Here is a 51,937-nt window from a genome sequence, read left to right as displayed (position 1 = left end):
AGATTCAAATAAATTTTCTTATTATTGATAAAGATTCTCCTAATAAAAAAGGAGCAGTTTTATTCCGTATTTCGGGATAACAAATATGTGAACAAATTTCTGTAAAAAAAAATATTTTGAAGTCTAATTTTATAAAAAAAAGTTGTAAGTAAACTTTTTAAACTTAATTTTTTTTAATCTGAAAATAATGAAAAATCATCAAACGCAAGTGCGTGTCCGTTACTCTGAAACCGATCAAATGGGCGTTGTTTATCACGGAAATTATGTGCCATATTTTGAGATTGGACGAGTGGAATGGCTTAGAAATAAAGGGATTTCGTATAAAAGCATGGAAGAAAGCGGTATTGGATTGCCAATTGTTTCAATGCAGATAAATTATAAAAAATCGGCACGTTACGATGAGCTTCTTACTATTCATACAGCTTTCAAAAGTCAGTCATCTGTTAAGATTGAATTTGATTGCGCGATCTATAACGAAGCAAGTGAGTTATTAACAACTGCTGTGTTTATTTTAGTATTTATTTCGTTAAAAACAGGTCGTCCGACAGCACCCCCAGATTACATTTTAGAATTGTTTAAAACACTGGTATAATTGTTAAAATGTGTCCCCTTTTAATGTCAAATTATATAATTTTAATATCGATTTCAAACATTAAATCAAAAATGTCGAATATTGTTTCGGCATTTTTTTTTCGTGTTTTGGTTGTTATTTTGCCAATTGGAAGTCCTGAGTCTTCATTAATCTCCATTTCCTGAGCTGTAATTTCGAGTTTTTTTTCTTTTATAACCCGCATTACCCGATTCATATTTTTGTAATCAAAAGAGATTAAAAAGTGAACGTCTATGGTCTTTTCTATAATCTCACATACTTCCAGCGCCATTTGTGCCGTTGTTTTGTAAGCAGTGATTAGGCCGCCAACACCTAGTTTAATTCCTCCGTAAATCCGAACCACTACTACTAAAACGTTGGTTACGCCAAAAGATTGTATCTGTCCGTAAATTGGTGCGCCTGCAGTGTTACTGGGTTCGCCGTCGTCATTGGCGCGGTAGGAAATTTTGGGAGCGGTTCCTAATTGGTAAGCATAACAATAATGTACGGCATGGGGATGCTGTTTTTTTAGGTTCTCAATAATAGGTTTTACCTCGTCCTCACTTTCGATAGGATAGGCATAGCCAAAGAATTTGCTGCTTTTTTCTTTTAAAAGCACTTCTTCAGATTCAAAAGAAATGGTCTGGTACGTATCGTTAATTTCCAAATTGAGTTTGATTTTTTTTAGCCACTGATTAAAAAAGATTAAATGGATTTTATCTTTTTGTGTTTATGATTGATTTCTAAACTAGGGTTGATTTTTTAGTCACAGATTATAATTGTAATGAAATCGGCGCAATCGGCGTAAAAAGAATCATTTTAATCTGTGGCAGAAAACGTTAAAGGATTTGTTTGTCAAATAAATCAATAACATCTTCTTGTCCAACTTGTAAATTCCAGACATGAAATCCCAGTGCTGCGGCTGAATCTGTGTTTTCTTTTTTATCGTCTACAAACAAAGTTCTTTTTGGGGATAGTTCGTGTTTGTTGATGAGATATTGAAAGACTTCTGCATTTGGTTTTCGCATGCCAATTTCAAATGAAAAATAAACTTTTTCAAAGCATTGATAAAAATCACTGTAAAATGAAATGCCGGTTTTGTTTTCGAAAGTTTCAATATGTATAGAGTCGGTATTACTCAATAGAAACAAGCGGTATTTTTGAGACAGCAGTTGTAAAAATTCCAGTCGGTATAACGGGAAGTCTGCTAAAATGGCGTTCCATGCTTCCAGAATTTGTTCGGTAGTGGCATTTGGAAGTTGTTTTTGAAAGCCTGCCAGAAAATCCTCAGTTGAAATGTCTCCGGTTTCAAACAAAAGATTCAATTGATCTAATTCTGCATTCCATTCTTTTAGTCCTAATTTCTGTAATCCCGAAATAGTTGCCTGTTTGTCCAGATTGATGAAAATATCTCCAAAGTCAAAAATTATAGTATCAATCATGATTTCTAATGTTTAATAATTCGTCGTCGAGAATATTGGTTTTTGTCACGTTATCTTTTGGAATAAGTGGTGCTTTAGTTCCGTTTTTGAAAGAGGTTTTTCCGATGAAAATGCGGGCTTCGTCCCAAATATTCTGGTCTATAAAGGATTGTAAAGTCTTAGCGCCTCCTTCTATAATAATAGACTGAATCTGATTTTGATACAAAGCTGTTGTGATCTGCGGTACAATGCTACGTTCAAAATCGATTACTGTAAAGGTAGTGTTTTCTGTTGAAAGGCTGGTTTCAGATTTCGTAAATACGATGGTTTTTGCGCTATCGTCAAAAACAAAACTGTCTTTTGAGATGCGGTTATTTTGATCAAAAATAACCCTCACAGGATTATTCCCTGACCAATCTCTGGTATTTAATTTCGGGTTGTCATCAATAATAGTTTGAGTTCCCGCTAAAATTGCCTGTTCTTCACTTCTCCATTTGTGAACCAATTGTCTGGAATAGGAATTGGTGATCCAAATAGGTTTTCTTTCTGCATCTTTTTGTTTTTCAGGAGATAAAAAACCATCCTGACTTTCGGCCCATTTTAATAGTATATAAGGTCTCTGTTTTTGGTGAAAAGTAAAAAAGCGTTTATTAAGTTCGTAACATTCTTTTTCTAAAACTCCAACAGTAACATTTGCTCCGGCTTCGATTAGTTTTTTGATGCCCTTTCCTGCTACTTTTTCATTGGGATCAACTGTTCCGACAACTACATGTGGAATTTTATGCTCTATAATTAAGTCACAACATGGAGGTGTCTTCCCAAAATGACTGCAAGGTTCTAAACTAACGTATATCGTCGCTTTGCTTAACAGTGATTTGTCTTTTACAGAACGTACAGCATTGACCTCTGCATGTGGTTCTCCCGCTTTTTTATGCCAGCCTTCTCCGATGATTTGATTGTTGTAAACAATTACGCTTCCAACCATGGGGTTCGGATAAGTAGTTCCAAAACCATTTTGAGCCAGTTCGATGCAGCGTTTTATGTATTTTTCATGTATATTCACGATACAAAAGTAGTTAATTTTGAGTTTAGTCCCGATAGTTTTGGGGGAGTTAAGCAACTATCGAAAAAGTATTTTTACTTTTGTAATGATATTAAAGGAGTAATAAAATATGGAAAATTGGACTATTAGGACGATTAAAAAAGAAGATAATCAGGCAGTTGCACATTTAATACGATCCGTTTTTGATGAAATGGAAATACCTAAAGTAGGGACTGCTTATGAAGATCCGTATTTAGATTTAATGTTTGAAGAATACAATAAGCCGAAATCAGTTTATTATGTGGTTGAAAAGGAAGGTGAAATTATAGGCTGCTGTGGAGTTGCGCCTTTAGAAAATGGTTCTCCCGAGATTTGTGAATTACAGAAAATGTATTTCTTGCCGAAAACCAGGGGTTTGGGAATTGGAAGTGTGATGATGGAGAAGTGTTTAGAGCAAGCGAGAATTTTTGGTTTTGAAAAATGTTATATCGAGACAATGCCTTTTATGCATGCCGCGCAAAAATTATATGTAAAATCAGGTTTTGAATATTTAGAAGCTCCTATGGGTAACACAGGTCACAGTTCCTGTCCTGTTTGGATGTTGAAAAAATTATAGGAAATTAGTGTAGCAAATTAGCGTTACAATACTTATCTTGTAATACGGTTGCCCTTGGCTGAAAAATAATGCTCAAATACCCAAAATGAAAATCAAACAATATCGGACTCAGTTCATTAAAGATTTATCACCCTTTTACGATGCGTATGAAGCGGAAAGTTTTTTTTATTTAATTCTTGAAGATAAGCATCAATTACGACAAATTGATTTGGCATTGAATCATGAATTGGCTTTTTCAGAAGATGATTTTCTGATTTGGGATTTTTTAGTACTGCAATTAAAGAAAGAAGTTCCTATTCAGTATTTGTTAGGTAAAACTCATTTTTACGGCTTAGATTTCGAAGTCAATGAAAATGTTCTGATTCCCCGTCCCGAAACAGAAGAACTGGTGGAATGGATTATTAATGATAATTCAGGAGGAACTAAATCAAAAAAAATCAAGATTCTTGATATTGGAACCGGCAGTGGCTGCATTGCTATTTCTTTGGCAAAAAACCTTCCCCATGCAGAAGTGTATGCAATTGACGTTTCTAAAAAAGCAATAGCAACCGCTAAAAGAAATGCAGTCCGGAATAAAGTTGAAGTTACTTTTATGCTTCAGAATATTTTAGAGACAGAAGAATTGAAGCACAACTTTGATATCATTGTTTCGAATCCGCCTTATGTGCGGAATTTAGAAAAAGAAGAGATTAAAAAGAATGTTTTGGACTATGAGCCGCATCTTGCTCTTTTTGTAGACGATAACGATGCTTTGATTTTTTACAGAAAAATTGCCGAACTGGCCAGGGAAAATCTTTTACAAAACGGACAATTGTACTTCGAAATCAATCAGTATCTGGGGAAAGAGATGATTGATTTATTAGAAAAGATGAATTTCAACAATATTGAACTGAAAAAAGATATTTACGATAATGATCGGATGATTAAGGGAACTGTTTGAGTTTGCAGTCGCAGTCTCAATTTTTAGTCTCAGTCTCAGTTTTCAGTCATACAACTAACTGTAAACTGTAACTGGATACCGCGACTGAAAACTAGAAATTATTCATATCGTAATGCTTCAATCGGATCCAGTTGTGATGCTTTTATTGCCGGATATAAACCTGAAACTATAGCAACCATAAAACTGGTAGCAAAAGCAGCAAAGATAGCTACCCACGGAATTACAAAAGCAAAATTCATTGCGGCTGCAAAGGCAAATCCAACAAGAATACCTAATACAATACCAACCAAGCCGCCTATTTGACCAATTAATAAGGTTTCGATAAAAAACTGTACTGAAATCGTTATTTTAGTTGCTCCCAGGGCTTTTCGAACGCCAATTTCACGGGTTCGTTCTGTAACCGAAACAATCATAATGTTCATTAAAGCAATGGATGACCCCAGAATCGTGATGATGCTAATAATCCAGGAGGCCCATCCCAGATATTTGGTGATTCCCAGAATTCGGTTAATTAAATCGTCACTTCTTCCAATACCAAAATTGTTATCACGAACAGGGCTTAATTTACGAACCCTGCGCATCGTACTTGTGGCATTGTCTACAGCTTCGTCCAAAAGTTCTTTTTTTGAAACCATCACGCTAATGGTGTAGTTGATTTTTGGGGTAGTAAACAAAGATCGTGCGACCTGAATTGGAATTAAAACACGTAAATCCTGACTGTTTCCGAAGGTTGAGCCTTTTTCTTTTAAAACACCGATCACTTTGAAGCGGGCACCACGGATAGAGATAATTTTATCAATTGGATTAACGTCTTTTAGTAAGCCTTTTTCAAAATCAGAACCTACAACACACGAGTAAGTATTGTTTTCAATGTCGAATTGGTTGAAAGAACGGCCTAAAGTAGTTTCCAGACCTGAATTAGAGATAAAATGTTCGTCGACACCAACAATCGTAATTTCCGGATCGGTTTTTTGGTCTGAATATTTTACTTCAGCTTTAGAGGTAGCGGTAAAAGAAAGTGAAGTTTCGGTAAAAGGATATTTGTATTTATTTTTGAAGGCTACTGCCTCCGGGTAAGAAATAATCGGATTGATGATTTCGCGTTCGTTTCCTCCTCTGTTTTTTAGATTGTTTTCGTATTGATTGATGTTAAAGGTGTTGGCACCCATGGATGCAAAATTGGTCGAAACCGTATTCTCAAGTGCCGTAACGACCGTCAGGATTCCCACCAAAGCGGTAATTCCGATAGCAATAATTAAAACGGTAAGAATCGTACGCAGCAATTGAGTTTTGATAGAACCAAAAGCAATTCGGATATTTTCTTTAAATAATTTTAGCATCATGATCTATTTGTCACGAAAATACGTTTTTTGTTACAAGTTTGTTTTCGAAGTGGTATTATTTATTTTAAAAAGTAAGATATTTGCAGTCGTTCAGAATCTGAGAAAAAGAAGTTCTGAAAAGACAGTAATTCATAAGGAGATTTTTAAATTTTAAGATTCAAAAAAAATCTAATAATCTAAAGATCCAAAAATCTAATAATCTAAAAAAATGGCTTCAAAACCAAGCATACCACAAGGAACAAGAGATTTTTCACCAGCGGAGGTGTCAAAACGTCAATATATTATTCAGGTTATCAAACATAATTTTGAGAAATTTGGCTTTCAGCCGATTGAAACCCCTTCATTTGAAAATTCAGATACTTTGATGGGGAAGTACGGGGAAGAAGGAGATCGTTTGATTTTTAAAATATTAAATTCAGGAAATTTTTTCTATAATAAAAGTAAAATTGAACTGCCAAAATCTATCGAGCAGCTTCAGGCTGTTTCTGCTGATAAAATTACTATTGCAGAAAGAGTTGAATTAAATTCGTTTACAAAACAAATTTCTGAAAAAGCATTGCGTTATGACTTAACAGTTCCATTTGCGAGATATGTAGTGCAACACCAGAATGAAATCGAATTTCCGTTTAAAAGATATCAGATTCAGCCGGTTTGGAGAGCTGATCGTCCGCAGAAAGGACGTTTTAGAGAGTTTTTTCAGTGTGATGCCGATGTGGTGGGCTCAAAATCGTTGTGGCAGGAAGTAGAGCTGGTGCAGTTATACGATACCGTTTTTACTGCATTAGGTTTAGAAGGGGTAACCATTAAAATCAATAACAGAAAAATTTTATCCGGAATTGCTGAGGTGATTGGTGCTTCTGATAAATTAATTGATTTTACGGTGGCTCTTGATAAACTGGATAAAATCGGTGAAGATGGTGTGAAAAAAGAAATGATCGAGAATGGTATTTCTGAAGAAGCATTGGTAAAAGTGCAGCCTCTTTTTAGTTTTACCGGAACTTTTGCAGATAAAATCAATCAGCTTTCCGATTTATTAGCTGCGTCAGAAGAAGGAATGAAAGGTGTGGAGGAGCTTAAATTTATTTGTGACAATGTGGCAACTTTAGGATTGTCGACAGCTACTTTAGATTTAGATGTGACTCTTGCTCGTGGATTAAACTATTATACCGGAGCCATTTTTGAAGTAGCGGCTCCAAAATCAGTTTCGATGGGTTCTATCGGAGGTGGTGGAAGATACGACGATTTGACGGGTATTTTTGGTTTGAAAAATATGAGTGGTGTTGGAATTTCTTTCGGACTAGATCGTATTTATTTGGTTTTAGAAGAACTTCAGTTGTTCCCGGAAACTGTTTCGGCGACTTCAAAAGCATTGTTTATTAATTACGGAGATGCAGAGGCTTTGTATGCGTCACAGGCCATTCAGAAATTACGTCAGGAAAATATAAAAGTTGAACTTTATCCGGATAACGTAAAAGTAGGGAAACAGTTTCAATATGCTGATAAAAGACTGATTCCTTTCGCAGTAATTGCGGGAGATCAGGAAATCGCTTCAAATTCGTATTCACTTAAAAACCTGGTAACAGGCGAGCAGATTACGGTAGATTTTGAAGGATTGAAAAATGCTTTGCTGGCTTAGATTTTTATGCTGAAATAAAATATTTTTTTTGTGCAGATTCAGTCGAATTTGCGCATTTTTTTTGCTTAAACGAAATCTAAAAAAGGAGTAATTCGAGAATTCGTGGCAGAAAGGAGACAAGTCTGACGTGATTATTTTTCACGCAGATTCGGCAGATTAAGCAGATTTTTTGTTTTTACGTAAGCTTGTTAAGAATTAATTCGGGAATTCGTGGCGGAAGGGAGACAAGTCTGGTGTGATTTTTTTCACGCAGATTCGGCAGATTAAGCAGATTTTTTGTTTTTACGTAAGCTTGTTAAGAGTTAATTTGTGAATTCGTGGCTAAAAAAGATAAGTTTGGGGGTTTTTACTTCAAGCAGATTTATTTTTAAATCCGATGGTAAATGGTCTGTTCAAAGAATGTTTTCTGTAATTCGTTGCAGAAGAAAAAGTTAGGTAAGGAGCTGTAGCGTTGCTGATTTTTTATTGAATTAAAAGCGGTGAAATAGTTGCCGGAAGAGAAAAAAAGCGTTTAATTTGCGACTTCAAAATACGGGCGTAGTTCAAGGGTAGAATAGCGGTCTCCAAAACCGTTGATGGGGGTTCGAATCCCTCCGCCCGTGCAATAATAGTCTTACTTCCTCTGTTGAAGATTATTGCTTTACTGACTTAGTTCTTTATGTCAGTTGGATAAGTTGGAGTGTTTTTTTGTCTCTCATGGATTCTGTAAATTTATTTTGGTTGAAAAGCCACATTAGAAATAATTTGCGAATTCAAGGCGATCAAAAAAATGTTCTAACACAATCACAAAAGAAATCATAAAAAAAAGCTTCGTCTCATAAGGCGAAGCTTTTTTTAATATAAGGTAAACTTGAATTAATAATTATTTACAAAGCCGAGGCTAACCCTTAAATTCAATTTTGATAGGTAATAATTTAGTTTTCAATTGGATTTCAAATATACTATAATCTATATCGTGATAGTCTTAAAATTATACTAAATTTTAAAAGGCTGTTTTTACTTTTTAAATGACTCAGTTTTAATAAAGTGACAATTTGACATTTTGAAAGATTTGGCAGTACTTTTGCAATCCAAAAGAAAGAATAAAAAATGAAGTTTAAGAATATTTTTAAAAATAAAAGTAATATGACTACGGAAAATACAGAATTCGATCAGGAATTAGATGATGTAACGTTAGAGAACAACGCCAACGGTGAGCAGTTAATTGTTGAAGAATTAAGTGTTGAAGAGCAACTGGCTCAAGACTTGGCAAAAGAAAAAGATAAGTTTTTGAGACTATTTGCTGAATTCGAAAATTACAAAAAAAGAACTTCAAAAGAGCGTATCGATTTGTTTAAAACTGCAAATCAAGATGTTTTATTGGCCATGTTGCCAGTTTTAGATGATTTTGACAGAGCTATAGTAGAGATCAATAAATCGGAAGATGAAACTTTGACAAAAGGAGTTGAATTGATTCATGAAAAATTAAAAAATACTTTAGTTTCTAAAGGTTTAGAGCAAGTTGAATTAAAAGCAGGTGATGCTTTTGATGCTGATTTTGCTGAGGCAATTACCCAAATTCCGGCTCCGTCTGAGAAATTAAAAGGGAAAATTGTTGATGTTATCGAAAAAGGTTACAAATTAGGAGACAAAATTATTCGTTTCCCTAAAGTTGTTATCGGGAACTAAAAAAAACAAATGACATATTCTGAAAGTCAATTTTTAAAGTATTGGAATTCGGAATTTTAAATTTGGACACAAGCGCTAGCGAACTGGCGAAGCAATTTAACCTAAATTATGAAAAAAGATTTTTACGAAATACTAGGCATTTCAAAAAATGCTGACGCTGCCGAAATTAAAAAAGCTTATAGAAAAAGTGCATTAAAATATCATCCGGATAAAAATCCGGGCGACAAAGAGGCAGAAGAAAACTTTAAATTAGCGGCAGAAGCTTATGAAGTACTAAGCGATCCGAACAAAAAAGCGAAATACGATCAGTACGGACATCAGGCTTTTGATGGTTCTGGCGGATTTGGCGGTGGTCACGGTGGTATGAATATGGATGACATTTTCAGCCAGTTTGGTGATATTTTTGGTGGTGGATTTGGTGGTTTCGGCGGAGGCGGAGGCGGTGGCCCTCGTCGTGCTAAAGGAAGCAATCTTCGAATTAAAGTTAAACTGACTTTAGAAGAAATTGCAAATGGTGTTGAGAAAAAAGTAAAAGTAAAACGTAAAGTTCAGGCTAAAGGTGTTACCTATAAAACATGTTCGACTTGTAACGGACAGGGACAGGTAATGCGTGTAACCAACACTATTTTAGGAAGAATGCAATCTGCGTCAACTTGTCCTACTTGTGGTGGGTCTGGTCAGATTTTAGATAAAAGACCATCTGAAGCGGATGCTCAGGGAATGGTTTTGGAAGACGAAACTGTTTCAATCAAAATTCCTGCGGGAGTAGTAGATGGCATGCAGTTAAAAGTTTCTAATAAAGGAAATGACGCTCCGGGAAACAGTATTCCTGGTGATTTAATTGTTGCTATTGAAGAATTGGAACATGAGTTTCTGAAACGTGAAGGCGAAAACATTCATTACGATTTATACATCAGTTTCCCGGAAGCCGTTTTAGGAGTTTCTAAAGACATCGAAGCGATTAATGGAAAAGTTCGTATCAAATTAGAAGAAGGAATTCAATCCGGAAAAATCTTAAGATTAAAAGGAAAAGGTATTCCAAGTATCAATGGTTACGGAAGTGGAGACTTGTTAGTTCACGTAAATGTATGGACGCCAAAAACGTTAAATAAAGAGCAAAAGCAATTTTTTGAAAATGCACTTAACGACGATCACTTTATTCCGAGTCCTGAAAAATCAGAAAAATCATTTTTTGAAAAGGTAAAAGATATGTTTTCATAAATCGGACTTTTTCTAAAAGGAATTAACAATAAATTTAAGAAACCCATTCTATAGCAAACCGTAGAATGGGTTTTTTGTGTGAATAGTACAAGATTTCGATACTATTTATTTACTTTTACATCCATAATGCCACAATGGTCAAACTGACGCAGAAAATCTTAATTATAGCATGAGCAACTTACTCGAAGTACATAAAGTCGTAAAACAATACGGTGATTATGTAGCGCTTAACGAAGTTTCATTAAATGTACCAAAAGGTAGTATTTATGGACTACTTGGTCCCAATGGAGCCGGAAAAACTTCCCTGATCCGAATTATAAATCAAATTACTTTACCTGACGGTGGTGAAGTGATTTTGGATGGAGAAAAATTGCAGCCCAAACACATACAACATATTGGTTATCTTCCTGAAGAAAGAGGATTGTATACTTCGATGAAAGTTGGAGAACAATGTTTGTATCTGGCTCAAATGAAAGGGCTTTCTAAAGCTGAGGCAAAGATACAATTAGAATATTGGTTTGATCGTCTTGGAATTCAAGGTTGGTGGAACAAGAAAATTCAGGAGCTTTCTAAAGGAATGGCGCAAAAAATTCAGTTTGTGGTATGTGTGCTGCACAAGCCTAAATTGCTGATTTTTGACGAGCCCTTCTCGGGATTTGATCCTGTGAATGCAAACGTAATTAAAGATGAAATTCTGGCACTTAAAGAACAGGGAGCTACCATTATTTTCTCGACACACCGTATGGAAAGTGTAGAAGAACTATGTGATCATATTGCCTTAATTCATAAATCAAATAAACTGATTGAAGGAAAAGTAAGTGATGTTAAGCGTCAATTCCGAACCAATAGTTTTGAAGTGGGTATTCTAACGGATAATGTAGAAGGCCTGATGTATGACATTACACAAAAATTCACCGTGTCGCCGGCAAGTTTTAAATCCTTAAATGACGATCTGAAACTGGATATTCAAATTGGAGACGCAGCGCCAAATGAGCTATTGCATTTACTAACGCAGCGTGGACAGGTAACCCATTTTGTAGAAAAAATACCAAGCATAAACGATATTTTTATTCAAACAGTAACGGGATAGATCGTTGGATTTTTAGATTTCAGGATTCTTAGAATGAATCAGGAGATCTAAAAAAAAGCTAATAATCTAAGAAGTCTAAAAATCTTATAATCTAAATAAATGAGTATAATTTCATTAATTATAAAAAGAGAATTTATTGCAAAAGTGCGGAATAAGTCTTTTGTTGTCATGACCTTTTTGAGTCCGTTATTGTTTGTGGCAATTGCAGGATTCATTGGGTATCTGAGTTCAATGAAAGCAGAGACGAAAAGAATCGCTATTCATGACGAAACAGGTTTGTTTGCACAGGATTTTCTAAAACAGAATAAGGAAGAAGCCGAGTTTAAATACCTCAATTTGTCTGAAATTGATACAAAAGCTCTAAAAGACAGTATTACTAACGAAAGCTTTGACGGTTTAATTGTTATTCCAAAAACCGGTAATTTATCAGATTTAGAAAGTAAAATTGAGTTTATTTCGAATAACAGTCCCAGTATTTCTTTTATCGAAAAAACACAGAATGTAATTGCATCAAAAATTACCAAAATAAATCTTGAAACGGCAAAACTGGACACTTTGGCCATTCAAAAAGCGCAGTCAGATGTAAATATTCATTTGGTAAAAGCATCCGGAGAAGAGAGTTTAAAAGGATTGAATGAGATAAAAATCGGAATAGGAGGTGCTTTTGGGTATCTGATTATGATGTTTATTATCATTTATGGTAATATGGTCATGCGAAGTGTGATTGAAGAAAAAACCAACCGAATCATCGAAATTATTATTTCGTCGGTAAAACCATTTCAACTAATGATTGGTAAAATTGTGGGAACTTCACTTGCAGGATTGCTTCAATTTATGATTTGGGCAATCATAGGTTTGGGATTAATGTTTGCCGCATCGGCTTTTTTTGGAGTAAATGTTGGTCCAACAGCCAGAATCTCACCGGAATTAATGCAGTCTGCTCAGCATGAAATGTCGGGAACAGCTCAAATGTATATTCGCGAATTATGGAATTTACCCATTGCTAGTATTATCATTGGCTTTGTGATTTATTTCATTGGAGGATATTTTTTATACAGTTCGTTTTACGCAGCTATCGGTGCTGCAGTGGACAATCAAACGGACTCGCAGCAATTTCTTTTGCCGATCATTATGCCGTTGATTTTGAGTGTCTATGTTGGTTTTTTTACGGTTGTAAATGATCCTCACGGAACCATTGCTGTGGTATTCTCGATGATTCCGTTAACCTCGCCAATTGTCATGTTAATGCGACTTCCGTTTGGAGTGCCGTGGTGGCAAATTGCTATTTCGGTATCATTATTGTTTGCTACCTTTTTCCTTGTAGTATGGTTCGCTGCCAAAATTTACCGAATAGGGATTTTAATGTATGGCAAAAAACCAACCTGGAAAGAATTGTATAAATGGCTTAAATATTAATTTTTAAAGTAGCTAAGATGCTAAGATTCTGAGATGCTAAGTTTTTTAGCTTCTTGTAGAAAAACCTTAGAACCTTAGTAACTCAGAACCTTAGAACCTCAAAAGAATGAGTAAAATACTAATTATAGAAGATGAAGCGTCCATCAGAAGAGTTTTGGTAAAAATTTTATCAGAAGAAAATGATACGTATCAGGTAGATGAAGCTGAAGATGGTGCAGCAGGTCTTGAGAAAATAAAAAACAACGATTACGATTTGGTATTGTGTGATATCAAAATGCCAAAATTAGACGGGGTTGAAGTTTTGGAGGAAGTAAAAAAAATCAAACCGGAAATTCCAATGGTTATGATCTCTGGTCATGGCGATATGGAAACCGCGATTCACACGATGCGTTTAGGAGCTTTTGATTATATTTCGAAACCACCAGATTTGAATCGATTGCTGAACACTGTTCGTAATGCTTTAGATAAAAAACAACTCGTAGTAGAGAATAAGATTCTGAAGAAAAAGGTTAGTAAAAACTATGAGATGGTAGGGGAAAGCGAAGCGATCAGTCATATTAAAGTAATGATTGATAAAGTAGCCCAAACTGAAGCCAGAGTTTTGATTACAGGTCCAAATGGAACCGGAAAAGAGCTGGTAGCACATCAGTTACATGAAAAAAGTGAGCGCTCAAATTTTCCTTTGATAGAAGTAAACTGTGCGGCTATTCCAAGTGAATTGATCGAAAGTGAATTGTTTGGACACGTAAAAGGAGCCTTTACATCGGCGGTGAAAGATCGTGCCGGAAAGTTTGAAGCAGCCGATAAGGGAACTATTTTTCTGGATGAAATTGGAGACATGAGTCTTTCGGCACAAGCCAAAGTGTTACGTGCGCTGCAAGAAAGTATGATCACAAGAGTAGGGGCTGAAAAAGACATTAAAGTCGATGTGCGTGTGGTAGCAGCCACCAATAAAGACTTGAAAACTGAAATTGCGGAAGGCCGCTTCCGTGAAGATTTGTATCATCGTCTTGCAGTAATTTTAATTAAAGTACCGCCATTGAACGAGAGACGTGATGATATTCCGGCATTGATTACTCATTTTACCGAGAAAATTGCATCAGAACAAGGCAATTCGGTAAAAGTATTTTCGCCAAAAGCCATAAAACTATTGCAAGAATACGATTGGACAGGAAATATCCGTGAACTTCGAAATGTAGTGGAAAGATTAATCATTTTAGGAGGAAGTGAAATCTCGGAAACCGATGTAAAAATGTTTGCAAGCAAGTAGATGCTTCGCGCAATACGCTTTAAGCTTTAGGCTTTAAGCTTTTATAAAAACGAAATAAATTTTTGCTTACAGCGTATAGCTTAAAGCTTAAAGCATAAAAAAAATGAAACTGAAAAAAATAAACGAGAAGTTACAAGAGGCTTTAATTGAGAATGGTTTAACAGAAGCAAATGCATTGCAGCAGGAAACTTTTTCGACCATTAAAAGTGGGGCTGATTGTATCATTCTTTCTCCGGAAAAGAGCGGAAAATCGACAACAATTGTATTAAATGTCATTCAGCAATTGGCAGGGAAAACGGAAGAATCGCCACGTGCTTTGATTATTGTTGAAGACAAAGTCAAAGTGTTGGAAATGGAAGCGCTTTTTGAAAAATACGGAAAGTATACTAATCTTGAAGTTTATGGTGTACACGACAAAGGCGATATGGATTATGATAAAAATTATGTTTCTACGGGAATTGACGTTTTAATTGGGACACCAAATAAATTGAGTGATATGTTTACAACAGCGGGCTACAATGTAAACCGACTGAAAATGTTTATTCTGGATGATGCCGATCCAATCCTGAAATTGCGTCATGAAACTAAAATTATGCGTATTTCAAATAGTATTACTAAAGTACAGCGAATTATTTTTGCTGAAGAACTGACAGAACGTATCGAAATCCTGGCCGACAAAATGTTAGTAGAACCTTATCTTTTTGATATGGAGGATGAAGGAGAAGAGGAGCTTGATGAAGACGAGGATGATATTGAAGAGGAATAAATTTCTGAAATAATAAGTTTTGTATGGAGGTTTTCAAGACGCTTAAATTTTTAATAATTGTACTTTTAGGATTTTTTGTTGTAATTTATGTTTTGATCATTTCCTATATTTATTTCAATCAGAGTGAATTGGTTTTTAAAAGTGCTTCGCTTCCGAAAGATTATAAGTTTGATTATCAGCAAAAGTTTGAAGAATTAAATATTAAATCTTTTGATGATGTGAACTTAAATGGTTTGCTTTTTAAAACCGAAAATTCTAAAGGTTTAGTTTTTTATCTTCACGGAAATGCAGGAACATTAGAAACTTGGGGGAAAATTGCCAAAGTCTACACTAATTTGGGATATGATATTTTTATTTTGGATTATAGAGGTTTTGGGAAAAGTGAAGGTGAAATAGAAGATGAAGATCAGTTAAATAAGGATGTTGCAGTCGTTTATAAGACATTGTGCAAAAGATATCCTGAGAATAAAATAATTATTGCGGGCTATTCTATTGGTTCGGGATTGGCAACAATTTTGGCTTCTGAGCACAAACCAAAAGCCTTATTGCTTCAATCGCCTTATTTTAGTTTTACTGAATTATCAAGCGGCAAAGTACCCTTTTTTCCAAATATGATGAAGAAATTTCATTTAGAGACTTTCAGATATGTGACAAAAGTTAAAGCGCCGATTTATATTTTTCACGGTATTGATGATGAATTAATTTCATGCGATAATTCTGTTCGGTTAAATAAATTATTAGATTTTGAAGGGCATTTCTGCGGATTAAAAAATCAAGGGCATATCGGGATGAATGAAAATGAAGTCTTTCAGGAAAAGTTAAAAGGAATATTAGAATAAAAAGAAAAAATAATAGTAAAAATAAATGTCATGGGATTAATGAAAGTGTTTTCAGGGAGTGAAGTGTTAGCAATTGCTTTGAAAGAAAGATTAGAAGAAGCCGGAGTAGAAACGGTAAAAAAAGATAACATCCAGTCGGCTCGTATGGGAGGATATGGCGGATCTGATTTAGCAGTAGAAGTATTTATTCAGGAAACTGATTTTGCAAAAGCAAATCCTGTTATTGAAGAATTTAGAATGAATATCCAATAGTCGCATTTTTTTATAAGATGTAAAATGTGAGATGTGAAAAGTTTTAGGGTACAGAGACTGAACACTGAGGCTGCAAACTAAAAAAAATATGCAATATAAAATGTTAGTGCTCGACATGGATGATACCTTGTTGACAGACGATCATAAAATTTCGGACCTTAATAAAAAAGTATTGCTGGAGGCACAGTCAAAAGGCGTTTACGTTGTTTTGGCTTCGGGCAGACCAACATCGGCGATGACTGCTTATGCTAAGGAGTTGGAGCTGGATTTGAATGAGTCGTATATAATTTCGTTTAATGGAGCGATCATCAGTACGGTTAAAGATGATGTTATTTTGTTCGAACAAAAATTAACCGTTGAACAAATCCATGAGCTGTATGACTACAGTGTAAAAAAGAAAACCCATATCATAACGTATCTGGATGGTGAAATTATAAGCGAAACCGATTCGGAATATATTGATGTTGAAAAAGAAATTACCGGATTGCCACATAATAAAGTAGCTGGTTTTAAAGAAGCGGTTACAGAACCTGCGGTAAAATGTATTTTGCTGGCGGAACCTTCTTATCTAAAAGAAGTAGAAGCGGACTTAAAAGCAGCAATGCCTCATTTGAGTGTAGCGATGTCAAAACCTTTCTTCCTGGAAGCAGCACAGAACGGAATAGATAAAGCGGCCAGTTTAAAACTTTTGGCAGAAAAACTAAACATTCATCAAAGCGAAATTATTGCCGTAGGAAATGCCGGAAATGATCTGACCATGATCGAATATGCAGGTTTAGGGGTCTGGGTCGATAACGTAACCCCGGAATTAAGAGATAGAGCAGATTTAATCGTTGCTTCAAATAATGATGATGGAGTTGCTGAGGTGGTGCAGCGCTATATTTTAAATTAATTTGTATGAAAGAACCAATTGAAACAGAACGACTAATTTTAAGAGAATTACTTCTTTCGGATGCCGACGGAATGTTTGAATTGGATTCGAATCCGAATGTGCATCTTTTTGTTGGAAAAAAGCCTGTAACAACTATTGAGGAAAGTGTTGCTCAAATCGAAAATATTCAACAGCAATACAAGGATTTTGGAACAGGCCGCTGGGCAGCTGTGCTAAAAGAAACGAATGAGTTTTTGGGTTGGTCAGGCATAAAGTTTATCACCTATGAAATTAACGACCACAAAGATTTTTATGAAATAGGCTATCGTTTCATCGAAAAACACTGGGGGAAAGGCTATGCTACTGAAGCCGGAAAAGCATTTGTTGATTATGCATTTAACAAAATGAAAGTCAAAGCGCTTTACGCTTATGCCGATGAAGGAAATGAGGTCTCAAGAAAAGCGTTGGAAAAATTAGGTTTTCGTTACGTGAATTCTTTTGAATATGAAGGAGAGCTGGAAGTTTGGTATGAATTGAAGCATCCAGACCTATAAAGAAATAAAATGAAATGTGTTCCAAATCTTTGTAAACTCAAATTGCTTAAGATTTGCAAAGATTTGGAAAACAGTTCTTAGTTTTTTAATACTTTAGAAAGAGGTATTAAATATTATTTTTTAGCTACTGAAACAAAATATTTGTTTCCGTCACCCATTGTCAATTTTACACGTTCGTCGCAAAGATCGATAGCGAAGTTCGCACTTTCGTAGCAAGTACAAGTTGTGTTTTTGTCTTTAGACATTTCAGTTTTACAATTGTTGTTTTTAAAAGTTGACAATTGTGGAGTGTACAAGCTTACTAAATCAGTAGAAGCAGTTACTAACGAAATGATACTTGCTGAATTGTTGTTTGTGATTCTGTAAACGATTCTGTCAGTGTAATTTACTTCATTTACGGTTACTTTACGAATATAAGTGTAAGCTGTTGAGCCTTCACCCGGTTCTTTTACTTCAAATTTAAATCCAACCGCACGAATTGCAATATCAAATTGAGATTGAGAGTTTAAGCTCGCCCAGTTTGTCAATGTGCTGATAGATGGAAATGGATTAGCAGCCGGTGCAGTTTGTGCCTGAGCGCTAAAAAGGGTTAAGAACATCAAGCAGATTGTGGGTAAAAATGCTTTCATATGGAGTTTTAATTTTTAATTTTTGCCTACTCTTTATGGTTTTCGGCCTGCCCATTTTTATTATAACAAAACAACAACATAACGATGGAAAATCAAAATTGTTATGCGCTATTTATGATTTTGATGCTATAGTTTTTGGTTCCTATTTTTTGACGAAGTGAAATTACTTCTAAAAATATTTCCAGCAAAGTTAAATGTAAGAAAATTTTAATTTAATAGCTTAAAAAACGCACTTAATCGATGTTATTTGCGTTTAATCGATCAATTTGTCGTTTTATTCTTATCGAATTGGGTTGCGTTTTTTTCAGTTTAATTTTTTTTTCCTGACGATTTGGTTTGATTTACAGTTTCTTGAAACGAATTAAAATAGTGGGTTCTTGCAAAATATTGATATATAGTATATTATTGATTTTATTTTAAAGAATATTGTATGTAAATTTGCAAACTCTTCAAAAGAGATGTAAATATAATATCTTACTACTTAAAACGTAGTTTATTCCTATGGAAAATAGAAAAAAAGTTGCCTTTTATACGCTTGGTTGCAAACTGAATTTTTCAGAGACTTCAACTATTGCCCGAAATTTTAACGATGAAGGTTTTGATCGTGTTGATTTTGAGGAAATAGCCGATATCTATGTCATCAATACCTGTTCGGTTACAGAGAATGCTGATAAGCAGTTTAAGCAGGTGGTGAAAAAAGCAATGAAACTGAATGAGAAAGCTTTCGTAGCGGCAGTAGGCTGTTATGCCCAGTTGAAACCGGAGGAATTAGCAGCTGTTGATGGAGTTGATTTGGTTTTGGGAGCTACAGAAAAATTTAAAATTACAGATTATATTCATGACCTGAGTAAGAATGACATGGGTGAAGTACACTCTTGTGAAATTGCTGAGGCTGATTTTTATGTGGGAAGTTATTCTATTGGAGACCGTACCCGTGCTTTTTTGAAAGTTCAGGACGGCTGTGATTATAAATGTACCTATTGTACGATTCCGTTAGCAAGAGGAATTTCGAGAAGTGATGCTTTGGAAAATGTATTAAAAAATGCCAAAGAAATCTCTGCTCAGAACATCAAAGAAATTGTTTTAACGGGAGTTAATATTGGAGACTACGGAAAAGGGGAGTTTGGAAATAAAAAACACGAGCATACTTTTCTGGACTTAGTTCAGGCTCTGGATGAGGTTGACGGGATCGAGCGTTTGCGAATATCCTCTATCGAACCTAATTTACTGAAGAATGAAACCATTGAGTTTGTCTCTAAAAGCCGAACTTTTGTACCGCATTTTCATATTCCGTTACAATCCGGAAGCAATGATATTTTGAAATTGATGAAGCGCCGTTATTTGCGTGAAGTGTATACTGAACGTGTTCATAAAATTCGTGAAGTAATGCCACATGCCTGTATTGGTGTAGACGTGATTGTTGGTTTCCCGGGTGAAACAGACGAACATTTTTTAGAAACCTACCATTTCCTTAACGAAATGGATATCTCTTATCTGCATGTGTTCACGTACTCCGAAAGAGACAATACAGAAGCTGCAAATATGCCGGGAATTGTTCCGGCAAATGTAAGGGCGAAACGCAGTAAAATGCTACGTGGTTTATCAGTGAAAAAACGCCGTGCTTTTTATGAAAGTCAGTTAGGATCTAACAGAACTGTTTTGTTCGAAGGAGAAAATAAAGAAGGATATATTCATGGTTTTACAGAGAATTACGTAAAAGTAAAAACACCGTGGAATCCAGAATTGGTAAATACTCTGCAGGAAATAAACCTGACTAAGATTGACGAAGACGGAAGTGTTCGTCTTGAGTTTTTAAATAAACTGGCAGAGGCTTAAGTAAAAAGAAATAAATTATACATTTAGTTTGTCATTTCGACGTGAGGAGAAATCACAGGAGAAACTCGACAAAGATTGGCGAATTTAGGAACGGAATTACTGGTGTGATTTCTCCTCACGTCGAAATGACAATAAACAGAAAAGCCCTTTGTAAAAAAGGGCTTTTCTGTTTTTAAAATAATTACTTCTGATTTTCCGGAACAACCAGTTTCAACGAATTGATATAATCGGTATCAAATTCAATTACCCTTATCTTTTGTGGATTAAAGCTTAATTCACCGCCAAACTGACCTTTTGTGTCAAGAAAATCGATAGTAAGTTCTTCATCCGTTAATTCGATTAGTTTTCCCAAGTAAGCTGATTTTGCTGACTTTTTAGCAATCTGGAAAATACCGTATTTGTTTGTGATAAAATTGATGATCGAATTCAAATCTCGAATCGGAATGATATCTTCGGCATTTGTTCTCAGACCTTTTAGACGGATTACTTTTTCGGTAAACTCAAGATCCTGATCTCTGTGTATGGCTTCAATGTTTTTGTTTTTCAATAGTACAAAACCATCCAGTATAAAATCTACGGGATTGTTTCGCAATAAAATCCAGTCATCCGAATAGTCAATAAGAAATCCGGTATAAAGTTCTTTCTTATCGGTAAATTCTATGGCAATTAATTGTCTTAAATAGTTTTCCATCGTTTAGTTTTTAGAAATTACAACATTTAAATTCCAGCTTGCAGCATTTGGAATTTGGAATTTTTCAAAAGATTGGAATTTATTTTTAAGGATTAGTAGACCAGATACTGCTGTTTTTAATGAAAACGCGACGACTCAGTTTCAGTTGTGCGACAATCAGTTCGGCAATATCTTCGGGCTGCATTACTTTTTCAGGGTTTCCGTCTGTCAGATTTAAATCTTTAGCCATATCAGTAGCTACTGTACTTGGTGTTAAAGCAGTAACACGGATATTGTGTTTTCTCATTTCCTGCATCAAAGAATCTGTTAGACCCAGAACAGCAAATTTTGAAGCACTGTAAGCGCTCGTAACGGCGTTTCCGTTTAAACCTGCTGTCGATGAAATATTAATGATGTCACCCGTTTGTCTTTCGATCATATTCGGAATAACGGCACGGGTGGTATAATAGGTTCCCATAAGGTTGACCTGAATGATTCTTTCCCAGGCGTTTGGTTCTAATTCCAGGAATTTTCCAAAAGCACCAATTCCGGCGTTGTTGATTAAAATATCGATACTTTTAAATTCGGCTAATGCTTTTTCTACAGCACTATTTATAGAATTAATATCAGAAACATCAGCAGCTAAAGCCAAAGATTTTACACCTAAGTTATTGATTCCGATTGCCAGCTGGTCAACATCTGCTTGTGTTCTTGAAATTAAAATTACATTAACTCCCTCGTTTGCAAGTGCAAGTGCGATTGCTTTTCCTATTCCTTTTCCGGCTCCTGTAATTAGGGCATTTTTATTTTTTAAGTCTGTCATGATTGTCATATTAGAAATGCGAAAGCATCATTTGAGTACCACAAAAATAAGGCTTTTGCTTCCTAAAATGATGCTTTAGATGTTTTCTTAATCTAAGTTTAACAACTTTTTCTATTCTTTCAAAACCATGTCGATACACATTACAGCAGCCAGAATTAATTGTCTTTGCGGACTGTCCTGTGCTACAGTTTCTTCAATTTGAAGAACATAATTATCGGCACTGGTGAAGAGTTCTTTCCCCATTCCTGCCCATTTTTTACTTACCTGAGCCAACTGCTTATTTTCGTGGGTAAATTTGAAATCCCATCCTGTCCATTTTCCCTGAAGTGTAGCAACCGGTTTTTCGTTTTTATCTAAAATTTCAAATCTGCCGCCAAAAGAAAAGAACTTTTGTTTAAAGGTACCTATCAGTCTCTCTTTTTCGTCAAAAACTTCAACATTAGATCTGAAAACGGCAATACCTCTTTTTACCGAAATTAGTTTTTCACCTGAAGCTGCTGCGATTTCAACATTAAAAGGTGTCATTCTTTTGTAATCGGTGAAACGCAACATTTTGGTGAAGAATCCCAGATTGTTTTCTCTACAGTTTAAGATGATCTGATTGCTTTCCGGATTATAAATGTCATAGTTGTTTGATGCTTTAAACATGCCAACATGCTCTTTTACAAGAAATAAATTCTGATTTAAGATAGGGTTCATTAATTGATTGTGTGAAAATGATTAAATAATATGATTGATCTCCTTCTGAAAGGGTTTCAAAAGGAGATCAAATGTAAAAATAATTTTGTTAATAAACCGCTGTTAAAAATGAAATCTGTGTTATCAAATTTCAGTTATTTTTCTTTGTTGTGATAATTATAGCACCATTTATTCCTTTATTTCCGTAGACTGAAGTTGCTTCAGTTTCCTTTAAAACTTTCATCTCTTTGATAGTATTCGGGCTCACTTTAGGAAAATCTTTAAAATTGATTATAACTCCATCAAGAATTACCAAAGGTGGATTAATAATAGATTTTTTTGATGGTGCACATATTATGATCTGACTATCGGCATTTACAGGTTTTGTATGAGATACATCTTTCTCCTGTGCATGTGTTACGAGACAGAGAAATATAGAAAAAGCCAATGAAGCAAGTTTTACATTTTTCATCGTAAAATTTAATCAAATTTTGCTGCCTCAATTAAACGGATAAATTCGGACTTGTAACCTTCAGGATCGTTGGAAAGCCCCTGTTTGGCTAATTTCAGAATAGCATCTGAAGATTTGTCTGAAATTAATTTTGAATCTCTTAGTTTCAGACCGAACCAAGCCACTGAACTGCTGAATTTAAAATCATCCGAAGCTTTTTCCAATGCAACCGATTTGTTTTCGATTACCTGTACCAGTTCAATACTTTTATCTCCGTCCGGTTTTTTATAACGGAATTTTATGGTAGCAAGTTCATTGCTGTAATTTGTTCCGGCTTCTTCGACTTTGGTATATTTTAAAGCATCAGGCTGCTGTGCCAAATAATCGCTTTTTACTCCGGCGGGAACAATTTCATAAAGAGCCGTAACGGTATGGTTGCTTCCAAGTTCTCCCGCATCAATAGTATCATTTTTAAAATCTTCCGGACGCAGTTTTCTGTTTTCGTAACCGATTAAACGATAAGCCTGAACTTGTTTCGGATTAAATTCTATCTGAATTTTTACATCTTTAGCAATTGCAAACATGGAACCTTTAAATTCTTTTCCCAGAAAGCGATTGGCCTCCTGAATGTTGTCGATGTAAGCATAATTTCCATTTCCTTTATCGGCTAAAGTTTCCATCTTACTGTCTTTGTAATTTCCCATTCCGTAACCCAGACACGTAAGAAAAACGCCTGTTTTTCTTTTGTCTTCGATTAGTTTTTCCATGTCAGCGTTAGAAGTGTCTCCCACATTAAAATCACCATCAGTAGCCAGAATTACTCTGTTATTTCCATTTTTGATAAAGTTTTCTGCAGCAATTTTATACGCCAGTTCAATTCCTGCTCCTCCGGCAGTACTTCCGCCCGCATTCAATTTTTCAAGAGCGTCAATAATGGTTTTCTTTTCGTCACCTGAAGTTGGAGGTAAAACCAGTCCTGCTGCACCGGCATAAACGACCATGGCAACTTTGTCTTTCGGGCGTAACTCATTTACCAGTATTTTTAATGATTGTTTTAGCAAAGGCAATTTATTCATGTCGCTCATCGATCCTGAAACATCAATTAAGAAAACTAAATTAGAAGCAGGTAAATTTTCGGTTGGAATGTTTTTCCCCTGTAAACCAATTTTAAGCACTTTGTTTTTGGCATTCCATGGTGAATCACTTACTTCTGTGTTAATAGAAAACGGATTTTGATCTTTTGGCTGTGGATAATTGTATTTAAAGAAGTTAACCATTTCTTCTACACGAACGGCATCTTTCGGAACCGCTTGTCCGTTATTGATAAAGCGTCTCACATTGGTATACGAAGCATTGTCAACATCGATAGAAAATGTAGAAAGAGGTGCTGTTTTTGGACTTTCAAAGGCATTTTCGACAAAAGTATTGTAATCTTCCTCATTAGGTTCTACCGGCTGCGGAACAGTTATTTTTTTCAGTTTGGCATTTAATTCTTTCTCCGTAAGATTTTTGTAAATGCCGTTTTTGGTAGCAACAAGAACAACTCCGTTTGAGGCTCTGCTTCCATAAAGTGAAGTTGCTTCTGCTTCTTTTATAACTTTTACTTCCTCCACATCATTCGGATTGATTTTTGAGAATTGATCAGATTTCACCGGAACACCATCGATTATATACAAAGGTTCATCTTTAGGAGAAAGAGATGCAGTTCCTCTTATAATGATGTTTTGATTGGGTGCAGGCTGAACATAATTACCAGTAATTGATAGTCCGGCAACTCTTCCCTGAAGTGTTGAGGTAATAGTCTTCGCAGCCATTTTCTTGTCACGACGGCTGTAATTTGAGCTTTCGTAGTCGCTGTTCGAAACCCCATAACCCACGACTACTACTTCGCTAAGGGATTGCTGTTGCCCAATTAGTTTAACATTAATCACATTTTTATTGCCTACGGTTTGTGTTTGAGAGTTGAATCCGATATAGCTAAAGATTAAAATATCTCCTTTTTGTGCCTTGATGGAATACTTTCCGTCAAAATCGGTTTGAGTTGTGTTTTTGGTATTTTTAATCACGATAGTTACTCCCGGAAGCGGTATGCTGGCTTCGTCTGTAACGTTTCCTGTAATGATTTTCTCCTGTGCTGATGCTACGAAACATATAAGCATAGATAGGGCTAATGAAAGAAGTTTTACGTTTTTCATGATAGTAATTTTTAGATGAATAATCGGGTTGATCGTAGTCTAAGCCTTAGACTTAGGAATGATTTTTTGAAATTAAATTTGAGTTTTTACCGTTAGTTTTTTGCTGCGGGTTTTCCTTTTCGGGTAGTAATGATTACAACACCTTTTTTTCCTTTATCGCCATATTTAGAGGTGGCTTCGAGGTCCTGAAGAACGGTGATGGTCTTGATTTCCTGTTTGTTTAAAGGGGCATACGGACTGGTTGGATTATTGCCAAATAATTCGCTTTCGGAGTAATAAATGCCGTCAATGATGTACAATGGCGCATCCAGTACCACAAGAGAATCTACATTTTCGGGCTGTAAATTTGGTAGCTCTGCCTGCATCATTTTGTCTCTTTTTGCATCGTCATTGTGCGACATGGCATTTCCGTTTAAAACAATTAGCGGAGCACTTTTTTTAGCCATTTGTACAGGTTTTTCGGCATAAGCCATTTTGGCTGATTCTCTTCGTGCTGCTCCGGCATAGCCATAGTTTTGAATGGCTTTATCTTTGGCAGCGTTGTTTTCTGCCTCTTCTTCTTTAAAATATCCAGATGACGCAGCTACCGGAGGAATTATTTGATCTGCAACGGGAGCAGGACTGGCTTGTGTAACAATAGCATTGTCGGCTGTATGCTGTATTTCCTGTATCGCGACTTTTTGCTGTTGTTTGATTTGCTGATCCAGGATTTTTACAGCTTCTGCTTTTGGTATTATTGGTGACTCTGAAGAAACAATTACTTCTTTTTTCTCTAAAATGGGCTGTGTTGCTTTTTCTTCTTCGTTCACTACAACTTTAGGAGCCAGAGCAGGAACTGTTTTGTCAGACTTTAGAAATTGTGCTCCCAAAGAAAGGAGTAATAAAAGAGAAGCTGCGACCGCAATTTTTTTCCATAACGAAATGGTTTTTTTGTCTTCCTTTTTGTCCAGTTTATCTTCAAGGCGTGACCATACTTTTTCCATTCCTGGAAAATCTTTGGATTCCGAGTTCTGTGCGGCCTCTTTAAATTTATCGAATATTTTATCTTGATTGTCCATGACTATTTTGCTTTTTGGTAATACAATTTATTTACTAATTCCTTTAATTTGGTTTTAGCGGCATTCAATTGTGATTTTGATGTACCCTCAGAAATGTTTAGCATAGCGGCTATTTCTTTATGTCCGAAACCTTCGATAACAAAAAGATTAAAAACCGTTTTACAGCCGTCCGGAATATGGTTTAGTAAATTCAGCAAATCTTCTTCTTCCAATGCGTTAACTTCTTCGGTAAAAGGCTGCGAGAGCAATTTGACATCATCAAGGTACATATTGAAATTGGTGTTTTTCTTGATGGTTGCCAAACAATGGTTGACGGTAATTTTTCGTGCCCATGCTTCAAAAGCTAAAAGCTCCTTAAGCTGATCCAGCTTTGTAAATATGGTATAGAAAGCGTCAGCCATAGCTTCTTCAATTTCTTCTTCCTTCTTAAGGTATCGTTTGCAAACGCGATACAGTTTTGGAGCCATATGCTCATAAACCTGACGCTGAGCATCACGGTTCATTTTTTTGCAGTTGGATATGAGAGTTTCGTTTATCACAATTGTTGTCTTTATACTAAAGAGGGCTTAGAAGATAAAAAGGTTGGGAGAGAAATAAAAAAAAGTTCAAAAAAGGCATTTATTTTTTTAATAGATGGTTTTAAAGGTACGATTTTCTTAATAAAGAGTCACTGTAGTACTTTTTTAGGTACTACAGAATAAATGAGTTTCTAACTCAAAATAATAAAAAGTGAACGATCCTTTGTGCGTCTCTGCGAAATTTTTGAGAATCTCTGTGATACAATTAAGGCAAAGAGATTCTCTGTTATTTAACAGGCAAACTCAATTTATAAATCTTTGTTTCTAAAACCTCTGTATCATTATCCTCGCAAAGTAGAAATTCGATTGTATTGTTTTCTTTTTTATAGAAAGTCAAACCTTCGAATTTATGGGTTGCTGTAATTTTTTGGGTGAAATCAATTTTCATAGTTTTAAGGTCTATTCTTCCTATGAAGCTTCCCAAAATTTCACCATCATCATAAGTTGATTTAGTGTTTTCTACTGTAGAAAGGAAATAGATTTTATCTTGTACCAAAACAGCATCGGTAAAACTGGAGCGAATCCCTTTTATTTTTGGAAGCTTATAATTGGTTGCAACCAGAGCAAATTCTTCTCCCAGACTTTTGGCATGAATGGTAAAAATGGTGTTTTTGTTCGAGATTCCGTTACCGCGATTGAACAGGTACCAGTTCTCTCCATCGAAAATAGAACCTTCCAGATTAAAGTCTTCCGGTTTTATTTCGCCAAAACTTTGCATTAGAGCATATAAATCAACCAGATTATTTTTCTGTAGAATGGTTTTCTTTTTAAGATCGAATGCAATCATCTTATTTCGGTTTTCGGTAGATCCGGAACCAAAAACATAAAGCGTGTCGTTATGGTTGGTTAAAGACTCAAAATCAGGTTTAAGATTTTTTGCGATATTTTTCGTCGGATTGTCAATTAAAGGGTGTTCGTTCAATTGCTGATTCTGCATGTTGTATTCGTATAGAAAACCGCTGTTATCTCCAACAAGGTAAAGTGAATTGTCAGTAAAAAATAATCCGGATGCTGATCCGATTCCGATGATTTGAAATAATATTTCTAAGGTGAATTTTTCCATGAATGTTGTTTTGAAAATAAAATCGCTGTCCCTGAAAGTATTACAAGGTATAGCAGGGATATGCTTTGTAAAAATAGTATATTTACTATTACGAAAAAACTCATGAATATGAAATCAATAGATCCGAATGATTTTAAAATCACAGATAAAATAAAATTATCAAAGATTCCTACTTTGCTCGACCTTGATGCAGACAGTGAGGAAAAAGAAGCTAAACTCGATAAAGTTCAGGCTAAATTGAGTAAACAGCAAGATGCCATGTATGCTCATAACAGATATGGCGTTTTGATTTGTCTGCAAGGAATGGATACTTCCGGAAAAGACAGTCTGATTCGGGAAGTTTTTAAAGAGTTTAATCCGCGTGGAGTAGTGGTGCATAGTTTTAAAACGCCTACTTCGGCAGAGTTGGAACACGATTATTTGTGGAGACACTATATGGTTTTGCCTGAGAAAGGGAAATATGCGATTTTTAATCGCACGCATTATGAAAATATTTTGGTTACCCGCGTGCACCCTGAGTATATATTGAATGAAAATTTACCCGGAATTGAAAAGGTAGAAGATATTCCGAAAGATTTTTGGAAAGACAGAATAGAGCAAATCAATAATTTTGAAAAGCATATTACGCAAAATGGAACAATTGTACTGAAGTTTTTCCTGCATTTGAGTAAAGAGGAACAGCGTAAACGTTTGCTAAGACGATTGGAAGAAGAAAAACACAACTGGAAATTCTCGGTCGCGGATTTGAAAGAACGTGCACATTGGGAGGAGTATCAGCAATATTATGAAGAGGCTATAAACAAAACCTCGACAAAAAATGCTCCGTGGTATGTAATTCCTGCCGATGATAAAGAAATGGCCCGTTACATTGTGGCTAAAACCATTTGGGAAGAAATGCAGAAGCATACCGACATTAAAGAGCCTGAGTTACCGGAGAGTATAAAGGCTAATATTAAAATATATAAAGAGCAATTAGAAAACGAGTCTTAAAATAAGGCTCTTTTTTTTGCGCTAATGTTACTGCAAGTTTATGAGTGTTTTGTAGTACTAATTTAATGTTAACGTTTTTTTGTTTTATAACGCTTTTTAGGAAAACTGTTGATTTTTTGATAATATCTAAATCATTTTAAGTTAAAGAGCAGTGGGTTACTTTGTAAAAAAATAGAAACCAATTTTTAACTACATGAAAAGAATTATTTTACCCCTAATTATGTTAGGTTCGTTGCTTACATCTTGTAATAACGATTCTAAAGATGAAGCAGAAACAACAAGTGTTGTACTGAAGGATCAATCTGTAACACCAAGTTTAATAAAAGCTCAGACAGGATTTGAAAGTTTGAAAATTTACTCTCTTTTTAGTTCAGATGATGTTTTTGCAGACAGTCCTAAATTTGTTTTTGGAGGTTCTGCTGATGGTTCAGGTCTATTGAAAAATACGGACGGAACTTTTACTTTCTTAGTAAACAACGAAGACAATTTTGCGGTTTCAAGAATTACTTTAGATAAAACATTCAAACCAACAAAGGGAGAATATTTATTAAACTCTAGCGGAGGAACTTGGAGATTATGCGGAGCGACTATGGCTACGCAGGCCGAACACGGTTTTGGACCGCTTTATTTAACTTGTGGAGAGTCCGGAGAAGAATCCCGTACACATGCATTAGATCCGTACGCTAGTGCTGGAGGAGCTTCGGTTTCTAAAGAATTGGCCGGATTTGGACGTTTAAGTGCTGAAAATGCTTTACCATTGCGTTCTACTGCTTACAAAGGAAAAACAGTTGTAGTAATTGGTGATGATGACTCAGGAACTTACGGAGGTCAGGTTTTTATGTATGTATCAAACACAGTTGGTGATTTAAGCGGAGGATCTTTGTATATGCTAAAAAGAAATGACAGCAATCAAAGAGAAAAAGACATGACTGTGGATCAAACGTATCCTGTTTCTTTCGTGAAAATTGACAACCACACTACTTTAACAGGAGCTCAGATCAATGCATCTGTAAATACTTTGAAAGCAATCAAATTTGGTCGTGTTGAAGATTTGGATTACCGCAAAGGAGGTAACAATGCTGACCGTGAATTGTATTTTAACGTAACCGGACAAGATATCACAGGAACGAATGCCGATGCTTCAAGAACGAAATATGGTAGAGTTTACAGATTAAATCTTGATGCTGCCGATCCGTTAAAAGGAACTTTAGAACTGGTTTTAGATGGTGACAACCGCAGTGGAAAAGCTGGAAAATTCCAAAATCCTGATAATATCTGTGTAACCAGTAACTATGTTTACGTTCAGGAAGATGCAAACGGATACGGTGACGAAACACACGATGCTTATATTTATCAGTACAATATCGCTACAAAAGAATTGAAAGTGGTATTGGAATTAGATCACCGTCGTACTCAGGCTGATGCTGCCAAATATAACGTAGGTAAACTATCAAAATTCGGAGATTGGGAATACGGTGCAATGATCGATGTATCAGATCAGTTGGGTATTCCGGATACTTTCATGTTAAGCATCCAGCCTCATACCTGGACTGGCGAAAAATATAAAGGAGTTGACGGAGGAACAAATCGTCCGAACGAGCAACAAGCAAGTCAAATTGTAGTGATTAAAGGTTTAGCGAGATAAATTTTTAAAGCATTATAAAACAGTCATCCACTATCTCAATTTGAGGTAGTGGTTTCTGTTTTTCTGAATATTTCCCTTTTAATTTTTAATACACATGAAAAAAATATACGGTTTGTTTTTCCTGCTGGCATTGGTAGCCTGTCAGAAAAAAGACAAACATCAGGAAGTAAATGAATTGTTTCAGTCTGATATTACTTTACTGATTGAGAAGGTTGCTAAGCTTAAATATTCCGTGCAGTCAGATTCTACCGAAGTACAAATTCAGAGACAATTTCTCGAAGCACATCAAAGTTACAAAAAGGTCGAAATGATAAGCGAGTATTATTCGCCTGCAGTTTCTAAAGCGATCAATGGTCCCGCAATACCCGAATTTGAAGAAAATGATAAAGTGACTGTTCCGCCTGAAGGATTTCAGGTTATTGAAGAATTGGTTTTTCCTAAATATGACAAAGCGCATAAAAAAGAATTGCTTCAGGAGCTGGGTATCTTGTCGGCTAATTTGGCTCGTTTAGAAAAAGTTTCAAAATCCAATCAATTAACGGATGCGCACGTTTTTGATGCCATGCGATTGGAAGTATATCGAATAGTTACTTTAGGAATAACCGGATTCGATTCGCCTGTGGTATTGAATTCACTTCCTGAAGCTGTGGCAGCTTTAGAAACCATTGAGAAATATTACAAAGTGTATGTCGAAGATAAAACAGTTTCAAATTCGGATCAGGTGCTTGAAATATTGAAGAAAGGGCAGCACTATTTAAAAACAAATACCAATTTCAATGCTTTTGACCGGGCGTATTTTATTAAAGAAATTGCCAATCCATTAAACAAAGGGCTATTCAAAACCCGATCAGAATTGGGTATTCCGCTGATGCAAGAGCAAAGAGGATTAAAAACAACGGCACAAACGTTATTCGACTCAGGAGCATTTGATCCCGAGGCATTTTCAGGTTTCCCGGATTATCAAACAACGCCGGAGAAAATTGCGTTAGGAAAAAAGCTATTCAATGATCCGGTTCTGTCGGGCAACAACACCCGCTCCTGTGCTTCGTGTCATCATGCCGATAAAGCTTTTACCGATGGTTTGGAAAGAGCCGTTACATTAGACGGGAAATCGATGCTGCAGCGCAACACGCCGACATTGAATCATATTGCTTTTCAGCGCGTATTTTTTGATGATTCCAGAGTAAGTTATCTCGAAGATCAGGCCATTGCTGTGATTAAAAATGAAAACGAAATGCACGGTTCTCTCGAGAAATCAGCTTTAGTACTTCAGAAGAATCCGAACTATGTAAGAGATTTCAAAAAAGCATTTCCGAAAGGAGCCATCAATGAATTTGAAATCAAGAATGCTTTGGCTTCTTATATTCGGTCATTGAGTCAGTACGATTCAAAGTTTGATGGGTATATGCAAAACAAAGAGAATTTCACTCCGGATGAAAAAGCAGGTTTTAATTTGTTTGCAGGGAAAGCCAAATGTGCGACCTGCCATTTTATACCATTAACCAACGGAACTGTCCCTCCTAATTTCGACCGATCGGAGAGTGAAATATTAGGCGTTCCCAATAAAAATAAAAAGCTGGACGGAGATTTGGGCAAGTTTGTCATCACGCAGGCGGCTATTCATAAACATTCGTTTAAAACGCCAACGATCCGAAACATTACACTTACCGCTCCCTACATGCACAATGGAGTTTACAACACTCTTGAAGAAGTGATTGACTTTTATAATGAAGGAGGCGGAGTAGGTTTAGGATTTGATGTTCCAAACCAAACCTTACCCGAAGACAAGTTAAACTTATCAGAGTTGGAGAAAAAACAGCTCATTGCCTTCATGAGAACTTTGACTGATAAAAAGTACCTGAAGTAAATAGTGGGGTATATCATCTAAACCCGACAGGTTTTTGAAACCTGTCGGGTTTGTTGCGTAAAACAGCTAAGGAAGTCCGTTAGTCAACACCCAGCTGCCGTTCATCAAACTAATTTTAATAGCGTTTCAGGTTTGTGCTCCTTTGCATCAAATTAATAAACATTATTATCATGAACACGTACAAATTATTATGCTTGACAGTTATTTTTACCTTAATCTCTTTTAAATCAAATGCACAATCTCCGCTTCCTATTCATGTTGGAATAAAAGCAGGATCAAATTATTCTGAACTTCCCGTTTCAAAAGGTTCTGATTCAAAGTATGCAGCGGGCTTTTTTGGCGGTGCTATGGCCCGATTTGATTTCAAACGTTTCTTTATTCAAAATGAAATTCTCTACAGTGAGAAATCTTCTAAAATTGAAAAAACAGCTTCTTTGCCTTCTAAAAATCTAAAATGGAGGAGCCTCGAAATGCCGTTGGTAATTGGTTACAAAATAATTGATCAATCGATGCTCAACGTAAGAGTTTTTGGAGGAGGAGTTTACTCTTATGTGCTGGATGAAAATATTTCCTCGGTGAGTCAATTGAAAACTGCCTATGGAAAATTTAACAAATCCAATATAGGCTATCAGGTTGGAGCAGGAATCGAAATTTCGAAATTTACTTTAGATGTTACGTATCAGGGAGGGTTAAATAACCTAAGTAAGGAGTTTAGTTCGAAGCCAAATTCGTTTAACATTGGGGTTGGTTATTTTATATTTTAAACAGGCTTTTTTGGTTTAGCCTTGTCAGCAGCAAAGGATCTTTTTTGGTTCTTTGCTGTTTGTTTGAAAAATATAGGGTTATTTTTGAACATGAAGTTTCACATCAATTTTTTATTCTTTTAGAATGGTTGTAATAAATAAAAACAGACACCGAATATTTTTAGTTTTTTTCTGGTGCTTACTCGGAATAACGATCTGGTCACAGCTGATAGAGGCTTACGGCGTTCGAGCGGCAGCTTCTCAGGCTTTTTTGGTTTTACTGTGTTCAAGTCTTTTGGCACATTTTCTTAGCGATATTGTATTGCCTGTTGCATTGCGTAAAAGAAGAATGGCACTATTTGCGGTGCAAAGTGTCATGGTAGTTTTTATACTTTCATTTTGCCTGGCCGTTATCGATGCCATCTTTTCAAATTCGCATACCCGCGCACGATTGTATCCCGACGAAGCAAACATGACGATGATTCAGTTTTTATTTGCACGATTCTTTGGCAGTACCCCTGCAGCTATTTTGATTTGCGGTACTGCCTGCGGACTTCGGTTTTATCAGGAACATAATATAATCGAAAGAAATCATGCTCAGCTGCAACAGGTTCATCTTGAGGCACAAATCAAGATTCTTCAGGATCAGATTAATCCGCATCTTATGTTTAATGTGCTCAATCACATTCACATTTTAATGCAGAGTGATGTAAAACTGGCTTCGGATTTACTGATTCGGTTTTCGGATATTTTGAGGTATCAATTGTACGAATGCAACAAAGAATATGTGCCGCTGCATCTCGAAATAAAATACCTGAAAGACTTAATTGGAGTCGAAGAAACGAGATGGGGAAATGAATTAAAAGTAAAATGTAAATGGAGTATTGAAGATGCCCAGCTTCAGATCGCACCATTGCTTTTAGTCCCTTTAATAGAAAATGCATTCAAGCACGTTTCAAGGCTTCCGGGGCAAAAAGGATATGTGCATTTGGGATGTAAACAAACGGCAAAACAGCTGCATTTTAAGATCGAGAATTCCTATACGGAACAATACAAAACCCCATCAAAGAATCAAGGGCTCGGACTTGAAAATGTCAAAAAAAGACTGGCGATTCAATATCCTGAAAAACACCAGTTAAACATCATTAAAACCGATTCTGATTTTACGGTAATCGTGGTTTTGGATTTGAAGTAAAAGATTTTGTCGTTTCCGATAGCACAATGACATGAAATTAAAAGATTTTAGATTGAAGATTAAACGATTGCAGATTTTTGATGAGGTAGTGGTAAGGGTGGAATAGGATCTGTTTTCCTGAATTTCACATCTCAGCAATCAAAAATAAGCAATCATTTTTGCTATTGGGTTATAATGAAGAACCGTAAAAAAATAAAGAAGAAAAAATCTGCTTGATCTGCGGGAAAAAATAAAAAAAAAGTAAAAAAACAAAATATGAAAATGAAATGCCTTGTTATCGACGACGAACCTATTGCAAGAAACGGAATCGTAGATTTTGTTTCTAAAATTGATTTTCTTGAAGTCGCGGGTACCTGTGCGTCCGCATTAGAAGCCACTTCGTACATTCAGGAAAAAGAAGTCGATTTGTTGTTTCTGGATATTAATATGCCGTATCTCACGGGGCTGGAATTTCTGGAATCGCTGGACAATCCGCCTTTGGTTATTTTTACGACAGCTTATTCTGAATATGCCCTTGAAGGATATCGTTTGCAGGTGGTCGATTATTTACTAAAACCCATTACGTTTCAGCGTTTTTATCAGGCTGCTTTAAAAGCAAAACAATGGCATCAGATGCTGGGTGCTCCAAAGCAGAATCAATTAGATCCCTATTTGTATGTACGTCAGGAAGAAGGATTTCAAAAGATCTCCTGGCTTGATATTCTCTATATCGAGGGAATGCAGAACTATGCAAAGCTCCATTTTAAAGATAAGGTTCTCGTAATTCATCAAACGATGATCTCTTTAGAAGAAACACTTCCTACAGAAATTTTCTTTAGAATCCATAAATCTTTCCTTGTCAATATTACCCATATTGATTCCGTTTCCGGTGGACGATTGTTCATAAAAGGACAAGAACTACCCATTTCAAGAACACGCCGCGAAGCATTACTGAAAGAGGTAGTCTATAAAAACTTATTAAGCCGATGATCCTAGAATTGCCATTTTAGGGCCACAGCTCCGTAAAATGTAGTAGTAAATCTAGGATTAGCCATGTCTTTCTCCTTGAAAATATCCTTAATTTTTCTGTTGGTACTGGAGAAGCTGCGTAAAAGTGTCGATCCTGCCGTTGGCTGCAGGGTCCAGTGTTTGCCAAGCTTAATTTCAGGCTGTATACCGGCAATAATTTGCTGATACCCCAATAGTGATGTTCTGTTATTCACTTTTGTTTCTGCCGTCATTCCGCTTAGTTCGACCACCGCTTTCAAGTCAAAGTTTTCTGAGATTCGATATCCAAATTGCAGACTTTCCGGAAAGGTAATTTTAAAATGCCACGCACCTCTGGACTCCCAGTTGAAATAAATTCCCGGAAGCACCATCGGAACACCAAAACTATTGGTTAGTACAGGTCCCATACCAAATGCCATATTGGGATTGAAATGTTTGATGAAAAACACACCACCCTGTAGCAATACATCATCTTTGTTGATCTCGACCATATCCGTGTAAACCCCGACAGAAGCCATTATCATTAACGACCAGGTTGGTGAGATAGAACGTAAATGTTTGACTCCAATTTGTGCATTCAGCATTTCATTAGGAAAGCCACCCTGAAATTCTAATGGAAGTGACTGAATTTCATAATTCTTGTTTTCCATTTTTGCATAACTACCGTTTGCAAAAAGAGACCAGAGTTTTGGACGGTGGTATTGGTCCATTTCCAGAGAAAGAGGTATTTCAAAAGCAATTTGCGCCCTTTTGAAATTACTTTCAGCACTAGTTTTAGTACTGTCCATTGGACGGACATAGTTGGAGAACGGAACATAATCAACTTTAAGTTCTCCTGCTATTTTTGATTGTGATTGTGCAGCAATACTAGTCAATAAAAAAAGGAAAAGCTGCGATAGATAAAAGATTGTTTTGTTCATGATTTGATTAATTTTTCTGCGAATTACCGCGTTCCAAACCAATCACGAAAAATCATTTGACTACCGGCAGCTATCTTTTGACCAATGGTATAAAAAACACCAAACCCGATAGAATTTAACTTCTACCGGGTTCATACCAAAAACAAAAAAATAAATTAAACTTAATCTTTATAAATCAAAGCCATAGGCTAAACGTAAAGCAACCTGATTGGTTTTGAATTTATTATAATCCTCATAACGGACACTGATATCAATGTATTTGTTGGCATAGCCAATTCCCGGTGCCCATAAAAAAGTAGTATCGTCATACCCGTTTGTGACAGCAAAACCGGCACCTACTTCTCCTAAAACATAAAACTGATCTTCCCAGATAAAAGCTTTAAAACCTGCTTTCGCCGGAATGAATCCAAGATCTTTTGCGTCATTTTTCATAAACAGATTCGTAAAACCTGTTGTTAAGGTTAGCGATGTTTTTTTAGATAAATCGTACTGCAGACGAACATCTCCGCCAAGGGACCATTTATAGTCATTATCCGTCGGGATACCACCATTTAAACCAAAGCCTAATCTAAAACCCTGATTATAATTCTTAATGGTACTGTCCTGAGCGAAAGTAGTATTGGCGTATAAGAAAGCGAAAGCAGCGAGGCATAACATTTTTAAATTTCTCATGACAATCATTTTTGAATTTCTAATAGTGTAAAATTAGTTTCAGGATCTTAACATTCTGTTATATAATTTTTAGGATTTGTTATATAATATCGGTGTCGCTTAAAAAGCACTTAATATTAGCTTATGTTTTTAATCGTAACAAAGAATCCAAAGCTTCTGATTATCTTTGCCGACTAAAAAAGAATCGAAGTGAATTTTAAGCAGTATACCAAAGAGTTTTCATATAATTTAAGATTAGCATACCCTATTATATTAGGAATGGTCGGACACACTCTAATAGGAATTGTCGACAATATAATGGTAGGAAAGCTAGGAAGTACAGAATTGGCAGCCGTTTCGTTAGGAAACAGTTTGATTTTTATCGCCATGTCATTAGGAATTGGTTTTTCGACCGCCATTACACCGATTGTAGCGGAAGGTGACGCCGAAAAAAACGATAGTAAAATTCGTTCCGCATTTCATCACGGATTGTTTTTATGCATCTTGTTAGGACTATTGCTTTTTGGAGTTATTGTTTTGGCCAAACCGTTAATGGAATTACTAGAGCAGCCTGCCGATGTAATTGCTCTTGCGAAACCGTATCTGGATTGGGTCGCTTTCTCTTTGATTCCGTTAATTGTCTATCAGGGGTACAAACAATTTGCCGACGGTCTTTCACTGACCAAATATTCAATGTATGCCATGGTTATGGCCAATGTGCTGCACGTTGGAATCAACTATATGTTGATCTATGGAATCTGGATTTTTCCAAAAATGGGAATTATCGGAGCAGCATTGGGCACGGTGATTTCAAGAATATTTTTAGTGATGTTCATGCACATTATGCTTTCGAGAAGAAACGATTTGAAACGTTTCTTTAAAAACTTTAGTTTTAATCAAATCAAAAAGGAAACGCTGAAAAAGATAATCAGTATCGGATTTCCATCGGCGATGCAAATGCTTTTTGAAGTGGTTTTGTTTACTGCGTCGATCTGGCTTTGCGGAAACATTGGGAAAACCAGTCAGGCCGCCAATCAAATTGCCTTAAGTCTGGCGTCAATGACCTTTATGTTTGCTATGGGATTAAGTGTAACTTCGATGATTAGAGTAAGCAATCAAAGAGGTTTGATGGACTATAAAAACTTAGTTGTGGTAGCGCGTTCGATCTTTTTGCTCGCGATTATCATCGAAACATTCTTTGCGATTCTGTTTGTAGCGTTTCATGATTTCCTGCCTCATATGTTTTTGAATATGGAAAACGGAGGGCAGCTTCTGGATAACAACGAGGTAATCGGTATCGCGTCAAAATTACTTTTAATTGCAGCCGTTTTTCAGATTTCTGATGGAATTCAGGTGGTTGTTCTGGGAGCATTACGTGGATTGCAGGATGTGAAAATCCCGATGTACATTACATTTGTAGCCTATTGGATCGTTGGTTTCCCGATTTCCTATTATCTTGCCGAATATACAGAACTAAAAGCGCAGGGAGTTTGGATAGGACTTTTGGCGGGATTAACGACTGCTGCAATATTTCTTTATCTTAGATTTCATTACCTGACTAAAAAATTAATCAAAAATTCAGTTTCAAATACTTAAATTTGGACTGCAAAAGAATCAGTTGCAGTTAAAAAGGATCTTTAAAACACTTTGAAACCGCTGCAATTGGTGAGCCAATACATAAAAATAATAAATCAATACAAATGGAATTACCTAAATTTTTACTCGGAGACAATACTGATTTTCCAGATGATATTTTCATCATTCACCTGGATTATCCAAGATTCATTATCAATTTAAAAGATGATGAGGTAGAATTCATGGAAGAAGCGGAAGATCTTGATGAGGCAGAGTTAAATGCTGAAATGGAAGGTTTAATTGTTTTGGCAAACGAGTTTTACGATCGTGAAATAAACCGTTACGAAGAGTAAAGACGAACAGAGGTGTGTCTTTAGGATGTACCCCAATCTAAAAACATTTAAATATTTCTAATGAAAAAATTAAGTTTTTTAAAACCTATCATTAACTTCATCGCGATCGGTTTGCTCATTACCACTTTAAGCCGATTGTTTTTATTTTTTATTTTTAAAGACAGAGTAACAGAAACACCAAATTTCTGGTACATTTTTCCAATCGGACTTCGAATGGATTTGATTTTACTTTGCTATATGTCTTTCCTGCCGGCAGTTTTAATTACTTTTCTGCCCGATAAAGCATCAAAGTTTACCAATAAATTTCTTGTAATTTATAGTTTTTTATTGCTGTTTCTGATTCTGTTTGTAGAGTTGGCAACGCCCGATTTTGTAAAACAATACGATACACGTCCCAATAAAATTTTCTTAGACTATCTGATCTATCCAAAAGAGGTAGTTGGAATGCTGCTTAAAAGTTATCTGACTTCGATCATTGTGACTTTTTTAATTTTAGGAGTAGTCTTGTATTTTGCCTTCAAAAAAGGAAAAAAATACTTCTACACGAGCAGTGCAGACTATAAATTTAAATTGATGGTTTTTCCGTTATTGGCTTTTTTATTGTTTTTTGGAGCACGTTCAAGTCTTACCTCAAAACGTCCGATCAATGCCAGTAATGCTGTTTTCTCAACAGATCAGCTGACTAATACTTTGGGATTGAATTCTTTTTATACCGTTGCTTTTGCGGCATATTCCATTAAAAATGAAGGAAACACCAAGATGTATGGTAAAATGGAAGAAGCCGAGGCCATTGCCCGTGTTAAAAAATACATGATCGCCGGTCCTGGTGATTTTACAGATGCCGAAATTCCGTTTTTACATGTACAGCAACCGGACACACTTTTAAAGAAACCTTACAATTTAGTTATTTTTCTACAAGAGAGTTTAGGAGCAGAGTACGTTGGAATTTTAGGAGGAAAGCCTTTAACGCCTGAATTTGATAAACTGTCAAAAGAAGGTTTATTGTTTACCAACTTGTATTGTACAGGAACCCGAAGCGTACGTGGAATCGAAGCAGTAGTAACCGGATTTTTACCTTCGCCTTCAGAAAGTGTCGTGAAATTAGGAAACTCGCAGCAAGGATTTTTCACTTTAGCCGATGCCTTGAAACAAAAAGGGTACGAAACCAGTTTTATTTATGGCGGAATGGCGAATTTTGATAATATGGCTTCTTTTTTTAATGGAAATGGATTTCAGGATATCGTAGATCAGGAGGATTTTGAGTCAGACGGAAACAAATACGCTTTTAAAGGAACCTGGGGGTATTCAGATGAAGATCTGGTAACCAAAGCCAATAATTATTTTAAAGCAAAAGGAGATAAACCATTCTTCTCTTTAATGTTTTCGACTTCCAATCATGAGCCTTTTGAATATCCTGCGGGACGTATCAAACCTTATGATGCCAAACCTGCAACGGTTAATAATGCTATGAAATATGCCGATTTCTCGATTGGGAAATTTTTCGAAATGGCTAAAAAAGAGCCTTATTTCAAAAACACCATTTTTATCGTAATCGCGGACCACAATACGAGAACCTACGGTAAAAATTTAGTGCCAATCAATAAATTTCATATTCCGGCTCTGATCATGGGGCCAGGAGTTAAAAAAGGAACTGTATACAATAAATTGGCAAGTCAGATTGATATTCCGCCAACTTTGTTGAGCTATTTGGGATTACCGTTTGAAATTCCGATGGTAGGAAGAAATCTAAACAAATTAGATCCAAAAACGCAAGGAAGATCAATTATGCAGTTCAATGATATTAACGCTTTCAGAGTCGAGAACCAGGTCGTAATCATGCAGCCTAATTTGAAACCCTTACAGTTTGAAATCAAAAACGACACCACTTTAATTCCTGTTAAATTAAATGAAGACTTAGCAAAAGATGCTTTGGCACATGTTATTACAGCAGGAAATTTATATAAAGAAAATAAATATAAACTTAGGGATAAGAAAAAGTAATTTTCAGTTTATTGTAAAAAAAAAGCTGCTAAGTATAGAAATACTTAGCAGCTTTTTTTTGTTAAAATTTAAAAATAGGGGTAACAAAAAATAATTTAATTGATTTATACTAAACCAAAAGGCGTAACCTGAAAAGCCTGTGATAGAGTAAGGACAATTAAATTTATTTATTATGAAAAAATTACCAAAAAAAAAATCTGAAGTATTAAAAGTAATGTTAGTTTTTGTGTCTGCCGCTTTTTTTATAAGCTGCAACAACGAATCTGTTGAAGATCAAAATACTCAATTATCCAACACTGAGCAGCAAAATCAATCCAATACTCAAAGAAGATTGCCTCACTATGAAGGAGTTATTGTGCGAGATTGGGGAGCACATAATGTTGATTGCAGCCAGCCAGAAGGGTTTTGTAATTTTATTTTTTACTTATGGGGAACCTTTAGCTTTTTGAAACCAGCCCCTGACGGAACACCGGTACGTGTTACAAATGAAAAAGGAAATTTTGTTATGGAAATTCAAAAAAGTGCTTTAACCCCAGAACATAAAAAAGTATTATTGCGAAATAGAGAAGTTTATTTAATACCTGAGGGACAGACTATAGATCCGGAATTAGTTAAATCTCTAAAATTCAATTCAAATATTTTAGTTCCCGGTAAATACCCTATTCAAGAAAGTGAAGAGACCTATACACTTGTTATTAATGTGAAATAAATGAAAAAAGCTTTAAGAAATTAGAAGCTGTTTTTATATTTATCTAATAAAAACTGAGCGGCTGCAAAAGGTGATATTTCATCATTTTGCACCGCTTTTTTGATTTGTATCAATTGCCCAATAATCTCAGGATGATTGTAAAAGTTTGATTTCAAATGTTCATCAATGGCTTCCATCATCCAGAACTGATTTTGCTCTTTTCGTCTTTCCTGAAAGAAGCCGGTTGAGCTGGTTGTTTCTGTATAATCAGCAATAGTATTCCAGATTTCAGAGATGCCCTCTTTGGTAATGGCACTGCAGGTAGTAACTTTTGGCTGCCAGTTCGATTTTTTTGGAGGAAACAAATGCAAAGCCCTGTTGAATTCCAGTTTGGCCTGATTGGCTTTTTTAATGTTGTCGCCATCCGCTTTGTTGATTACGATAGCATCAGCCATTTCCATAATACCGCGTTTGATACCCTGAAGTTCGTCTCCTGCACCTGAAATTTTTAGTAGTAAAAAAAAGTCCACCATGCTGTGAACGGCAGTTTCACTTTGTCCTACACCAACTGTTTCTATAACAATCGTATCAAAACCTGCTGCCTCACATAAAATAATCGATTCCCTTGTTTTACGAGCTACACCGCCTAAAGTATCTCCCGAAGCACTTGGTCTGATAAAAGCATTTTCGTCTTTTACAAGTTCTTCCATTCGGGTTTTATCACCTAAAATACTGCCGTGTGAAATAGAGCTGCTGGGATCAACTGCCAGAACGGCTACTTTTTTTCCCAATTGAGTCAGGTAGCTGCCGAAAGTTTCAATAAAAGTACTTTTTCCAACACCGGGAACTCCAGTGATTCCAATTCGGATCGATTGATTGGCATGTGGCAGACAACCTTTTATAACCTCGTTTGCTTTTGCAGTATGTTCCGGATTGGTACTTTCAACCAGTGTGATAGCACGACTCAGAGCCGTGATATTTCCGGTTAGTATACCATCAATTAACTCCTTTGAAGAGGGTTGTTGTCTTCTATTTTTTTTAATTTGCTGAATAGCAGAGATATTGGTGATTTCTGGAGGAGAAATTCCGGCTTTTTCGTGTAAACTGCTTGATCGTTTTTTTGAACCTGACAAAGTATACTTTTTGGTAGTGTAAAAGTACAGAAAACAAAAACAGTTTCAAAAAGGATTTTTTTTAGCTGCAAAGGTTCAAAGGTTCAAAGGTACAAAGGTACAAGGAGGAAAAACCTTTGCGACTTTGCCTCTTTGTACCTCTGTCCCTTAAATAATGTCTTAATAAGCCGCTGTAAAACGAACCTGATGATGTTTCGGAGTTTCCGCTTCGTCAGCGATAACGACTGCCAGATCTTCTACGGATAGAATACTTCTTTGGTCGTCATTAAAAACCGGATTTTCTAAACCTAAGCGGTATTTTCCGGTTCGTCCGGTGGTAATTCCCTGATGCATTTCAAAAGCAGGACTAAAGAAAGCCCAATCCAGTTCTTTTTCTTCTTTTAAAATATTCAAATAATCTCTTGCTGCCGTGGCTCCTGCATGGTATTCTTTTGGAAAATCAGGTGTGTCAACTGCCTGTAGGCCCGGAGCAACAAACAAACTTCCCGCTCCTCCGATAGTAATAAAACGTTTTACCCCCGATTTTTTCACCGCTTCCTGAATGGCTTTTGATCCGGCAATAAAATCATCATAGATATTTGGATTGGTCCATCCCGAATTGTAAGCATTGATAACGATATCATTTCCTTTCAAAATTTCAGACAAAGCTTCTACATTAAAAATGTCTGCACTTTTCCACGTTGCATTTGAGCTGTCTTTTGGGGTTCTTGCAATAGCCGTAAGGTCATGATTTCTGTTAGCCAGTTCGTTTAAGATTGCGGTACCTACAAATCCGGTTGCTCCAATAATTGCGATTTTCATAATATATAAATTTAATTAGTAATAAAAAATGTTACAGTTTTGTGTAAAAAAATAGTTTTAGAATTGATTAGAAAAATCTTCCAGAGAGACTCCATCTAATTGTAAACTAACTTTTTGATTCATTTCAGCATACAAAGAACTCAAGTTTTGATTGATCTTTTTTCCAACCGGACAATCCGGATTAGGCTGATTTTTGGCATAACCCAGATTGATCGTTTCAAAAGTCATTTCAAATATTTCTTTCAATGTAATTTTCGAAGGATCAACCGCCAGTCTTGTACCGCCGTTTTTACCTTCTTTACTTTCAACAACATGATGTGCTTTTAAATTGGCAATTTCTTTTCGCACCAAAACCGGATTCAGATTAATACTTCCTGCAATAAATTCCGACGATAAAAAATCGTTCGGGAATTTAGTGAGCAAAGTTAAAATGTGAATCGTTATGGCAAACTTACCTGAAATCATACTGTAATAAAATATATTACAAATGTATGATGTTTTTTGAAACAAAAAAAAGTTTTAACTAAAAATTAATTCTATTCCGAAACTATCCTGCAAAGAAGTTCAGGTTAAAGTGACACAAAATGCAAGGTTTAGTAAGTTGTAACTCCTTTAAAGCTAGATTGTTTTTTGATGGAAGAGAAGTATACCCAGCTAATAAACAAAAGTTGCAGCGGTACTCTGAACCATAAGTAAGAAATGCCTTTTCCGTCATAATTGGCTGCTTGTAAATTGATACTGTGCGCGGCAGCATAGATATTGGCGGGAAGTAAAATGATAAAAAACACGATCAGCAATTTAGCGGTAAGCACTCTCGTTTTTGGAATCAATAAGCCCACTGCTGCCATGAGTTCTATAATTCCCGTTGCATAAACAATTGCTATTGGCCAGGGTAAAAAAGAGACCATCATCGCCATTCCCTTGGTAAATACAAAATGACTTACGGCAGTAAAGACAAGCATGACAGCCATGGCAATTCTGGCTGACTGAAAAATTTCAATTTTTTTTGAGATTAGCTTTATAAAAAGCAACGTAAGGACAAAAACACCTACTAACACAATTAAAGTTTCCATATCTTTTTTTTTAACAAAGTTGCGCAGTAAAGCGATTGAAAACAATGAACCTGGGTTAATAAATACGTTTTCTGATTCTGCTCAAAGCTTGTGGAGTGATGCCGATATAAGAGGCAAGATATTTTTGAGGAATCCTTTGTATGAGCTGTGGCTGTTCTGTAAACAGATTCAGATAACGCTGCTCGGCGGATTCGTTCAGCAGTGAAAGTTCTCTTTTTGTTTTTTTAAGAAACAATCCTTCACTGGCAAAGCGTCCGATGGTATTGCCAATCTTAGTTTCGGTATAAATATCCTGAAGATCTTCGTAAGATATACGCCAAAGAACGGTTTCTGCGAGGGTTTCAATCGTATAAGTGACAGGTAGTCTTGTGATAAACGAATCATAACCACTCGTAAATTCACCATCGAATACAAAAGTAAAAGTACGGTCGTGATCCTCACCGGGAATGTAATATCTTACCAATCCTTTTTCGACAAAAGAAAGATAATTTTCGATGGTACCCGCTTTCAGTATTGGGGTTTTCTTTGGAAATTCTTCCCGGATGAGCTTAGATGAAAAAGTATTCCATTCGGCATCTGAAAGTTTCGCCATTCGTTCAAAATTGTCTCTTATCGATTGCATTTGTTTTTGAAATTAGATCTTAAAAGTAGCAAAAAAAAGAAGAGAAGCAATCTGATTTGTGTGATGCATCCCATAATAAATGTCTATTTTTGTGACTACTAAATGATATGAGCAACTTTATTCAAATATTTCTATTTCTTGCACTGGGTTTACTTTTACAGCGTATAAAGCAATTTCCAACTCACCTTTATAAGGTTTTAAATAAGGTCGTCCTTTACGTCTGCCTGCCCGCAATTACTTTGTATCATATTCCGAAAATAAAATGGAGCAATGAACTACTGTTCCCCATACTGTCGGGCTGGATTGGTTTTCTACTGGCTCTTGTATTTTTTCATTTTCTCGGAAGAAGATTAGGCTGGTCAAACAAATTGATTGGCTGCCTGATTTTAACAGCGGGACTGTGTAATTCTTCTTTTTTAGGTTACCCTATAATTGAAGCTCTGTTTGGTAAAAAAGGCTTAGAAACCGCAATTCTTGTAGACCAGCCGGGAACTTTTGTAGTGGTTTCTACACTTGGCGTTTTTGTAGCAGCTTTTTATTCTAAAGGAAGTGCGGATGCTCTAAGTATTTTAAAAAAGATCATCTTATTCCCTCCGTTTATTACTTTTTTAGGGGCTTGTTTGCTGAATGTTCTTCAATACGATTTACATACAAATATTCAGTCCGTTTTGGTCAAAGTAGGAAGCCTTGTAACTCCTTTGGCCTTACTTTCGGTTGGATTACAGCTTACTTTTGATCGAAAAAGCCAGCATTGGCAATTTTTACGTCTCGGACTTTTCTTTCGGCTTGTAGTAGTTCCGTTGGTTATTTTGGTTGTATACGTTTTTATTTTAAAGCAGCATTCTGAAGCCATTAAAATAACCATTATGGAAATGGCCATGGCTCCCATGATTACAGGTGCGATCTTAGCTTCGACTTATGGATTGAAACCGAGATTGAGCAGTATGATGATTGGTTTCGGAATCCCGATTTCATTTATTACCCTTAGCATTTGGTATTGGATTCTGAGTTTAATTTAGTTTTAAATACTAATTAGATAGAGAATGTAGAACTTTAACTTTTTTTTAGAAAATCGGTGTTTTCTTTGTGCTTTTTTTGACTAATTTTAGAGAAACTAAAAAATATATTATTATGTCAACATTAAGATTAGGAGATATTGCTCCGGATTTTCATGCAGAAACAACCGAAGGACCCGTTAAATTTCATGAATGGTTAGGTGATTCCTGGGGTGTTTTATTTTCTCATCCTTCAGATTTTACTCCGGTTTGTACTACTGAATTGGGAACAGTTGCGAATTACCTTCCGGAATTTACCAAAAGAAATACAAAAGTCATTGCGTTAAGTGTAGATGGTTTAGACTCCCATTTAGAGTGGATCAAGGACATTAACGAAACTCAGAATACGACAGTTAATTTTCCAATTATTGCGGACGAGGATAAAAGAATTGCGACTTTATACGATATGCTGCATCCAAATGCAAGTGATAAATTTACGGTGCGTTCTGTGTTTGTAGTGGGTGCCGATAAAAAGATCAAACTTACTTTAACCTACCCGGCTTCTACAGGAAGAAATTTTGACGAGTTACTCCGTGTTATAGACAGTTTGCAATTAACAGCCAACTATAGTGTAGCTACTCCCGCCAACTGGAAAGACGGAGAAGATGTAGTGATTACACCGGCTGTTCCGGATAGTGATATTCCTGCGAAATTTCCAAAAGGATATACACCGATAAAACCTTATTTGCGTATTACACCGCAGCCTAATAAGTAAGGGGCTGAGTTTTTTTTAGTCATTGCGATTTAATAAAGATTCCGAGTTTTTAAGAGTTTTTTCTTAAAGGTTCGGAATCTTTATTTTTTCCAGATTCAGGAGTCGAATAATAATTTTGGGATTATACTGTTTAAAGTAGACAGAAAAAGTGATTAGTTGTCCGCTTATGAAACAAAAGCTACCAACTATTGAATTGTTTTTCACAATAAAAGATTTGTATTGTAAGTTCGCTGCATGAATGCTTAAGTAAGGGATTCTTGGTATTGGCCACGATTGAAATCCGAATTGCTCCAAAAGGTTTGGACCTAATTTTCAGTTTGCTAAAGTCGATACTAAAAGCAACTTCTTTATGGTATTCAAAAAAAGGTAACTAAACCCCAGAATAATATGATTTCTAAAACAAACTTAAGTACGATCGGTTCGCTCGTAACTATGCTATTTCTTTTCAATAGCTGTGATAAGGGAGATAGTCCGGTTGATTCTGAATCAAAGACACCTGAGACTACAAATCCCGAGACACAGACACCTCCACCAGCTGTTACCACGAACCTGAATATAGAATCCTCCAATACGTTTGGAGTTTTAAAATTATCACAAGACGATTTTAATTACTGGAACAGCCACACTATTAATGAAACAGCCACGGTAGAGAAACTTAAAACGCTTTGTAAAACTGAAATTTATCCGGTTTTGAAAGATGATTTTGATTTTATTGTGATCGTATTGAATAATGCAACAAGTACTCCTCCTACAGGAATGCCTTATGGTATTTATCAAAGTGTAAAAAATGATACGCAGGGTATCGGACTTAGTTTGTTTGACAGTACAAAAGATTATGGTTCTACGGGTAAACTGCAAGGAGTTTATTTTCTTTACCTAAACAATATCCAGGGCGGACCTATTTTACATGAGATGTTTCACAGATGGGGCAATTATGCTGTTCCGCAAGATTATGTATACCATTGGGATAAAGTAAAAGGGATACTTAGCGGAGTATCCAATAACATTGCTGATATTGAATTGTATCTTGCAGGAGCGATTCCTGCTTCGGAGATTAAAGATGCCGAGAGTCTGGCTATTTATAATGATCCCCGTTTTACCAATAAAACAAGGATTCCGAACAGTACGAATTCGCAAAAAAGTTTTAAATCGCTTTTGGTAGTCATGAATCCTACCACTCTGACTGATACCGAAATAAAATCATACAAAGATCAAATTGCTAATGTCACCCGTACACCTGCACAAGGAGTCACTACAGGCTATCAGAATTTGTATAATAAAAGTAGAGGATTGCTAACGTTAACCATTGGTAATTTGGATAAATCCAAAAAATAAAATTGCATTATGACTAAAAAATACAATACGAATTGTAAAGGCGATGTTACTAAAAAACAAACCTTATTAATGAGGTTTACGCCACTTGTTTTCTTACTTGTTTTATTTTGTTTCTTTTCAGTACTATTTTCTTGTAGTCATGATAATTTGGAAGAAAAGAAGGATCCTACGACAGAAAATCCTAAACCTGATGAAGAACCTAAAAATCCGGACACTCCAAGTACCCCAGAGAATAATGCAGGGCTAAAAGACCTTATAAGCAAAGAGCAATTTCTGGTATTGTTCCCTTATCGTTATGGAGCAGAGCAGAGCAATAACTGGATAGTGAATCCTTCAAAAGATTTTTATACCTACGATGCGTTGATGAAAGCAGTTGATCTTATGGCAGACCTAAAGGTTGTTATCGAAAGAAAAGGATGGTTTCAGAAAATAACCCGTATTAAAAAATCGACTAATGAGACAAAAGTGATTAAAGAAGATGCTGATTTCAGTGCTTCCTGGAACAATAATACAGTAGTTAGACAAGAAGTTGATTATGCAGATTTTATAAGTATTGGTTCTTTGGAAGTACGAAAAAGAGAGCTAGCCGCTTTTCTTGCTAATATATCTCATGAAACTACGGGTGGCTGGCCAACGGCACCAGGAGGAGCCTATTCATGGGGCTTATACTTTCGTGAAGAGGTAGGGTATGACGAAAATAGCACGACAGGTTACAGAGAGGAGAATAACGTGGATTATCCTCCAGTGGCAAAGAAATCCTACCACGGCCGAGGGCCGATACAGTTGAGTTGGAATTATAATTATGGACAGATAAGTGAATTTTTATATGGAGATAAAAACGTACTGCTTAAAAATCCTGAAAATGTCGTCAAAGATGCGGCTTTGGCGTTTCAGACTGCCATATGGTTTTGGATGACACCACAGGCTCCTAAACCTTCGTGTCATGCTGTAATGGTGGGTCAGTGGCTGCCTACCCAACAGGATATTAATGAAGGACGTAAACCTGGTTTTGGAGCGACGATTAATATTATCAATGGTGCTTTAGAATGCAATAAAGCAGATAGTGATAAAACACAATCAAGAAGAGGTTTTTATCAAAGATATTTAACGGTTCTCAACACCAGTGACCCTAATTGCGAATGTCAATGTGATAAAATGCAACCGTTTAAATAAGGTATTACTATAAAAAAGCTCCATACATTTTTTTGTATGGAGCTTTTTTTTCTTAGCATCTTAGGACCTTAGCATCTTAGTACCTTAGTATCTCAGCGCCTTAGTAACTTTTGACCAATTCGGCCATTTTCTTTTTATCTCCTACAACCCAAAGAATATCATTTTTTTCTAAGATTAAACTTGATTCCGGATTCAGAATCCTATTTCCATTTCGCTCAATTCCAACCACCATACCATTGGTTTTTGTACGGAATTGACCAATGCTTTTTTGTACAAAGTCTTCCTGAGAAACTTCAAATTGACGTAAAACAATATCCGTTTCTGCTACTTTTGTCGGAGCCTCGATTTCATTTTGATTGAGGTATTTATTGAATTCCGTAACCTGAGCATCGGTACCAATAACACAAATTTCATCACCGGGGAACAGACGTTCATTTTTAGTTGGAATTGGAATTGTGATATCTCCTCGTTTGATGTAGGCAATATTGATTCCCATTGATTCACGAATACGCAGTTCTTCTAAAGTTTTCCCCACTAAATTGGATTCTGTCCCAATATCAAAAAAAGACATGTGACCGTCCCATGGCATTAAATTAGCGTAACGTCTATCGATTTTTTTGTTTTCGCGATCATTTAAATTTTTAAGAAAATGACTTTCAATTTTATGGTATTGTTCGTTTAATTTTTTAGGGAATATTTGATAGACCACAATGGCAACAACCAAAGCAATAAAGGCAACTAAAGGAGAGAAGAAAATGTTTAGTAAAAATCCGATTAAGAACAATCCGAGACTCATTCTAATCAGGATCAGCATCAATATTGCACCACGGTATTTACGTTCTTCCCATAAAGAATCCACTTCTTCTACTGCCACTCTTCGAAGGGAGAGTGCCCATAAGAACGGCGCAATAATTATCAGAGTGATAAGAGCCGCCAATGTATTTCCGAATCTTGTTTCGGCAACTAAAGGCGCAACAAATTTTACCGATAATAAAATAATTGCTGTAATAATAATAGTATGCAGAACGATTTGAATGATATAAGCATTAAGCACTTTTTGCCAAACACTGACTGATTTTATCGCCTGTGCATTGACACTGTAACGATTGATGTTTTTAACCCATCTTTTAGGAAGTTTTCGTTCCAGAAAATCAGAAAATGGCACGGCATATTTGACCATAAACGGCGTTGTAAAAGTAGTGATGGCTGAAACGGCAACCACTACCGGATATAAAAAGGAGCTGGTTACATTTAGTGTCATTCCCAATGTAGCAATGATAAACGAAAACTCCCCGATTTGAGATAAACTCATCCCTGTTTGTACAGATTGTTTTAAAGGTTGTCCGGCCAGTAATGCACCAATAGTCGAACTGACAGACTGACCTATGATGGTTACCAAAGTTAAAATAGCAACTGGCAGCGCATGTGTATATAGCATTTTAGGATCGATAAGCATTCCAACGGATACAAAGAAAATAGCTCCAAATAAATCTTTTATGGGTTTTATAAGATGTTCGATGTGTTCTGCCTGAGTAGTTTCGGCAATGATAGATCCCATGATAAAAGCACCCAGAGCAGGTGAGAAACCAACATTTGCGGCAAAACTTACCATTGTTAAACAAAGAGCAAGCGAAATAATCAGCAACATTTCGTCCGTTAGTAAATGTTTGGCTTTTTTAAGTAAGGTTGGAATAAAGAAGATTCCGCCCAGAAACCAGACGGTCAGGAAGAAAATTAGTTTTAGCACAGACATCATCAGTTCACTTCCTGAAAATTGCTGACTTACTGCAATGGTTGAAAGTAACACCATCATCAAAATAGCAACAAGATCCTGCACAATTAAAGACCCGATTACAATTCCGGCAAATTTTTGAGCTTTTACGCCTAGTTCATCAAAGGTTTTCAGGATAATGGTTGTCGAAGAAATAGAGAGAATGACACCTAAGAAGATACTGTCCATTTGTTCCCAGCCCATCCAGCGCCCGACCATATAACCCATGACGACCATTGTTATAATTTGGGTAATAGCCGTTATAGAAGCGGTTCCGCCAACTTTCATTAGCTTTTTAAAACTAAATTCAAGACCTAGACTAAATAGTAAAACGATTACACCAATTTCTGCCCATACTTCAACACTTTTCATTTCGGTAATGGTAGGAAAGAAATCAAAATGATTTCCGGCCAAAAAACCCGCAATTAGATATCCTAAAACCAGAGGCTGCTTGATTAGTCTAAATAACAGAACAGCAATACCTGCAGTCAGCAGGATGAGACCTAAGTCGCTAATTAGAGGTTGTAGGTGGTGGGTAGATGCGGTGGCGGCGTTTAATGCGATCATAGAGTAGTGTTTTTTGTTAAGAAAATCATCCGGCTTTTTGTTTCAGTGTTTTGCTAAAAAAGATACGGCGTTTGAAAATAACAGTTTTTCATGGCAAATAAATTCACTGAACTCCTTTGAAAAATAAAAGTGGAGTGAATCAGCAGGACTAATTTTTTTAATACAATTTGTAAATAAAAAAGCTATCGATAAAGATAGCTTTTTTTGAGAAAATATTTTAGGTTTTCTTTAAATTCCCACATAATTACTAGGAGTAATGGCTAATAATTCGGCTCTGACAGCATCAGAAACTTCTAAAGTAGCAATAAAATTATGAATGGCATTTTTGTCAATTGCTTCATTTGTTCTGGTTAAACCTTTCAGGGCTTCATACGGATTTGGATAAGCCTCACGACGAAGGATTGTTTGAATTGCTTCGGCTACAACAGCCCAGTTTTTCTCTAAATCTTCAGCAAATTTAGCTTCATTCAGCAATAGTTTGTTTAAACCTTTCAGAGAAGCTTCAAAAGCAATAATGGTATGTCCCATTGGAACTCCGATATTACGTAAAACGGTGCTGTCT

At 36.0% G+C, this 51,937-nt stretch carries 51 protein-coding genes and 1 tRNA gene (1 of these 52 running past the window's edge); 30 read left to right on the top strand and 22 right to left on the bottom strand.

All coding sequences use genetic code 11. The features are described from left to right. Positions 1-187: 187 nt before the first annotated feature. Positions 188-592, top strand: coding sequence for a thioesterase family protein (locus M4I44_RS22510; protein WP_249966178.1), 405 nt, complete (start codon positions 188-190; stop codon positions 590-592). Between the two features lie 31 nt (positions 593-623). Here the strand turns inward: M4I44_RS22510 and M4I44_RS22505 are convergent, their stop codons facing one another. From M4I44_RS22505 to ribD, 3 genes are all read right to left on the bottom strand, one after another. Further along, complete coding sequence (locus M4I44_RS22505) at positions 624-1,256, bottom strand: YigZ family protein (protein WP_249966177.1); 633 nt, start codon at positions 1,254-1,256, stop codon at positions 624-626. 172 nt (positions 1,257-1,428) lie between these two features. Further along, a complete protein-coding gene (locus M4I44_RS22500) occupies positions 1,429-2,031 on the bottom strand; it encodes an HAD family phosphatase (RefSeq protein WP_017498617.1) in 603 nt (200 codons plus the stop codon). Next, the gene (ribD, locus tag M4I44_RS22495; protein ID WP_249966176.1) at positions 2,024-3,073 is read right to left on the bottom strand and encodes a bifunctional diaminohydroxyphosphoribosylaminopyrimidine deaminase/5-amino-6-(5-phosphoribosylamino)uracil reductase RibD; all 1,050 of its coding nucleotides are present in this window, start codon (positions 3,071-3,073) and stop codon (positions 2,024-2,026) included. The genes M4I44_RS22500 and ribD overlap by 8 nt, the downstream gene beginning before the upstream one ends. Positions 3,074-3,182: 109 nt before the next feature. Here ribD and M4I44_RS22490 point away from each other — a divergent pair, with 109 nt between their 5' ends. Together M4I44_RS22490 and prmC are read left to right on the top strand one after the other, a co-directional pair. After that, entirely contained in the window at positions 3,183-3,668 is a 486-nt protein-coding gene (locus M4I44_RS22490) for a GNAT family N-acetyltransferase (protein ID WP_249966175.1), read from the top strand. Positions 3,669-3,753: 85 nt separating this feature from the next. After that, the gene (gene prmC / locus M4I44_RS22485; RefSeq protein WP_017498613.1) at positions 3,754-4,608 is read left to right on the top strand and encodes a peptide chain release factor N(5)-glutamine methyltransferase; all 855 of its coding nucleotides are present in this window, start codon (positions 3,754-3,756) and stop codon (positions 4,606-4,608) included. A 98-nt stretch (positions 4,609-4,706) separates the two neighbouring features. On the opposite strand, the gene M4I44_RS22480 is transcribed toward prmC, so the two are convergent. Next, positions 4,707-5,951, bottom strand: coding sequence for an ABC transporter permease (locus M4I44_RS22480; protein WP_017498612.1), 1,245 nt, complete (start codon positions 5,949-5,951; stop codon positions 4,707-4,709). Positions 5,952-6,159: 208 nt separating this feature from the next. Here M4I44_RS22480 and hisS point away from each other — a divergent pair, with 208 nt between their 5' ends. The 12 genes from hisS (at position 6,160) to M4I44_RS22420 (ending at position 17,534) form a co-directional block, all read left to right on the top strand. Continuing rightward, a complete protein-coding gene (gene hisS, locus M4I44_RS22475) occupies positions 6,160-7,587 on the top strand; it encodes a histidine--tRNA ligase (protein ID WP_017498611.1) in 1,428 nt (475 codons plus the stop codon). 531 nt (positions 7,588-8,118) lie between these two features. Then, positions 8,119-8,189: transfer RNA gene (locus M4I44_RS22470), tRNA-Trp, on the top strand. Positions 8,190-8,676: 487 nt separating this feature from the next. Next, positions 8,677-9,255 (top strand): nucleotide exchange factor GrpE, encoded by a 579-nt coding sequence (locus M4I44_RS22465; RefSeq protein WP_017495096.1) that lies wholly within the window; start codon positions 8,677-8,679, stop codon positions 9,253-9,255. A gap of 108 nt (positions 9,256-9,363) precedes the next feature. After that, positions 9,364-10,476, top strand: a complete 1,113-nt coding sequence (gene dnaJ / locus M4I44_RS22460; RefSeq protein WP_017495097.1) for a molecular chaperone DnaJ — start codon at positions 9,364-9,366, stop codon at positions 10,474-10,476. A 169-nt stretch (positions 10,477-10,645) separates the two neighbouring features. Then, positions 10,646-11,566 (top strand): ABC transporter ATP-binding protein, encoded by a 921-nt coding sequence (locus M4I44_RS22455; protein ID WP_017495098.1) that lies wholly within the window; start codon positions 10,646-10,648, stop codon positions 11,564-11,566. Positions 11,567-11,665: 99 nt separating this feature from the next. Beyond that, a complete protein-coding gene (locus tag M4I44_RS22450; RefSeq protein WP_026109827.1) occupies positions 11,666-12,982 on the top strand; it encodes an ABC transporter permease in 1,317 nt (438 codons plus the stop codon). A 106-nt stretch (positions 12,983-13,088) separates the two neighbouring features. Beyond that, positions 13,089-14,252 carry a sigma-54 dependent transcriptional regulator gene (locus M4I44_RS22445; RefSeq protein WP_249966174.1) on the top strand — a complete coding sequence of 388 codons (1,164 nt, stop codon included), beginning with the start codon at positions 13,089-13,091 and terminating at the stop codon, positions 14,250-14,252. A gap of 103 nt (positions 14,253-14,355) precedes the next feature. Beyond that, positions 14,356-15,018, top strand: coding sequence for a DEAD/DEAH box helicase (locus tag M4I44_RS22440; protein WP_249966173.1), 663 nt, complete (start codon positions 14,356-14,358; stop codon positions 15,016-15,018). Positions 15,019-15,041: 23 nt separating this feature from the next. Next, positions 15,042-15,857, top strand: a complete 816-nt coding sequence (locus tag M4I44_RS22435; RefSeq protein WP_249966172.1) for an alpha/beta hydrolase — start codon at positions 15,042-15,044, stop codon at positions 15,855-15,857. Positions 15,858-15,887: 30 nt separating this feature from the next. Next, complete coding sequence (locus M4I44_RS22430; RefSeq protein ID WP_017495103.1) at positions 15,888-16,109, top strand: putative signal transducing protein; 222 nt, start codon at positions 15,888-15,890, stop codon at positions 16,107-16,109. Between the two features lie 88 nt (positions 16,110-16,197). Next, positions 16,198-17,001: a Cof-type HAD-IIB family hydrolase gene (locus tag M4I44_RS22425; protein WP_249966171.1), complete on the top strand. Its 804-nt coding sequence runs from the start codon at positions 16,198-16,200 to the stop codon at positions 16,999-17,001. A 5-nt stretch (positions 17,002-17,006) separates the two neighbouring features. Next, a complete protein-coding gene (locus M4I44_RS22420; RefSeq protein WP_249966170.1) occupies positions 17,007-17,534 on the top strand; it encodes a GNAT family N-acetyltransferase in 528 nt (175 codons plus the stop codon). A 113-nt stretch (positions 17,535-17,647) separates the two neighbouring features. Here the strand turns inward: M4I44_RS22420 and M4I44_RS22415 are convergent, their stop codons facing one another. Beyond that, positions 17,648-18,163 (bottom strand): hypothetical protein, encoded by a 516-nt coding sequence (locus M4I44_RS22415; RefSeq protein WP_026109828.1) that lies wholly within the window; start codon positions 18,161-18,163, stop codon positions 17,648-17,650. A 501-nt stretch (positions 18,164-18,664) separates the two neighbouring features. Between M4I44_RS22415 and mtaB the strand changes: the two genes are divergently transcribed. Further along, positions 18,665-19,999, top strand: coding sequence for a tRNA (N(6)-L-threonylcarbamoyladenosine(37)-C(2))-methylthiotransferase MtaB (gene mtaB / locus M4I44_RS22410; protein ID WP_017495107.1), 1,335 nt, complete (start codon positions 18,665-18,667; stop codon positions 19,997-19,999). Positions 20,000-20,180: 181 nt separating this feature from the next. Here mtaB and M4I44_RS22405 read toward each other — a convergent pair whose 3' ends face one another. The 8 genes from M4I44_RS22405 to M4I44_RS22370 form a co-directional block, all read right to left on the bottom strand. Continuing rightward, positions 20,181-20,690, bottom strand: a complete 510-nt coding sequence (locus tag M4I44_RS22405) for a hypothetical protein (protein ID WP_249966169.1) — start codon at positions 20,688-20,690, stop codon at positions 20,181-20,183. An 85-nt stretch (positions 20,691-20,775) separates the two neighbouring features. After that, positions 20,776-21,492 (bottom strand): 3-ketoacyl-ACP reductase, encoded by a 717-nt coding sequence (locus M4I44_RS22400; RefSeq protein WP_249966167.1) that lies wholly within the window; start codon positions 21,490-21,492, stop codon positions 20,776-20,778. Positions 21,493-21,603: 111 nt separating this feature from the next. Next, the gene (locus M4I44_RS22395) at positions 21,604-22,191 is read right to left on the bottom strand and encodes a phospholipid scramblase-related protein (protein ID WP_017495110.1); all 588 of its coding nucleotides are present in this window, start codon (positions 22,189-22,191) and stop codon (positions 21,604-21,606) included. Positions 22,192-22,321: 130 nt separating this feature from the next. After that, entirely contained in the window at positions 22,322-22,642 is a 321-nt protein-coding gene (locus M4I44_RS22390) for a hypothetical protein (RefSeq protein WP_249966166.1), read from the bottom strand. A gap of 8 nt (positions 22,643-22,650) precedes the next feature. Then, positions 22,651-24,816, bottom strand: a complete 2,166-nt coding sequence (locus tag M4I44_RS22385; RefSeq protein WP_249966165.1) for a VWA domain-containing protein — start codon at positions 24,814-24,816, stop codon at positions 22,651-22,653. Between the two features lie 92 nt (positions 24,817-24,908). Then, a complete protein-coding gene (locus M4I44_RS22380) occupies positions 24,909-25,874 on the bottom strand; it encodes a hypothetical protein (protein ID WP_249966164.1) in 966 nt (321 codons plus the stop codon). A 2-nt stretch (positions 25,875-25,876) separates the two neighbouring features. Beyond that, positions 25,877-26,377, bottom strand: a complete 501-nt coding sequence (locus M4I44_RS22375; RefSeq protein WP_202701084.1) for an RNA polymerase sigma factor — start codon at positions 26,375-26,377, stop codon at positions 25,877-25,879. 301 nt (positions 26,378-26,678) lie between these two features. Beyond that, positions 26,679-27,515, bottom strand: coding sequence for a hypothetical protein (locus M4I44_RS22370; RefSeq protein ID WP_249966163.1), 837 nt, complete (start codon positions 27,513-27,515; stop codon positions 26,679-26,681). A 108-nt stretch (positions 27,516-27,623) separates the two neighbouring features. On the opposite strand from M4I44_RS22370, the gene M4I44_RS22365 reads away from it, so the two are divergent. The 6 genes from M4I44_RS22365 to M4I44_RS22340 all read left to right on the top strand — a co-directional run bounded on the left by M4I44_RS22365 (position 27,624) and on the right by M4I44_RS22340 (position 34,924). Then, positions 27,624-28,505 carry a PPK2 family polyphosphate kinase gene (locus M4I44_RS22365; RefSeq protein ID WP_026109832.1) on the top strand — a complete coding sequence of 294 codons (882 nt, stop codon included), beginning with the start codon at positions 27,624-27,626 and terminating at the stop codon, positions 28,503-28,505. Between the two features lie 193 nt (positions 28,506-28,698). After that, positions 28,699-30,150, top strand: a complete 1,452-nt coding sequence (locus tag M4I44_RS22360; RefSeq protein WP_017495119.1) for a hypothetical protein — start codon at positions 28,699-28,701, stop codon at positions 30,148-30,150. Positions 30,151-30,244: 94 nt separating this feature from the next. After that, positions 30,245-32,017 carry a cytochrome-c peroxidase gene (locus M4I44_RS22355; RefSeq protein ID WP_249966162.1) on the top strand — a complete coding sequence of 591 codons (1,773 nt, stop codon included), beginning with the start codon at positions 30,245-30,247 and terminating at the stop codon, positions 32,015-32,017. Between the two features lie 170 nt (positions 32,018-32,187). Beyond that, positions 32,188-32,781, top strand: coding sequence for a porin family protein (locus M4I44_RS22350; RefSeq protein WP_249966161.1), 594 nt, complete (start codon positions 32,188-32,190; stop codon positions 32,779-32,781). A gap of 124 nt (positions 32,782-32,905) precedes the next feature. Next, positions 32,906-33,955 carry a sensor histidine kinase gene (locus M4I44_RS22345; RefSeq protein WP_249966159.1) on the top strand — a complete coding sequence of 350 codons (1,050 nt, stop codon included), beginning with the start codon at positions 32,906-32,908 and terminating at the stop codon, positions 33,953-33,955. Between the two features lie 255 nt (positions 33,956-34,210). After that, a complete protein-coding gene (locus M4I44_RS22340; RefSeq protein WP_249966157.1) occupies positions 34,211-34,924 on the top strand; it encodes a LytTR family DNA-binding domain-containing protein in 714 nt (237 codons plus the stop codon). A gap of 2 nt (positions 34,925-34,926) precedes the next feature. Here M4I44_RS22340 and M4I44_RS22335 read toward each other — a convergent pair whose 3' ends face one another. Beyond that, on the bottom strand, positions 34,927-35,862 hold the full coding sequence (locus M4I44_RS22335) for a DUF6268 family outer membrane beta-barrel protein (RefSeq protein ID WP_249966155.1): 936 nt from the start codon (positions 35,860-35,862) through the stop codon (positions 34,927-34,929). Positions 35,863-36,030: 168 nt separating this feature from the next. After that, positions 36,031-36,534, bottom strand: a complete 504-nt coding sequence (locus tag M4I44_RS22330; protein WP_083342548.1) for a hypothetical protein — start codon at positions 36,532-36,534, stop codon at positions 36,031-36,033. Between the two features lie 189 nt (positions 36,535-36,723). Here M4I44_RS22330 and M4I44_RS22325 point away from each other — a divergent pair, with 189 nt between their 5' ends. From M4I44_RS22325 to M4I44_RS22310, 4 genes are all read left to right on the top strand, one after another. After that, positions 36,724-38,109, top strand: a complete 1,386-nt coding sequence (locus M4I44_RS22325) for an MATE family efflux transporter (RefSeq protein WP_249966154.1) — start codon at positions 36,724-36,726, stop codon at positions 38,107-38,109. A gap of 104 nt (positions 38,110-38,213) precedes the next feature. Then, entirely contained in the window at positions 38,214-38,441 is a 228-nt protein-coding gene (locus M4I44_RS22320) for a hypothetical protein (RefSeq protein WP_017495128.1), read from the top strand. Positions 38,442-38,501: 60 nt separating this feature from the next. After that, positions 38,502-40,442 (top strand): LTA synthase family protein, encoded by a 1,941-nt coding sequence (locus M4I44_RS22315; RefSeq protein ID WP_249966153.1) that lies wholly within the window; start codon positions 38,502-38,504, stop codon positions 40,440-40,442. Between the two features lie 172 nt (positions 40,443-40,614). After that, positions 40,615-41,151: a hypothetical protein gene (locus M4I44_RS22310; protein WP_249966152.1), complete on the top strand. Its 537-nt coding sequence runs from the start codon at positions 40,615-40,617 to the stop codon at positions 41,149-41,151. 20 nt (positions 41,152-41,171) lie between these two features. Here M4I44_RS22310 and meaB read toward each other — a convergent pair whose 3' ends face one another. The 5 genes from meaB to M4I44_RS22285 form a co-directional block, all read right to left on the bottom strand. Then, on the bottom strand, positions 41,172-42,263 hold the full coding sequence (gene meaB / locus M4I44_RS22305) for a methylmalonyl Co-A mutase-associated GTPase MeaB (RefSeq protein ID WP_249966151.1): 1,092 nt from the start codon (positions 42,261-42,263) through the stop codon (positions 41,172-41,174). 159 nt (positions 42,264-42,422) lie between these two features. Beyond that, positions 42,423-43,064 carry an NAD(P)-dependent oxidoreductase gene (locus M4I44_RS22300; RefSeq protein WP_070907493.1) on the bottom strand — a complete coding sequence of 214 codons (642 nt, stop codon included), beginning with the start codon at positions 43,062-43,064 and terminating at the stop codon, positions 42,423-42,425. Positions 43,065-43,121: 57 nt separating this feature from the next. Then, positions 43,122-43,529 carry an Rrf2 family transcriptional regulator gene (locus M4I44_RS22295; protein ID WP_017495133.1) on the bottom strand — a complete coding sequence of 136 codons (408 nt, stop codon included), beginning with the start codon at positions 43,527-43,529 and terminating at the stop codon, positions 43,122-43,124. 128 nt (positions 43,530-43,657) lie between these two features. Then, entirely contained in the window at positions 43,658-44,137 is a 480-nt protein-coding gene (locus M4I44_RS22290; RefSeq protein ID WP_249966150.1) for a hypothetical protein, read from the bottom strand. Between the two features lie 55 nt (positions 44,138-44,192). Then, positions 44,193-44,759 carry a Crp/Fnr family transcriptional regulator gene (locus M4I44_RS22285; RefSeq protein WP_017495135.1) on the bottom strand — a complete coding sequence of 189 codons (567 nt, stop codon included), beginning with the start codon at positions 44,757-44,759 and terminating at the stop codon, positions 44,193-44,195. A gap of 107 nt (positions 44,760-44,866) precedes the next feature. Here M4I44_RS22285 and M4I44_RS22280 point away from each other — a divergent pair, with 107 nt between their 5' ends. The 4 genes from M4I44_RS22280 to M4I44_RS22265 all read left to right on the top strand — a co-directional run bounded on the left by M4I44_RS22280 (position 44,867) and on the right by M4I44_RS22265 (position 49,037). Further along, positions 44,867-45,778 carry an AEC family transporter gene (locus tag M4I44_RS22280; RefSeq protein ID WP_249966148.1) on the top strand — a complete coding sequence of 304 codons (912 nt, stop codon included), beginning with the start codon at positions 44,867-44,869 and terminating at the stop codon, positions 45,776-45,778. A gap of 112 nt (positions 45,779-45,890) precedes the next feature. Then, positions 45,891-46,529: a peroxiredoxin gene (locus M4I44_RS22275; protein WP_017495137.1), complete on the top strand. Its 639-nt coding sequence runs from the start codon at positions 45,891-45,893 to the stop codon at positions 46,527-46,529. A 387-nt stretch (positions 46,530-46,916) separates the two neighbouring features. Continuing rightward, positions 46,917-47,864, top strand: a complete 948-nt coding sequence (locus M4I44_RS22270; protein WP_249966147.1) for a hypothetical protein — start codon at positions 46,917-46,919, stop codon at positions 47,862-47,864. 9 nt (positions 47,865-47,873) lie between these two features. Further along, positions 47,874-49,037 (top strand): chitinase, encoded by a 1,164-nt coding sequence (locus M4I44_RS22265; RefSeq protein WP_017495139.1) that lies wholly within the window; start codon positions 47,874-47,876, stop codon positions 49,035-49,037. Positions 49,038-49,137: 100 nt separating this feature from the next. On the opposite strand, the gene M4I44_RS22260 is transcribed toward M4I44_RS22265, so the two are convergent. Next, complete coding sequence (locus tag M4I44_RS22260) at positions 49,138-51,375, bottom strand: cation:proton antiporter (protein WP_017495140.1); 2,238 nt, start codon at positions 51,373-51,375, stop codon at positions 49,138-49,140. A gap of 228 nt (positions 51,376-51,603) precedes the next feature. Beyond that, a protein-coding gene (gene purB / locus M4I44_RS22255) for an adenylosuccinate lyase (RefSeq protein WP_017495141.1) crosses the window boundary here: on the bottom strand, positions 51,604-51,937 show its end. It continues 1,013 nt past the right edge of the window; the window shows 334 of its 1,347 coding nt (coding positions 1,014-1,347); the start codon falls outside the window, past its right edge — the gene reads right to left on this strand; it ends in the stop codon at positions 51,604-51,606.

The organism is Flavobacterium sp. B183 (genome assembly GCF_023539155.1).
GTDB classification, from domain to species: domain Bacteria; phylum Bacteroidota; class Bacteroidia; order Flavobacteriales; family Flavobacteriaceae; genus Flavobacterium; species Flavobacterium tructae.
This window is presented reverse-complemented; position numbering and strand designations above follow the sequence as displayed.

Bases quoted from the DNA above. Each gene is read 5' to 3' on its own strand.
- M4I44_RS22365 (WP_026109832.1), top strand. From the start codon at position 27,624: ATGAAATCAATAGATCCGAATGATTTTAAAATCACAGATAAAATAAAA.
- M4I44_RS22390 (WP_249966166.1), bottom strand. From the start codon at position 22,642: ATGAAAAATGTAAAACTTGCTTCATTGGCTTTTTCTATATTTCTCTGT.
- M4I44_RS22420 (WP_249966170.1), top strand. From the start codon at position 17,007: ATGAAAGAACCAATTGAAACAGAACGACTAATTTTAAGAGAATTACTT.
- M4I44_RS22380 (WP_249966164.1), bottom strand. From the start codon at position 25,874: ATGGACAATCAAGATAAAATATTCGATAAATTTAAAGAGGCCGCACAG.
- M4I44_RS22415 (WP_026109828.1), bottom strand. From the start codon at position 18,163: ATGAAAGCATTTTTACCCACAATCTGCTTGATGTTCTTAACCCTTTTT.
- M4I44_RS22345 (WP_249966159.1), top strand. From the start codon at position 32,906: ATGGTTGTAATAAATAAAAACAGACACCGAATATTTTTAGTTTTTTTC.
- M4I44_RS22285 (WP_017495135.1), bottom strand. From the start codon at position 44,759: ATGCAATCGATAAGAGACAATTTTGAACGAATGGCGAAACTTTCAGAT.
- M4I44_RS22370 (WP_249966163.1), bottom strand. From the start codon at position 27,515: ATGGAAAAATTCACCTTAGAAATATTATTTCAAATCATCGGAATCGGA.
- M4I44_RS22465 (WP_017495096.1), top strand. From the start codon at position 8,677: ATGAAGTTTAAGAATATTTTTAAAAATAAAAGTAATATGACTACGGAA.
- M4I44_RS22480 (WP_017498612.1), bottom strand. From the start codon at position 5,951: ATGATGCTAAAATTATTTAAAGAAAATATCCGAATTGCTTTTGGTTCT.
- M4I44_RS22385 (WP_249966165.1), bottom strand. From the start codon at position 24,816: ATGAAAAACGTAAAACTTCTTTCATTAGCCCTATCTATGCTTATATGT.
- M4I44_RS22490 (WP_249966175.1), top strand. From the start codon at position 3,183: ATGGAAAATTGGACTATTAGGACGATTAAAAAAGAAGATAATCAGGCA.
- M4I44_RS22310 (WP_249966152.1), top strand. From the start codon at position 40,615: ATGAAAAAATTACCAAAAAAAAAATCTGAAGTATTAAAAGTAATGTTA.
- M4I44_RS22295 (WP_017495133.1), bottom strand. From the start codon at position 43,529: ATGATTTCAGGTAAGTTTGCCATAACGATTCACATTTTAACTTTGCTC.
- M4I44_RS22360 (WP_017495119.1), top strand. From the start codon at position 28,699: ATGAAAAGAATTATTTTACCCCTAATTATGTTAGGTTCGTTGCTTACA.
- M4I44_RS22405 (WP_249966169.1), bottom strand. From the start codon at position 20,690: ATGGAAAACTATTTAAGACAATTAATTGCCATAGAATTTACCGATAAG.
- M4I44_RS22315 (WP_249966153.1), top strand. From the start codon at position 38,502: ATGAAAAAATTAAGTTTTTTAAAACCTATCATTAACTTCATCGCGATC.
- dnaJ (WP_017495097.1), top strand. From the start codon at position 9,364: ATGAAAAAAGATTTTTACGAAATACTAGGCATTTCAAAAAATGCTGAC.
- M4I44_RS22320 (WP_017495128.1), top strand. From the start codon at position 38,214: ATGGAATTACCTAAATTTTTACTCGGAGACAATACTGATTTTCCAGAT.
- M4I44_RS22425 (WP_249966171.1), top strand. From the start codon at position 16,198: ATGCAATATAAAATGTTAGTGCTCGACATGGATGATACCTTGTTGACA.
- M4I44_RS22340 (WP_249966157.1), top strand. From the start codon at position 34,211: ATGAAAATGAAATGCCTTGTTATCGACGACGAACCTATTGCAAGAAAC.
- M4I44_RS22455 (WP_017495098.1), top strand. From the start codon at position 10,646: ATGAGCAACTTACTCGAAGTACATAAAGTCGTAAAACAATACGGTGAT.
- M4I44_RS22435 (WP_249966172.1), top strand. From the start codon at position 15,042: ATGGAGGTTTTCAAGACGCTTAAATTTTTAATAATTGTACTTTTAGGA.
- M4I44_RS22440 (WP_249966173.1), top strand. From the start codon at position 14,356: ATGAAACTGAAAAAAATAAACGAGAAGTTACAAGAGGCTTTAATTGAG.
- M4I44_RS22330 (WP_083342548.1), bottom strand. From the start codon at position 36,534: ATGAGAAATTTAAAAATGTTATGCCTCGCTGCTTTCGCTTTCTTATAC.
- prmC (WP_017498613.1), top strand. From the start codon at position 3,754: ATGAAAATCAAACAATATCGGACTCAGTTCATTAAAGATTTATCACCC.
- hisS (WP_017498611.1), top strand. From the start codon at position 6,160: ATGGCTTCAAAACCAAGCATACCACAAGGAACAAGAGATTTTTCACCA.
- M4I44_RS22355 (WP_249966162.1), top strand. From the start codon at position 30,245: ATGAAAAAAATATACGGTTTGTTTTTCCTGCTGGCATTGGTAGCCTGT.
- M4I44_RS22335 (WP_249966155.1), bottom strand. From the start codon at position 35,862: ATGAACAAAACAATCTTTTATCTATCGCAGCTTTTCCTTTTTTTATTG.
- M4I44_RS22395 (WP_017495110.1), bottom strand. From the start codon at position 22,191: ATGAACCCTATCTTAAATCAGAATTTATTTCTTGTAAAAGAGCATGTT.
- M4I44_RS22445 (WP_249966174.1), top strand. From the start codon at position 13,089: ATGAGTAAAATACTAATTATAGAAGATGAAGCGTCCATCAGAAGAGTT.
- M4I44_RS22280 (WP_249966148.1), top strand. From the start codon at position 44,867: ATGAGCAACTTTATTCAAATATTTCTATTTCTTGCACTGGGTTTACTT.
- M4I44_RS22270 (WP_249966147.1), top strand. From the start codon at position 46,917: ATGATTTCTAAAACAAACTTAAGTACGATCGGTTCGCTCGTAACTATG.
- M4I44_RS22400 (WP_249966167.1), bottom strand. From the start codon at position 21,492: ATGACAGACTTAAAAAATAAAAATGCCCTAATTACAGGAGCCGGAAAA.
- M4I44_RS22510 (WP_249966178.1), top strand. From the start codon at position 188: ATGAAAAATCATCAAACGCAAGTGCGTGTCCGTTACTCTGAAACCGAT.
- M4I44_RS22260 (WP_017495140.1), bottom strand. From the start codon at position 51,375: ATGATCGCATTAAACGCCGCCACCGCATCTACCCACCACCTACAACCT.
- M4I44_RS22275 (WP_017495137.1), top strand. From the start codon at position 45,891: ATGTCAACATTAAGATTAGGAGATATTGCTCCGGATTTTCATGCAGAA.
- M4I44_RS22375 (WP_202701084.1), bottom strand. From the start codon at position 26,377: ATGAACCGTGATGCTCAGCGTCAGGTTTATGAGCATATGGCTCCAAAA.
- M4I44_RS22350 (WP_249966161.1), top strand. From the start codon at position 32,188: ATGAACACGTACAAATTATTATGCTTGACAGTTATTTTTACCTTAATC.
- mtaB (WP_017495107.1), top strand. From the start codon at position 18,665: ATGGAAAATAGAAAAAAAGTTGCCTTTTATACGCTTGGTTGCAAACTG.
- M4I44_RS22450 (WP_026109827.1), top strand. From the start codon at position 11,666: ATGAGTATAATTTCATTAATTATAAAAAGAGAATTTATTGCAAAAGTG.
- M4I44_RS22290 (WP_249966150.1), bottom strand. From the start codon at position 44,137: ATGGAAACTTTAATTGTGTTAGTAGGTGTTTTTGTCCTTACGTTGCTT.
- M4I44_RS22265 (WP_017495139.1), top strand. From the start codon at position 47,874: ATGACTAAAAAATACAATACGAATTGTAAAGGCGATGTTACTAAAAAA.
- M4I44_RS22500 (WP_017498617.1), bottom strand. From the start codon at position 2,031: ATGATTGATACTATAATTTTTGACTTTGGAGATATTTTCATCAATCTG.
- M4I44_RS22430 (WP_017495103.1), top strand. From the start codon at position 15,888: ATGGGATTAATGAAAGTGTTTTCAGGGAGTGAAGTGTTAGCAATTGCT.
- M4I44_RS22300 (WP_070907493.1), bottom strand. From the start codon at position 43,064: ATGAAAATCGCAATTATTGGAGCAACCGGATTTGTAGGTACCGCAATC.